The sequence below is a fragment of the Bacillus cereus group sp. BfR-BA-01330 genome (genome assembly GCF_022663885.1).
In the GTDB taxonomy this organism is placed as follows: Bacteria; Bacillota; Bacilli; order Bacillales; family Bacillaceae_G; genus Bacillus_A; species Bacillus_A cereus.
This window is the reverse complement of sequence record NZ_JAKUGK010000002.1, coordinates 172287-229589: the sequence shown is the minus strand read 5'-3', so window position 1 is coordinate 229589 and position 57303 is coordinate 172287. Positions and strand designations below refer to the sequence as shown.

Below are 57303 nucleotides of genomic sequence, written 5' to 3'. Positions count from 1 at the left end.
ATAATTGATTTACACGCTTTTTCTATTCCATTACTTCGCTACTTCTTCAATAATTGCAACAACTAATTCTGCTGTTTTTGCTAATTCTTCAACAGGAATCTTCTCGTTTGTTGTATGAATTTCTTCATAACCAACCGCTAAGTTAACTGTTGGGATACCATGTCCTGCAATTACGTTTGCATCACTTCCGCCACCACTTTGATGAAGAGAAGGTGTACGACCAATTTTTTCAGCTGCACGTTTTGCAACTTCTACAACGTGATCGCCATCAGCAAATTTAAATCCTGGGTACATAACGTTTACTTCAACGTCTGCATGACCGCCCATTTCTTTTGCAGTTGTTTCAAATGCTTCTTTCATTTTCGCAACTTGTGCTTCCATTTTCTCATTAATTAAAGAACGAGCTTCTGCAAAGATTTGTACATGATCGCAAACGATATTCGTTTGTGTACCACCTTCAAAACGTCCAATATTTGCAGTCGTTTCAGAGTCAATGCGACCAAGTGGCATCTTCGCAATTGCTTTCGCTGCGATAGTAATTGCAGATACACCTTTCTCCGGCGCTACACCAGCGTGAGCTGTTTTCCCGCGAATAATTGCGTTCACTTTCGCTTGTGTTGGAGCTGCAACAACGATTTCACCAACTTTTCCATCGCTATCTAATGCGTAGCCATATTTCGCTGTAATACGCTCACGGTCTAATGCTTTTGCACCAACAAGACCTGATTCTTCTCCGACTGTAATAATAAATTCTATTTTACCATGAGGGATATTTTTCTCTTTTAAAACACGGATTGCTTCGAACATTGATGCTAATCCAGCTTTATCATCCGCACCTAAAATTGTTGTACCATCTGATACGATATATCCATCTTTAATAGAAGGCTTAATTCCATTACCAGGAACTACTGTATCCATATGAGAAGTAAAGTAAATTGTATCAACACCATCTTTTGTTGCTGGTAAAGTACAAATTAAGTTACCTGCACCATGACCAGTTACAGCCATTGTGTCATCTTCAAATACTTCTACACCTAAATCTGTAAATTTCTTCGTTAATACTTTGCAGATTTCTGCTTCAAATTTCGTTTCAGAATCTACTTGTACTAATTCCATAAATTCATTTACTAAACGTTCTTGATTAATCATAAGACTGCGCCTCCTGCACTACCATTATGTATGTAACACTATTAATTATAACAGAATTTCGCAAAAGTTTCGAAATACAAGACAAAAAACAGATGGTTTACATGTCTAGATAACCATCTGCTTTCTATTACTCATTTAACAATACCCAGCGCATATGATCTTCCCACACGCCATTTACCATTAACATCTTCCTAGACACGCCTTCATATTGAAAACCTATCTTCGTTACTACTTGTATAGATGCTAAATTACGAGGCATAATCGGAGCTTCTATACGATGTAACTGAAATTCCCCAAAAGCAACTTGAATTGCTTTTCTAAGCGCTTCTGTCGTATACCCTTTGTTTAACTCTGCTTTATCTAATTTATAACTGAGTACACAAGATTGATAAATGCCACGAACGATTAAATTAAATGAAATACACCCAATTATTTTCGTATCATCACCCTTTTTAAAAATCCATAGTCTGATGATTTTCCCTTCTTCGAACTCTTTTCTATCCTTTTGCAACTTTTTCTTTTGATAATCTAGCGTAAAAAAATCATCCGGTCTATACTCTTCCCAAGCTTTTAAAAATTCACGATTTCTGTCGTAATATTGAAGAACTGTTTCAGCATACGACTCATCAATTTCCCTTAAGTATAAACGATCTGTTTCGTATATTTTCATCATCGTATCTCCATTCTTCAGCTTGCCCAACTAAAAATTAACAATATACCCTTTTACTATATTCTCTATACACACTCAAATTTCCTGTTATATTTTGCAATCCCCTCCCGAATTTTGTCCTCACTCTCCCCTTGTCCATAATTTCATTTCTCGTTACAATGAAATTGTACTGATTTGCAAGGAGGTATAACGATGCATAAAAAAGCTCAAAAAGTTATGGTTTATGTGATGCTGATTTCTATGCTTGTAACAACATTACTTGCTGGCGCGAGTATGTTTTGGTAAAAAGGGCGATGTGTTCGTCCTTTTTTTACTTTTTACACATGACAAAATAAACCATCTCGACATCGAGATGGTTTATTTTATATAAAACACAATCGCTACAATACTAAAGGAAAATGACATTACAAGTGCTATTACAAAACTTGTATATTGTTTCTGCTGAAATGCTCCAATAACAAAAGTTAGATTAAGTAATGCCATACATACAATCGCTACAAGATAAGAACATATATTAAAAGTTGCCAATATGAATGTAATAACAAATAGAAATCCCATAAAAAACTGCATATACGAAAGTTTTGGATTCAAGTACATATGAGCAACCCCTTTATCTAATTTTATCTTTCTATATTCTCATTAACGCACGGTTATGTACACATGTCAAGACAACTTATTATAATAGAAAAAGCCAACCTTTTCGTTGGCTTTTTCATATGCAACGGCTCCTTTTTCTTTTGCCAATTGCTGAAATGATTTTTTCGATTTCACAATCCATACTTTCGTTCCAATTGGAATGCGATCAAACAAATATTCCACATCGTTTTTCTTCATTCTTATACACCCTTGTGAAATATACTTTCCAATTGAACTCGGTTGGTTTGTTCCATGTATTCCATATTTACTTCCATCAGTTCCTCTTGCATTAAATCCAATCCACCTTGACCCAAGTGGATTTTTTGGCGACCCACCTGGAATATCCTTCGCAATATAATACGGATCCTTCGCTTTCATTACAACATCAAAAGTTCCTTCTGGAGTTAATTCATTCGTTTTCCCTGTCGCTACTGGAAAAACCTTTTGAATCTTCCCATCGTCAATGTAAGCTAATTTATTCGTTGCTTTATTTACAATAATAAAAGGATCTCCGGCACGTGGATTATCCCCAAGAGGCCAAATCGGCGATAAAGAAAGACATAATATGATAGAGAGAAGATACGGCATAGATAATTCCTACCTTCTATATAAGTTCTTTTATATTATCCTTTCCCTTAAAGCGACTTTTAATGAGTAAATATTGTTCCATTTCATACACAAGTTGAACAAGTTTCGCACGTATCTCAAATTCTTCGCGTGTAGCTGGTAATGGCATGTCTCTAAATAATTCCCTCATTTCTTGAAGCTGCCTTAAGGAAATAACGCCAGTACTCTCAGGGCTAATAGCATTACCAATGTTTTCAACAACATCTGCAATCATATCAGCTTGTTCATATGTCCATGATAAAGAAGCTGCTAGTGGTATCATTCGCTCTAAAATTTCGAATTGTTGCATACGCATATTAAAATAACGATAGTAATAATCATCTTCTCGCATAAATGCATTCTCAAGTTTTTTAAACGATAAATCTCTTGCTTCATTTAACATATTCTCGGTTTCAATGAGTTCTGCCCCACTCCAACTACTTTCTCGATTTCGTAAATACACAACCATTTCAAACAAAATCGTTTTAAAATTGCTCTCTATTTTATCCTGATACTCTTTTAGCTTATTTTCACTACTCGGCATATACATATTTACTAATAACGCCACGCTAATCCCTATCGTTAATATAGCAATTTCATTTCCAACTATAAGCCATGTAATTTGCTTCAATGAATATAGATGCATAACAATAACTGAACTCGTGACAATGCCTTCTTGAATTTTAAGCATTACTGCAGTCGGAATAAATGTAAGTAACAATATGCTAATTGCAAGTGGTGTATAGCCGATCGTTTCAAAAATACAAAACGCGAATACCATTGATAATACACAAGCTAGAAAACGATGTAACGACACTTGAAGCGATTTGCGCTTCGTATTTTGTACACATAAAATAACTAAAATACCTGCTGAACTATAAAATTCCAACCCTAATAACTGAGCAATAAAAACTGCCGCGCCTGTCCCTATTGCTGTTTTTACTGTACGGTATCCAATTTTAAACATATCATTACTCCTATATGTATAAACGTATTTACAGCTAGTATAAAAAAAGGATGACACAATGTCATCCTTTTCTACTTATTATTCACATAACCTTTTCATATTACAATATTTTTTGTAAAAATTGTTGCGCACGTTCACTTTTCGGCGCTGCAAAAAATTCTTCTGGCGCACTATCTTCTACAAGCTTTCCTCCGTCCAAGAAAAGAACACGATCTGCCACTTCTTTTGCAAAGCCCATTTCATGTGTAACGATAGCCATCGTCATTCCTGTCGTAACTAACGATTTCATAACTTCTAACACTTCTTTCACCATCTCTGGATCTAGCGCCGATGTCGGTTCATCAAATAACATAACTTCGGGTTCCATTGCTAACGCTCTTGCAATTGCTACACGTTGCTTTTGTCCTCCCGAAAGACGATTTGGATACGTATCTTTTTTATCTACTAGTCCAACCTTTTCTAAAAGTTTCTCAGCTTTCTTTTCAGCTTCTTGCTTCGTTACCCCTTTTACATTGGTAGGAGCATACGTAATATTTTCTAATACAGTCATATGAGGAAATAAGTGAAAATGTTGAAATACCATACCGACATTTTCACGAACATGCATAACATTCGTTTTCGGATTCGTTACTTCTTCCGTTCCAATCCAAATGTGACCATCCGTTGGTGCTTCTAACATATTCATACAACGTAAAAATGTTGATTTTCCTGATCCAGAAGGTCCTATAATTGCAACTACTTCCCCTTTTTCAATCGTTGTTGTAATTCCTTTTAATACTTCGTTTTTACCAAATGATTTATGAAGGTTTTCAATTTTAATCACTTTTCTTCATTCTCCCTTCAATTGCCTTCCCGACTAATGTAAGAATAATGACTAACATATAATAAATCAGTCCAACAAAAAGTAATGGTTCAAGATATTTAAATGTCTCACCGCCTACGATGTAAGCACGACGCATTAAATCAGTCGCGCCTATTACTGTTACTACAGCCGATTCTTTCGTAAGTGTCGCAAATTCGTTCACAAGCGCTGGTAATATATTTTTTAATGCTTGAGGGAAAATAATATTTCTCATCATTTTTCCGTATGGTACCCCTAAAGCCATTGCTGCTTCTGTTTGTCCTTTATCCACCGCTTGAATACCAGCACGAATTACTTCTGACATGTATGCACCTGAATTCAAGCTAAATGCAAGTACAGCAGCTAAGAATGCTGGTATTTCATAACCAATTATTTGCGGGACACCGAAATAAATAATCATTAATTGCAATACAAGGGGTGTACCACGAAAAATTGATGTATAAAAATCTGCTGCTATATTTAATGCTCGTATTCTAGCAATTTTACAAAGTGCTAATAGCGTTCCTAAAATAAATCCTGCTAAAGCTGATACTGCTACAATTTTCAAAGTAACTTCTAAACCTTTTAGTATATATGGTATCGAAGGCGTAATCGCCGAAAAATCTAAGTTCATTCTTTTCATTCCCCTCACAGAAAAGTGAAAGGCAGCTTATTTTCCGCTGCCAAACCATTTCTTCACTAATTTATCCATTTCTCCATTTTCTTGCATTTTTTTAATTACTTTATTAAATTCAGCTGTTTTATCACTGTTTTTCGGAAGGGCAATTGCTGCTCCAACTTCTTCTGGCGCTTCTTTAATTTCAACTCCTTGTAAATCTTTCATTTTCTCTAAATAATTTTTAGCAACTGTGTCTTCTATAATTGCAGCGTCAAAACGACCAGCTTTAATTTCTTGTACGATTTCTGGTATACGGTCACGTCCCTCAACCTGGAAATCTACTTGTTTTTTAAATTCTGCTGCTTTCTCTTCTTGAATAGACCCTGTTTGTACTCCTACTTTTTTCCCTTTTAAATCCTCTACAGATTTAATGTTAGAATCCTTTTTAGAAACGACCATATTTTTCGCAACAAAATAAATATCTGTAAAATCAACATTATTTTTACGCTCTGCAGTTGGCGTCATGCCTGCCATTACGAAATCAACTTTTCCTGAACTAAGAGATGCTAATAAACCACCAAAATCCATATCTTTCACTTTCACTTCATACCCAAGTTCTTTTCCGATATATTTAGCAACATCAACATCAAAGCCGATAATTTCATCGCTCTTTGACGCATCTACATATTCATAAGGTTTATAATCTGCTGAAGTTCCCATTACGAGTACTTTTTTATTTCCTTTTGTTTCTTTCGATTCCCCATTACTACAAGCGCTGAATATACTTACAATTAAAATAAGTGCAAACGATATTGATACTAACTTCTTCATCTTTCTTCCCCCTAATGATGTATATTTAAAAGTTTAATAGAATATTTATTCGATGTTTGTATTGTATCAGCACTTTTATTTTTATGCAATATATAAAATAAAAATAAATAAAAAAACAATATAAATGCTATTTTTTATGTATAAAATGATGCATAAAATAACACAACTATGCATATTCCATAAATTTTAATAATAAATAAAAAAGGCGGCACATCCACTTGATTGTGGACGTGCCGCCTTTTCTCTTATTTTTTATAGTTCTTCACAATTCTCTTCAAAATATGATTGTAGTTTCGCAATAACTTGCATCGGTTCATGACCTTCAATTTCATGACGCTCTACCATCGTTACAATTTTTCCATCTTTTAATAAAGCAAATGATGGAGAAGAAGGTGGGTACCCTTCGAAATATTCACGCGCTCTTGCTGTCGCTTCTTTATCTTGACCTGCAAACACCGTTACAAGGTGGTTAGGACGTTTATCATAATGTACGGAATGCGCAGCAGCAGGACGAGCAATACCACCTGCACAACCACATACAGAGTTTACCATTACAAGTGTTGTTCCATTTCTTTTAAACGCTTCTTCTACCGCTTCTGGCGTCGTCAATTCTGTATATCCAGCAGAGACAATCTCTTCACGCGCTTGGCGGACAACATCATTCATAAAAAAGTTAAAATTAATCACTCTTTTCCCTCCTCTAAAACTACCTATTTGTATCTTACCAGTTAATGTTTATGAAATACAAGTAAGTTTACTTGTATTTAAGTATAGAAAAGGTGTTAGAGCTCTTGCTCTAACACCTTTTCTTTAATGACCACGATGTTTTTGCTTTGCTTTTTGTACTTTCATTAAACGTCTTCTTTCTTTTTCAGCTTCTCGCTTCTCTTTAGACTGCACTTTCTTTTCTTGTTTATGCAATTCATAAGATAAACTAATCGCCTCTTGCGCCTTAGTAAAACGTTTAATATTTATTTCTTTTGCTGCTTGTCGTATGATACGCTTTATGTTTTTAGGACGCTGTTTTTCTTTAACTTCTACACCACATTTTGCAAAGTGCTGAAAATGCTCTAAAAGTGAACCATTCACAAACATAAGCACTTCTTCATCTGACGGTTCCGCCCCAAAAATATACCTCGCCCCATACAATTTCCCTTGTTCTTTACATGTAATGATTCCAACAAAAAATTGGCCATCGTGATATACTGTCAAATCCATTGACAGCCCCTCCTTTAAAAGATTAGAAATACAGGACATCCCGGAGGGGAAGGTTACTGACATGAAATCATGCGTCTGGACTACCAACCAGAACTGTGTTTTTGTATTTCTTTCACTATAATTATATCTTTTTTTCCATAATCTTCATATATTCAGCAATCATTTTTTTATGCGATCCTACAATATAGTCAGGTAGTTCTGTTACTGAAAAGAATTTAAGCTGAACTGCTTCTTCTTTATTCATAACAAAATCCCCTTCGTATTCATCTGTATAATAGGCGGTTGTTACAGATTGAAATTCATCACCGTTTGCTAATTTTGTAAAGTAGTTCGCTCCAGAAAATACATTGATTAGTCGCAAGTTCTTCACTTTTATTCCTGTCTCTTCATATACTTCACGATAAGCTGTTTCTTCTGGTGATTCACTAAGCTCCATTAGCCCGCCAGGTAGCCCCCATTTTCCGTACGGCTCTGTCCGCTGCTGCAATAAAACATATCCATTTTCATTTATAATGAGTACAACAGCACCAACTAAAATTAAAGGGCGATGACCAACTATTTTTCGTAATTCTTCTACATATCCCACCGTATCGCCTCCTTTTTCGTTGTCCACACTATTGTATCATATGTTCGAAACGACAAAATGCGTATATTTTTCATTTTTTTAACAAAATATTTATTTTATGTGATTCATCTACTGTAGCTAACATAATAGATTCCACTTCTGTACTCTCCTCTAGAAATTCTCTCGCCCAAGCTTCTGTTTTTCCTAATAATGCAAGAACATCTTTCTGTATCCTCCCATCCTTTACTAATACAAAAGAAACTGGAGATTTTTTTCCCGCCACTTTAAGATCAAGCCGCGAAACTGCTTCATATTCTGGATACCGAAATATAGAAACGACACCGTTTGCTTCCCATAATGCTAATTTAATCGTTTGAATATCGCTCACATTTCGCATACGAAGTTCCGAAAACAAATATTCCACGGTAATTCTCGCCTTTTTCAAATTGCTAAAATCAATGGAACCATTATGTATAAGAATGATAGGTGCTGGCTCTAAAAAACGTCTCCATCTATCCCATTTCAGCATTAAAACTGAGCTTATAATATGAAGTACAACGAGTATGAACGTTGTAATCATCGAGCCCAGTAACCCTACTTTTTCATCAGACAATGCGTTAGAAATATTCCCACCAAGCAATAACACTAATACAACATCTAAAAAACGAAGTTGTGCGATAGACCTTTGTCCCATCGCTTTCGCAACTAATATTAAAAATATGTATGCTATAATAGCCCGAATAACCCATTCACTACTAGAAAGATGCCGTGCTCCTTCAAAAATATGCATATGCATCACTTTGCACTCCTTACCCGTCTCAAACTGCTAACCTGTTTTAGTTTGCAACGTTTATGAGCATATATGTAAAAAAAGCTGGTTCGTTTAAAAACGAACCAGCTTTTTTTACTTAACTGAAAACATATATTTTTTATACGTTTTCCGTACCGATAGTATGAGCCCCATCATAATCATATTCGAGAATAAGGAACTTCCCCCATACGATAAGAAAGGTAATGCAATACCTTTTACAGGCATTAATCCAACGATCATACCGATGTTTTGGAATATTTGAACTGTTAATATACCGATCGATCCAGCGCATAATAATGTACCAAATAAATTATCAGCGGAATAACCAATAATAATTGTTCGATATAGTAGTAATAGGAACAAGAAGACAACTAAGGCTGCTACGATAAATCCACCTTCTTCGGCAATTGTAGCGAAAATAAAGTCAGTATGCTTCTCTGGGATATAGACGCTTCCTCCCCCAAACCCTTTACCTTCCATTCCTCCACTACCTACAGCTAAAATCGATTGTTGCGTTTGATAACCTTGATCTGCATTTTCAAATGGATTTAACCAACCTACAATACGCGACTGTTGGTGAGGTTTTAGTAAAGTAACTAAATTATTATAGAAAAAATCTTGATACTTAAAGAAAATAAATATTAAAGCAGATAATATGGTCAACGGAATAACTGTACATAATGCTATCAATTTCTTTTGAATACCTGACATAAATAGAATACATGCAATAGCAGCAGCATATAAGAACACCATACCTGTATCAGGTTGACTATATACAACCGCCATAGGTGGAAGTGACACTAGCATAATTTTACCTACTAGCTTTAAATCTGTTTGGAATGTCCTTGCCATATACTGTGCATTATGTTTTACTGCTATACTCGCTACTACAAGTAGCAATGCAATTTTGAAAAACTCAGACGGCTGAATTTGTCCAAATACTGGGAAAACAAACCATCTTTTTGCACCTAATTTTTCAGGTGTAAAACCTGATGGTGGTAATACTTTCAAAAGAATAAGTGAAGCAAACCCAGCAATATAAAGCGGCCAAGATAATTTTTGTAACTGATCTAAATCAATGCTTGCAACAAGAAGTAACAATACAACCCCAATTATGTAGTTAACACCTTGTTTCATAGCAAAGTTTGCAGCTCCATACTGTCCCGTTTGCTGACTGCTATATATAGCAGCTATACTCGTCACACATAGTGCACACAAAATTAAAATTAATTTTACATCTAAACTTTTTAGAAACTCGGTACTTCTTTTCATGACATCCTCCTGAAACATTGTTACGGCAAAAATAAAAAACCAGGAGTCAACATTCTTCATGTTTTGACGACTGATTACACATTATCTATAAAACACTTATATAGAATAACTCTCTTTTTCATACAATACAATATATTATACTACAGTTTCATCAGTAAGATTTGCCAAAAAAATTATTCTTTTCTTATTTTATATCCATATACCATATATCAGCAATGTATTTTCGTAAATTCCTAATACATAATCGTTTATTGTAAGATTACTGGGAAAGATATTTATACATATAGTAGGATGTAGATGAAGAAATAAGATAATAAAAAGCTCGCATAAGCGAGCTTTTTATTAATATACAGATGTATTATTTTCTGACATGTTTTCTAAAATTTCTTTAACACGCCCTAAGAACTTACCACAAATTAAACCATCAAGTACTCGGTGATCAAGTGATAAACATAAGTTAACCATGTCACGAGCACCGAACATACCATTATCCATAATTACTGGGCGCTTTACAATTGATTCAACTTGTAAAATAGCCGCTTGTGGGTAATTAATAATACCCATAGATTGAACAGAACCGAATGATCCTGTGTTATTAATTGTAAATGTTCCACCTTGCATTTCGTCTGCTTTTAACGATTTCGTACGTACTTTTCCTGCAAGTTCTGTAATTTCACGAGCGATACCTTTAATTGTTTTCTCGTCCGCTTGCTTAATTACTGGTACAAATAGTTCTTCCTCTGTTGCAACAGCGATAGAAAGGTTAATATCTTTCTTCTGAACAATTTTATCGCCAGCCCACATTGAATTAATTTGAGGATACTCTTTTAACGCTTGTGCTACTGCTTTTACGAAGAAAGCAAAGAACGTTAAGTTAAAGCCTTCACGCTTCTTAAAGTCACCTTTAATTGAGTTACGGTATGACACAAGGTTTGTCACATCTACTTCAATCATCATCCAAGCATGTGGTGCTTCATGTTTACTACGTAACATGTTTGCTGCGATCGCTTTACGCACACCTGTTACTGGAATTTCGATATCTCCAGGCATTGTAGGTACAGAAACTGGTTTCGCAGCTTCTACTTTTTGCGCTACTGGTGCTGCTTTTGGTGCTTCTGGGCGAGCTTCTACTACTGCCGCTACAGCTTCCTCTTTCTTCGCTGCACCTGCTTGCGGAATATTTCCAGATTCCACTAGCTTTAAAATATCTTTACGAGTGATACGGCCGTTTGCTCCCGTACCTTCTACTAGATCTAAATCAACGTTATGCTCACCCGCAAGTTTTAACACAGCTGGTGAAAAACGTGGTTTTCCATCAGTTGGTTGTTTTACTTTCGGTGCTTTTTCAGACGTAGCTACTTCTGCCTTTGGTTCTTCTTTCGTTTTTTCTTCAACAGCTGTTGCTGCTACTTCATCTGCGCCTTCTACTTGAATCACACAAACTACTTCACCTACAGCTAACGTATCACCTTCACCAGCGATTAACTCTTTTACAATCCCCGTGAAAGAAGATGGTACTTCAGCATTTACTTTATCAGTCATTACTTCTGCAAGCGGATCATACTTGTTTACGTGATCGCCAACATTAACGAGCCATTTACTAATTGTGCCCTCTGTAACGCTCTCCCCGAGCTGAGGCATTGTAATATTTTCTACAGCCATGTATAGTCCCCCCGATTAAAATTCCGCAAGTTCACGCATTGCTTTTTCAACTTTATCTGGATTTACCATAAAGAATTTTTCCATTGTTGGTGCATATGGCATTGCTGGAACGTCTGGACCTGCAAGACGTGCGATTGGCGCATCTAAATCAAATAGACAGTTTTCAGCAATAATTGCTGCCACTTCACTCATAATGCTTCCTTCTTTATTGTCTTCTGTTACAAGAAGAACTTTACCTGTTTTAGAAGCTGCTTCAATGATTGCTTCTTTATCTAATGGATATACAGTACGTAAATCAAGAATGTGTGCAGAGATGCCATCTTGTGCTAACTTTTCAGCCGCTTGAAGAGCAAAATGAACACATAATCCGTACGTGATAACTGTAATATCATCACCTTCACGTTTTACATCTGCTTTTCCGATTGGTAATACGTAGTCATCCTCCGGCACTTCACCTTTAATTAAACGATATGCACGTTTATGTTCGAAGAATAATACTGGATCTTCATCACGAATGGCTGCTTTTAATAAGCCTTTTGCATCATATGGTGTAGAAGGGATAACAATTTTTAAACCTGGTTGGTTTGCAAACATCGCTTCTACAGATTGTGAATGATACAATGCACCGTGAACACCCCCGCCAAATGGTGCACGAATTGTAACTGGACAAGTCCAATCATTATTAGAACGATAACGAATTTTTGCTGCCTCAGAAACAATTTGGTTTACTGCTGGCATGATGAAATCAGCAAACTGCATTTCAGCGATTGGACGCATACCATACATTGCCGCACCAATTGCTACCCCAGCAATTGCAGATTCTGCAAGCGGTGCATCAAGCGCACGATCTTCACCAAATTGATCATACAAACCGTGTGTCGCTTTAAACACGCCACCTTTTTTACCAACATCTTCTCCTAAAACGAATACTTTCTCATCGCGTTCCATTTCTTCGCGCATTGCTAATGTAATAGCATCAATATAAGACATTACAGCCATGAAACGTTCCCCCCTATTCTGCGTATACGTGCTTCAATGCATCTTCAGGTGCTGCATACGGAGCATTTTCTGCATATTCTGTTGCTTCATTTACGATATGCATAATTTCGTCTAACATTTGTTTTTCCGATTCCTCAGTTAATACACCAGCTTCTTTTAAATAAGCCGCGAATGTTATAATTGAATCTTTTTTCTTTGCTTCTTCTACTTCTTCTTTATCACGATAAACACGATCATCATCGTCACTAGAATGTGCTGTTAAACGATATGATACTGTTTCAATTAAAGTTGGGCCTTCACCACGGCGACCGCGATCTGCTGCTTCTTTTACAGCTTTATATACTGCAAGCGGATCGTTTCCGTCTATTGTATATCCAGGCATACCGTAACCAATCGCACGATCTGATACGTTTTTACATGCTAATTGTTTTTCAACTGGAATAGAGATTGCATATTTGTTATTTTCACACATAAAAATAACAGGTAGTTTGTGTACACCAGCAAAGTTTGCCCCTTCATGGAAGTCACCTTGGTTTGAAGAACCTTCTCCAAATGTAACGAACGTTACTAAATCTTTCTTCTCCATTTTTCCAGCTAATGCAATACCAACTGCATGTGGTACTTGCGTTGTTACTGGAGATGAACCTGTAACAATACGATTTTTCTTTTGACCGAAGTGACCAGGCATTTGACGACCACCAGAGTTTGGATCTCCAGCTTTCGCGAAAGCAGACAACATAAGCTCTTTAGCTGTCATACCAAATGCTAGTACAACACCCATATCACGGTAGTATGGTAATGCATAATCTTTCTCTCTATCAAGAGCGAACGCCGCTCCAACTTGTGCAGCCTCTTGTCCTTGACAAGAAATTACGAATGGAATTTTACCAGCACGGTTTAATAACCACATACGTTCGTCGATTTTACGTGCAAGTAACATCGTACGGAACATTTCTAATACTTGCTCATCACTTAAGCCAAGCTCTTCATGGCGCTTTTCTTTTACTTCTGCCATTTTTCATAACCTCCTAAATCCACATTTTTATGCGTGTAACGCTCTTCCATCTACAGCAAGTGCTGCTTCACCAATCGCCTCAGATAATGATGGATGCGGATGAATTGTATGTGCTACTTCCCAAGGTGTTGCATCAAGTACTCTTGCAAGACCCGCTTCAGAAATCATATCTGTTACATGCGGTCCAATCATATGAACACCAAGAATGTCATTTGTCTCTTCATCAACTACAAGTTTTACGAAACCATCTGATTCTCCGTATACAAGTGCTTTTCCGATTGCGCGGAATGAGAACTTACCTACTTTTAACTTATAGCCTTTTTCTTTCGCTTCTTGTTCTGTTAAACCGACAGAAGCAACTTCCGGACTGCTATATACGCATTTTGATACCATAGAGTAATCGATTGGTGTAACTTCTTTCCCTGCAATATGTTCTACTGCAGCAATTCCTTCGTGAGAAGCAACGTGAGCGAGTTGCAGGCCACCGATTACATCTCCAATTGCGTAAATATGCGATTCTTTCGTTTGATAAAACTCATTTGTTTGAATGTATCCTTTTTCCACAACGATATCTGTATTCTCTAAGCCAATATTTTGCGTATTCGCTTGTCTTCCTACAGATACAAGCATTTTTTCTGCTTTAAATTCTTTATTTTCACCGTTGTGTTCAGCTTGGATTGTTACTCCATTATCTTTTACCAATGTTTCTGGTAATACTTTTGCACCAGTTACCACTTTAATACCTTTTTTCTTGAATAGACGTTGCATTTCTTTTGAAACGTCTTGATCTTCTAGTGGTAATATCGTTTTCGCATACTCTAATACTGTAACTTCTACACCGAAGTCAGCAAGCATAGATGCCCACTCAATACCGATTACACCGCCACCAACGATAATAATCGAACTAGGAAGCGTTTCCATTTTTAGAGCATGATCTGAAGACATTACGTACTCTCCGTCTAATTCTAAACCTGGTAATGAATTTGGACGAGAACCTGTTGCAATAAGTACATTTTTTGGAATTAACATTTCATTCTCTTCTCCACTTGCAAGTTCAACTGAAATTGTCCCTGGCATCGGAGAGAAAATAGATGGGCCAAGAATACGGCCAATACCTTCAAACACATCAATTTTACCTTGTTTCATTAAATGTTGAACGCCTTTATGAAGCTGCGTTACTATCTTCTCTTTACGCTCTTGTACTTTCGCAAAGTTTAGTTCTACATTGCTTGCAATAACTCCGAACTCTTCGCTTTTTTTAGCAGTTGCATATACTTCCGCACTACGTAAAAGAGCTTTACTAGGAATACATCCTTTGTGTAAACAAGTACCACCAAGATTTTCTTTTTCGACTAGTGCAGTTTTTAACCCTAGTTGTGATGCACGAATTGCAGCAACATATCCACCAGTACCGCCGCCAACGATGACTAAATCATATTCTTTTGCCATTATCTCAACCCCTAGCTACCGTTTCTTTTTCACGTACAACGTATTCTTTTGGAGCTTCTTCTTCACGTAATACACGAAGTGCTCCTTCTGCTAACGCTTCTAACTCATCTTCGCCTGGATGTACGATAACATCTGCAATCCAGTCCACTCGCTCTTTTATTTCATCGACAAGAATTTTACTGTATGCCAGTCCACCAGTTAATACGATTGCATCGATTTTCCCGTGAAGTACAGCGCTAGCTCCGCCAATCTCTTTTGCAACTTGATATGCCATTGCTTTATAAATAAGAGTTGCTTCAGGATCACCTTTTTCAACCATTTGCTCTACTTTAATCGCATCATTTGTACCGATTAAACTTACAAGTCCACCTTGTCCGACAAGTTTTTTAATCATTTCATCACGGTAATACTCACCAGAGAAACACATTTCTACTAGTTGCCCTACTGGTACTGTACCAGCGCGCTCTGGACTAAATGGTCCTTCTCCGTTTAAACCGTTATTCACATCGATTACTCTTCCTTTTTTATGAGCACCAACTGTAATACCGCCACCCATATGTGTAACTAATAAATTTAAATCCTCGTATTTGTGATTTAACTGTTCAGCTACTTTACGAGCAACTGCTTTTTGATTTAATGCATGGAAGATACTTTTGCGTTCCATACCAGCAATGCCACTTATACGAGCAACCGGCTCCATCTCATCTACAACGACAGGATCTACAATGAATGCAGGAATGTTTAATCCAGAAGCAATTTCATATGCTAAAATGCCTCCAAGGTTTGAAGCGTGATGACCGCTAAAGCCATTTTTCAAATCTTCTAACATCGCATCGTTTACTGTATACGTACCGCCTTCGATTGGACGAAGTAATCCACCACGCCCACAAACAGCGTTTAATTTTGAAATGTTAATACCATGAGAATGTAGAACTTCTAAAATCGTTTCTTTTCGAAACTCATATTGGTCGATAATTCTCTTATATTTTCCAATCTGTTCTACGTCATGACGAATCGTTTCTTCTAGAACGGGTCTTTCATTATCAAAAACACCAATTTTTGTGGATGTACTACCTGGGTTAATAACAAGAATTCGATTTACAGACAATGTTGCTACCTCCACTAATAAATTCAAAAGGAAGTGGAAACCTCATAAGAGGTAACCACACCTTTTGTAAAAGTTATATATGAATGATTAGCGACGGCTAATAATATCGTGACCGTTGCGTAAGTAAGTGCTACGAGAATTCTTCAAGCTTGCAATGCGCTCTTCAGCTAGACGATCTGCCGCTACATAAGTTGCTATGCCATCGCGTTTTGAAATTTCGATTACTTTTGCAATCGTGTCATAAATAGACTCAACACGTTTTAGTGCACGTTCTCTATTGTATCCATATAATTCGTCTGCTACGTTAATTACGCCACCTGCATTAATTACATAATCTGGTGCGTATACAATACCCATTTCATGAATGATGTCACCATGACGATCTTCTTTTAATTGGTTATTTGCAGAACCTGCGATTACTTTTGCTTTAAGTTGTGGAATAGTTTCATCATTAACTGTTGCGCCTAGTGCACATGGTGCGTAAATATCGCATTCAACACCGTAAATTTCATTTGGTTCAACTGCTGATGCACCGAATTCTTCTACAGCACGTTGTACAGCTTCTTTATTAATATCTGTAACGATTAATTTTGCTCCTTCAGCGTGTAAATGTTTGCATAGGTGATATGCTACGTTACCAACGCCTTGAACAGCAATTACTTTTCCTTCTAAATTGTCAGTACCGAAAGCTTCTTTTGCAGCTGCTTTCATACCACGGTAAACACCGTATGCAGTTACCGGAGATGGGTTACCAGAAGAACCGAATGATGGTGAGATACCTGTTACAAAGTCAGTTTCTTCATGGATAATATCCATATCATCTACTGTTGTACCAACATCTTCAGCTGTAATGTAACGTCCGTTTAGTCCTTGGATATAACGTCCTAGTGCACGGAACATTGCTTCGCTCTTATCTTTACGAGGATCACCGATAATTACTGTTTTCGCACCACCTAAGTTTAAACCAGCTGCTGCGTTTTTGTATGTCATCCCTTTTGCAAGACGCAATGCATCTTCAATCGCCGCTTCTTCAGAATCATATGTCCACATTCTTGTTCCACCAAGAGCCGGTCCAAGTGTTGTATCATGAATTGCAATAATTGCTTTTAAACCAGATTCTTTATCTTGACAAAATACTACTTGCTCATAATCATATTTTTCTAAGTATTCGAAGATTTCTAATGTCATTGTCGTTTCCCCCTAATGTTTTACCCTTTTTGGTTTATTTTGAAGCAGTCGCAACTGCCAATGCTAATGAATATACTTTTGTTTCTGCTGAATCAGCACGAGATGTTAAAACGATCGGTGCTTTTGCGCCAGCAATCATTGCTCCTACTTTTGCATCCGCAAAGTATACGAGTGATTTATATAGCACATTTCCAGCTTCAATCGTTGGGACGAGTAAAATATCTGCCTTACCTGCTACATCACTTACTATGCCTTTATGCTCTGCTGCAATTTGTGATACTGCATTATCTAAAGCAAGTGGTCCATCAACGATACAATCTTTAATTTGTCCGCGGCGATTCATTTGTGTTAACATCGCTGCATCAATTGTCGCCTGCATCGCTGGATTCACAACTTCTACTGCTGCAATTGGTGCCACTTTTGGCAAGTCGATTCCTATTGCCCGGGCAACTTCTACAGTATTTTGTATAATAGCAGCTTTTTGTGTTACATCAGGTGCGATGTTCATCGCTGCATCTGTAACGAAAATAAGACGATCGTAATTTGGAACTTCAAATGCTGCTACATGTGAAAGTACGCTACCTTTACGTAGGCCCCACTCTTTGTTTAACACAGCCTTCAAAATATTCGCTGTTGGGATGTTCCCCTTCATAAGCACGTCTGCTTCACCATTTCTCACAGCTTTAACAGAAAGTTCTGCAGCCTCTGCACTAGACATTGCTGCAATCACTTGAACATGTTCTGAAGTTTGTAAACCATGTTCTTGTAGCATCCCCATTATTTTTTCTTGATTTCCATATAGACGAAATTGAGCTAACTGTAATTTAATTGCTTTCGCTACAGCTTCAATTACTTCATGATCTTCAGCTACTGCTACAGCTACAGTTTTTTTAGGCTGCCCTGCTGCTTGATCAATTAAGTATTCTAACTTCATATTTTGTAATCAACCCTTTCCGTCGTCCCTCGTCTATTTATAAAGCAAATACCGTGCCAACTTTTAAAAGTGGTCTTACCAATAATGAAAACGCATTCAAAATGCAGTAAAATCAATACTTTGGAAAATAACAAAAGATTCTGTCTTATTTTGTCGCTTTTTGTATACCATGCAATAAATTGCACGGTACGCAATTTATTGCATGCTATTTTTTGCATGGTCATACTTTTCTAGCTTGTAATATAAATTTCGAACGGAAATTCCTAACGCTTTTGCAGTTTGCGTTTTATTCCCATCAAATCTCTCCAAATATTCATGAATAATATTCCCTTCAAACTCTGTCACTAAATGTTCAAGTGGCTTTTCTTCTAATTCAGGTAATAAATGAGATTGCTTTGACTCCACCTGCTCTTCGTTATGTAATGGCGGTAAATGGTGTACATCAATATAGGTCTCGTTATAATTCATAAAGATAATAGCTCTTCCCAGAATATTTTCAAGTTCCCTCACATTCCCTGGCCATTCGTATGATTGTAAATATAAAATGGCTGAATCAGTGAGCCCTTCTACATTACGACCGTAATCTTGATTAATTTTTTGAATCAATCTGTCCGCAATTGTCGGTATATCTCCTTTACGTTGACGAAGAGATGGAATTTGAATTGGGATTTTATTTAATCGATAATATAAATCCTCCCTAAACTTCCCTTCTAGAATAGCCTTTTCTAAATTCACATGCGTCGCTGCAATTACTCGAACATTAATAGGTATCGCTTTCGTTCCACCAACTTTTACAATTTCTTTTTCCTGCAGTACACGAAGGAGTTTCGCTTGTGTATTTGCAGATAACTCCCCTATTTCATCTAAAAAAATACTACCGTTATTTGCTTCCTCAAAGAACCCACGTTTCCCGCCTCTTTTCGCTCCAGAAAACGCCCCTTCCTCATAACCAAATAATTCACTTTCTAACAACGTCTCCGAAATGGCCGCACAGTTTACACGGACGAACTTATTGTATTTTCGATTACTTCCATTATGGATTGCATGTGCAAACAATTCTTTACCAGTCCCAGATTCACCGCGTAACAGCACTGTTGCTGGTGTATTTGCTCCTAGCTTCGCCTGTTCGATAGCTGCCGTTGTTTCATCTGAATTCCCGACAATATCATCAAATGAATATTTCGCTTCTAATGTGCGAATAATTTGCCTTGCTCTATTCAATTCATTTGTTAACTTTTGAATTTCCGACACGTCACGGATAACGCCGACGCTTCCTTTCAATATTCCATCCACAATGACTGGTGCCACGTTTACAATTACATCGCGCTTTTTTTGCCCAATCTTCATATGTATTCCGCGCACCGCACGACGCGTTCGAAGTACTTTCATATGCATACTTTCGCCTTCTACAATATCAGTTGTAGCAGGCTTCCCAATAATATCTTCTTCTGTTAAACCCGTTAATTTCGTATATGCCGGGTTAATGACTAAACCTCTTCCTTTTTCATCCACAACCGAAATTGCTTCTTCAGATGAGTTAATAATTGCCTCTAATAGTGTTTGAATCTCCTTTAAATCTGTAACTTCTTCCGCTAAATCTACAACTTCTGTTATATCTTTAAAAATTGCAAATGCCCCTTGTACCTCTCCGCCCTCTTTTAATATCGGTATACGCGTTGTAATAATTTTCTTTCCATTCTCTAATGTTAGTTCATAATTTACTTCTATTTGTTTCGTACGTATAATGCGAAGTAATTTACTAGTTGGAATGACTTCTAAAATATATTTTCCTATCGCCTCTTCTTTTTTATATCCGATAATACGCTCTGCACTTTTATTAAAAAGACGAACTTGTCCCTCTCGATCAATTACGATCATGCCGTCATGTGTAGAATTTAAAATTAATTCTCCTTGTTGCGTTTGTTCCTCTAATCGCCCAATCAGCCCTTCCTTCTCATGCGCTAATCCTGTAACAATTTTTGCGATATCACCTGGTATAAGAAGAGTGTCTTTTTTCTTTTTTTCCAATAAAACCTTATGCACATCATCTTCACCTGTCATATCAAATATTACATCGATATGCATAGAAAGAAATGGAGTTACACTTTCTCCAATTGCAATCCCGTATTCCTTAGCAATTTGTAGTCCTTTTGCCAACGGATTTATATCAATAATCCCTATAATTTGAAATATATTCGAACTTTGTAACAGATTCAGCAGTGCGCTCCCGCCTTCACCTGCACCAACAATTAATACTTTTTGTTTCATATATCCCACTTCCTCTCGAAGTAACTCTGCAAATTTTTTCACACCTTTATCTTACTCGTTCAGCACCCTCTTGACAAACCCCCTTTTCTTATAACATCATTAAAATATACGAAATAATCTGAAAAGGAGCGTTATGTATGCAGCGTTACGTTGCTCTACTATTAGCACTCATCCCTATTTCATTAGCTGTGTTTGGTATAAAGTTAATGAGAGATACTGTATTCGGGATTCTATTTCCACCAATCTCTATACTGTGGTTACAATTTTTAATCGGCGCTCTCTGCTTCGGGCTCGGGTTTTATATCTTCGGTGGCTTCGTCTTGCACCGAGACCGTAAACGAAATAAAGTACAAGCTCGCTTTAGAAGATAGGAATGCCCCACTATTTATAAATAAAAAAATGAGACCGTTACACGCGGTCTCATTTTTTTATTGGCATTAACGTTCTGGCCGTTTCAGGGTAATCAGTAATAATCGCCGATATATTCATATCAAAATATTTACGCATAAGCGTTTCTTCATTAATTGTATAAGGGCGAACCTCTACACCACTTTCCATCGTTAGTTCGGCAATAGCATCTTGAAGGTAACGATAATTCGGATGTACTGCTGTAGCGCCCATTTTTTTCGCGTATGCCCACGGACTATGCAAACCTTCGCGATATAAAATTGCTGTTTGAATATCAGGAGCCATCATATGGCACCGTTTCATACTGTAGTGATTAAACGAAGAAAATATAACACGATCCTCTAGACTAAATTTCCGTACAAGCGTTATAACTTCTTCCTCTAAACCTCTGTATGGAATTTTATTATTTTTAAGTTCAATATTAAGTAGCAAACTCGTTTGTGCAAGCCATTCTAATACCTCTTCTAAAAGTGGTATTTTACAAAAACCTACTTTATCACCAAATTTATAACTTGCATCTAACTTGCATAAGTCCTCATATACATAATTCCGAACCGCACCTTTTCCATTTGTTGTCCGGTCCACCGTTTCATCATGAATGACGACAACTTTTCCGTCTTTCGTTAATTGAACATCAAGTTCAATTCCATCCGCTCTAAAAGACTCAGCCGCTTCAAATGAAATCATTGTATTTTCTGGGTACGTTCCAGCCGCACCACGATGTGCAAATATAAGAGTCATCCTCACTCCCCCAATCTTATGCTATACTATACGAAAAAGGAGGTACTTCTATGAGACCATTACAAATCTCTCCAGATACTGCAGTCCGCTTATCAAAAGCACTAGGTGTTCCACTTGAACAACTCATGCATATGCCGCAGCACATTTTAATTCAAAAGCTAGTTGAATTAGAAAAACAAAATAAAGACGAAGAATAATACAGTCCTGTTTTGCAGGACTTTTTATTATTTTCTATTATATCACGGATGCCTTTCCTACTAAAATCCTTTAACAGATGTACTACGATGTGATTTAGCCGTTCCTTCATCATTTAATAATGAATCACATCTTTTCTTTTTTTGTTACACGTCATAAAGAAAGCAGACCATTTATTTATAAGTCCCATTACGTCCTTAAAACACGATAATAAAAAAACTAGAGAAGTCCTTTATATTATTTTTTATTGAACGTGCGGAGCATCCCCTGATTCGTATAGTTCTTTCGCTTTTTCCTCCCCGAATGTAGTTAAAATATAATGTTGCTCTTCTAATGCATCCATTGCTCTAGTTACTTTACAAACGCTATCTTCTTGAGCATCCGAGAAATAATTGTGATCTTCTACAATTTTACTAAAATCTTTTTTTGCCCATCTATCAGCAATTGCTAAAAGTTCATTTTTCTTCGTAAAGCTACTCTTATTTATAATTTCTTTTAATTTTTTAGCATTACTTTGAATCATTGGGATAGAGCCCGATTTTCGTTCTGCCACCACTTTTTGATGAGTCATGCGATGCATCGCTGTAATGACTTCGCTTTCAGTAGAATTTTCAGTAACATACACATCAACAAAGACCCCATCCACCTCTCTACCTACTATTGTTTGGTCTTCTTTTTTATCTATTTGAGCGCTCACTTCTTTATCTACTGGATTATCTGCAAGTTCTAACATTCCAAATGTAACTGCAATAGCAAGAACTCCCATAGCTGCTACTATCCCTAGCCAAGTTGAAATTTTATTTTCCATTCCCCTTCTCCCTATCTATATCTATTTTATTGCCTTATAAAAAACTCACTTACATGTAATATTACTGAAAATAGGTTTTATTTTCCACACTATCAAATAATCTCTTTTTCTCAACAAAATAAAAAGACCAACGAATTATAACATTCATTGGTCTTTCATTAAAAAGTTTATTGGCTTTAAAATTAACATCGAGCATAGCGTTCCAGCATACATCGGTTTTACTAAAACGAAAACCCATTGCTACTTCTACTCTCAGCTAGCTTTATGTTCAAGTCTCAGCTTATCCGCAACCATTGCGATAAACTCAGAGTTCGTAGGTTTTGCTTTTGACATGGATACTGTATAACCGAATAAGGACGAAATAGAATCAATATTCCCACGGCTCCAAGCTACTTCAATCGCGTGACGAATTGCGCGCTCCACACGGCTTGCTGTTGTATTATATTTCTTTGCGATATCTGGATACAATACTTTCGTAATCGATCCTAATAATTCGATATCGTTGTATACCATGGAGATTGCTTCTCGTAAATACATATATCCTTTAATATGAGCGGGTACACCAATTTCATGAATGATACTCGTAATACTCGCATCTAAGTTTTTCGGTTTTCCATCTACTGTTGTTGCTGATCGGAATGATGGTAGTGGACGTTTAATCATAGCGTTTGCTTTACCACTCACTTGACGAATATGACTCGTTAAATTCTCCATATCAAATGGTTTTAATATGAAATATGAGGCACCTAAGTCAACTGCTTTTTTCGTCACATCTTCTTGGCCAAATGCTGTCAACATAATTACGCTAGGCTGTTTTAACCTTTCAATATGTCGCATTTTCTCCAATACAGCTAAACCATCTAAGTGTGGCATAATAATGTCTAAAACGAGTACATCAGGTTGCTTATCTGTTAATAAGTTTAAACACTCTTGACCATTATAAGCAGTACCGATTACTTCCATATCATCTTGAGCGGCTACATAGCTCTCTAACATTGATACTAGTTCTTTATTATCATCCACAAGACATACTTTAATTTTCTCCACAGCTTTTCCTCCCTTACCGAATCGATTCTCCGACATGTGTATCCTTCTAGGCTACATGAATTGTTCGACAATTGTGTGAAAATTCCCTTTTAAAGTTTCTTACTTTCCGATAAAATCACAAAAAAATATGTTTATCGTTCATTTATTCCCTTTCGCAACACATTCCATCATAGAAATACAACGAAACGTTCAACCCTTTCCTTTTATTTTACAACAAAAAACACCTCTTGCGGAGCTTTTACAAAATTTCAACGAATTTTTCAACAGAAAAAGCGAGCTAATAATATATATTAGCTCGCTTTTTTCTCTTGATCATAAATATTAATTCCAGCTTGATGTAACATCCATTCAATATGAACACCATATCCTGATGTTGGATCATTTACAAATACATGTGTAACAGCACCAATTACTTTTCCATTTTGTACAATTGGACTTCCGCTCATTCCTTGTACGATACCGCCCGTTTTCGCTAATAGACGTTTATCTGTTACTTTTATTACCATACCCTTTGTGGCTGGGAATTTTTGCTGCACTGTACTAACGACTTCAATATCAAACGCTTCTACTTTATCTTGATCAATAACTGTTAATATTTTTGCCGGTCCTTCTTTTACTTGATGAGATAATGCGATAGGCATTGCTTTATCCATTATCCCGTTTTTCATATTCGTATTTAATTTTCCAAAAATACCATATGGACTATTAATTGTAATATTGCCAATCACTTCACGGTCTGGTGAGAATCTTGCTAATTTCTCCCCTGGATTCCCATGACTACCTCTTTCAATTGATGTAACTGTCGAGCGCATAATTTGTCCATCTTCGACTTGAATCGGCTTTTTCGTATCATTATCAGAAATAACATGACCAAGTGCCCCATATTTCATAGAATCTGGATGAACAAATGTCATCGTTCCAATTCCAGCTGCCGAATCACGGATATACAAGCCAATTCGATAAGACGATTCACCGTTGTCTTTTTGTGGAGTTAGCTTCGTACGAATATATTTTCCATCTCTTAACAATACAAGATTAAGCGGTTCACCTGTTTCTCCACTATTATGAATAAACGGTGCTACATCACTCATTCTTTCAATTGTTTTACCATTAATTTCAGTAATCATATCTCCAATTTGTACACCTGCTGTTTCACCAGGAGATATTTTACCTTTTTCAGTTTGAATTAAATGATGGCCTACAACAAGTACACCTTTTGTATTTAATTTCACACCAATTGATTGTCCACCTGGAATCACTTTAAAATCTTTTAACACTTTCACATTTACTTTTTTTACTGGAAAACCAGCAAGCTGAAATACCATATCAGCTTCACCATTTTGATGAGAATTTACCATAAGTCCTTGTTTTTGTTCATTCGAACTCACTGTAAATACATGACGATTTGTGGATGAAGCTTTGAAAACTGGTAATGATGATATTTCTGATTGTTGTCCTTCAAAAACAACAAGTTGTTTCGGTGATGAAATAAACGTTCGAAGCGGTTTAAAACATCCAATAAAAACTAAAGAAACAAGGAGACAAAGACCTATTATTTTTCGAAATTTTTCTAATTTCAACTTGTTCACTCTCCTCGCTCCTACCCCACATTCAGCCTCTTGGCTTCACTTTTTAATCTCTCCTTGCAGTGCTTTATTTATAACCGGAAGAATTAAGAAATCGTCATTTGAGAAAAAAAGCTATCCATTACTGGATAGCCTCTGCTGTCTGTTTAAAATGATGCGCTTGCGTAAGTAATTCTTTCGCATGCTCTGTCGTTAAATCTGTGATTTCCACACCAGAAATCATTCGAGCTATTTCTGTTACTTTATCCTCCATAGTTAAAACAGTAACCGATGTAATTGTCCGATCATTCGCTACTTGTTTTCGAATAAATAAATGTGAATCTGCCATTGAAGCTACTTGAGGTAAGTGCGTAATACAAAGTACTTGCGAGTTTACTGATACTCGATAAATTTTTTCCGCAATAGCCTGTGCGACCCGGCCACTTACACCCGTATCCACTTCATCAAAAATAACAGATGCAACCCCTTGATGCTTAGAAAAAATGCTTTTTAAAGCTAAAATGATACGAGATAACTCTCCGCCAGATGCAACCTTTGAAAGTGGTTTTAGCGGCTCTCCTGGGTTCGTTGAAATATAAAATTCCACATGATCGTAACCATCCGCCGTAAGTCTTACCGGCGCACCTTCCACAAGGGGCTCTTCTACATTTCCTTCTCTCTTCATAATTCTCACTTCAAATTTCGTTTTTTCCATATATAATTCTTTTAATTCCTGATGAATTGCATTTGTAAGGTGTTCTGCAAGCTCATGACGCATATTACTTAACAACGTTGCTTCTTTCAGAATAACACTTTCTAATTCCTTCAACTGTTTCTTCGTCGTTTCAATATGAACGTCTTTATTTTCAATCGTAAAAATTTCCTGTTCAATTTTATCAGCATACGCTAAAATCTCTTCTACAGTATTTCCATATTTTCTCTTTAGCATACGAATTTCATTCAAACGTGTTTCGATTTCATCTAAACGATTTGGATCATATTCCATCATATCGAGCTTTTCTCTCAGTTGATAGGCAACCTCTTCTAATAAGTAATAGCTATTTGCAATTGAATCATGATTCTCCTGATACACTTCATCTAAATGTGTAATACTTTCCATTTGCCCCATTGCACTTCTTACATTATCTAACCCTTGTCCGTCGGCACTTAACGAACGATATGCATCACCTAACGCTTTATAAATCTTTTCAAAATTAGAAATTTGCAATCGTTCCTCAGTTAATTCATTTTCTTCATCCATCTTTAAATCCGCCTTGCGAATTTCTTCATGCTGAAATTGAATTAAATCTAAGCGATGTGCCATTTGTTGCTCATTTTCACTTAACGATTTCAATTGTTTTTTTAATTTTTCATAGTCAGCGTATACGTTTTGATATATGTCTAATTGTTTAACGATTCGATCCCCATCAAAGTGATCAAGCATAAACAGATGTCGTTCTTCATTCATTAAATCTTGCGTTTCGTGCTGTCCATGAATATCAACAAGTGTTTTCCCAATTTCTTTTAATATGCTAAGTGTAACAAGCTTCCCATTTACACGACATACACTCTTCCCGTTCGCAGCAATATCACGCTTTAAAATAATCATGCCATCTTCTATTTCTATATCTAACTCTTCTGCCTTTTCAATACATGGATGCTTCTCATCTTCAACATAAAATAGCCCTTCAATCTCAGCCTTCTCTGTTCCATATCGAACAAATTCTGCTGACCCACGGCCACCTACAAGTAAACTAATTGCATCAATAATAATCGATTTTCCGGCCCCTGTTTCACCGCTTAAAACCGTTAAACCTTTTTGAAAAGAAATATTTAATGCTTCAATAATAGCAAAGTTTCTAATCGATAATTCCGATAACAATGCCCCATTCACCTCGTTATAAAATAATCCCTTACTAAAGGATTTTCTCAGTTCTTCATTCAAATAATCATGCTATATATTTGTATGTATATACTCTTCTAACCCGCTTCATTGTACCAAACATTTGTTTTACGGGTCAATCCATCTATTTTCTAACTTTATGCAAACAAAATATTATATTACAATTGAAAATTCATATTTTTAACCAATAAAAATATCTTGTTCACTTTCCACTTTACGATGGAAAGCAAACAAGATTTTTTGTTACAACATATTTAAGAAACGATCAGAGACAACACCTGTATCGTCAGGTGTACGGCAAATAATTAAGCAAGTATCATCACCACAGATGGTTCCGATGATCTCATCCCACTCTAAATGATCAATAAGTGCTCCAAGTGAATGAGCGTTACCAGGCAATGTTTTTAGCACAAGCATATGTCCTGCCGTGTCTAATTTTACAAATGAATCCACTAGATTTCGTTTTAATTTTTGTAACGGGTTAAATCGTTGATCTGCTGGCAAGCTATATTTATAGCGCCCATCATGTAATGGCACCTTCACTAAGTGCAGTTCTTTAATATCGCGCGATACTGTTGCTTGCGTTACATTAAATCCCTCATTACGTAAAATATCAACTAATTCATCTTGTGTTTCAATTTCTTTGTTTGCAATAATTTCCCTGATTTTAATATGGCGCTGACCTTTATTCATACATTTGCACCTCACACTATCTCTTACCATAGTTTAAACATTGGTATACTTCACTTATTTATGTTAACTTATAATTCGTTTCTTGTACACAATTGTTTTTACAATCATTATACAATTACAGCAAAAAGAGGAACAACATATGTTATTCCCCTTTCCCTTTTTGTTTTAGAACTTCATGCGCTTCTGTAACAACTTGCTCTATAGAAATCGGAGAATGATTTTCGCCATTCTCACGTTCACCATGCCATTTCAGATGAATTAAAAATTCAATATTACCATCCCCACCCGTAATTGGTGAGAATGTTAAACCTTCCACATCATAGCCTTCTTTTAAAGCAAACTCGACAATCATTTCTACAACAGCTTCATGTACTTTTCTATCACGAACGATACCTTTTTTCCCAACTTGCTCTCTTCCAGCTTCAAACTGCGGTTTAATTAACGCTGCTACATCTCCGTTAGGCATAAGCATTGTTTTTAAAACTGGCAGTATAAGCTTCAATGATATAAATGAAACATCAATACTTGCAAATTGAGGTAAACCACGTTCTAAGTCTGCTGGTGTCACGTAACGGAAGTTTGTTCGTTCCATTACAACAACACGCTCATCTTGACGTAATTTCCACGCTAGTTGATTGTATCCTACATCTAATGCATAAGATAATTTCGCTCCATTTTGAAGCGCGCAATCTGTAAAGCCACCAGTTGATGAACCAATATCTATCATAACTTTATCTTGTAAATCAAGATGAAATGTCTCTAATGCCTTTTCAAGTTTATAACCACCACGACTTACATACGGCATAACTTGTCCCTTCACCGTAATCTCAGTATCTTGCGAGATTTTCTCTCCTGGCTTATCAAGTCTCATCTCATTTGCATATACGAGTCCGGCCATAATGGCGCGCTTTGCTTTCTCACGCGTTTCTATAAGTCCTCGCTCTACTAATAGTACATCTACTCTTTCTTTTTTTACGCTCATTTGTTACGCCCTTTTTTGTTTTGATGGAATCATTGTATGAATACGGTCTACAACAGCATCTGTCGTTAAACCAATTTCTTCTAATAATTTTGTTACACTTCCGTGCTCTATGAAGCGATCTGGAATACCCATTCGTTCAACTAATGCACTATGGTAACCATTTTCAGATGCAAATTCAACTACTCCTGTTCCAAAACCACCGATTAAACAAGCTTCTTCAATCGTTAAAATCGGTATATTCTTTCCTAGAAGATCATGTAAATATGCTTCATCCATTGGTTTAATAAAGCGAGCATTCACTACTTTCACTGAAACCCCAGCTTTTTCAAGACGCTCAGCTGCTTCCATTGCCATTGGTATTGTCGTACCAAACGTTAAAATAGCTGCTTGTGTACCCTCTTTTAACGTCTCCCACGTACCGATTGGAATCGCCTTTAATTCTTCATCCATATGAACGCCAAGTCCATTACCGCGCGCATAACGCAATGCGATTGGTCCATCTTCATATTGCATCGCCGTATAAACTAAATGTTGCCCTTCATTTTCATCTTTCGGCATCATAAGCACCATATTCGGCAAGTGACGTAAGAATGAGATATCAAATACGCCTTGATGCGTTTCACCATCTGCTCCTACTAATCCCGAACGATCTATTCCGATGAAAACATTTAAATTTTGGCGGCATATATCATGAACAACTTGGTCATATGCTCTTTGTAAAAATGTTGAATAAATCGCTAAGAATGGCTTCATTCCTTGCGTTGCCATACCTGCTGCCATTGTTGTAGCATGCTGTTCTGCAATACCTACATCAATCATACGATCTGGGAATTCTTTTTGGAATTTCTCAAGTTTTGATCCAACAGGCATTGCAGGTGTAATTGCTACGATACGCTCATCTGCTCTCGCTAGCTTAAGTACTGTTTCACTAACGACAGCACTCCATGCTGGTGCAACTTCTTTCGGCTTAACGAAGTCACCTGATTCAATTTTATAAGGTCCTGTTCCATGCCAAGTTCCAATAACGTCACTCTCAGCCGGTTTATAACCTTTTCCTTTTTTCGTAATAACATGAACGAGTACTGGGCCTTTTGTTTTCTTTGCATATTGCAACGTTTCGAATAACTTTTCATAATCATGCCCATCGACTGGACCTAAATATGTAAAGCCTAACTCTTCGAAAAAGACACCAGATACTAGTAAATATTTAAGACTATCTTTTATTTTCTCTGCTGTCGCAGCCACTTTCCCGCCAACTGCTGGGATTTTCTTTAATATATACTCTAATTCATCTTTTACCCAGTGATATTTTCCTGCGGTACGTAAACGACCGAGCACATTATGAAGCGCACCAACGTTTGGTGCAATTGACATTTCATTATCATTCAAAATAACAATCATGTCTGTTTTTTCATGTCCAATATGGTTCAATGCCTCTAAAGCCATTCCGCCTGTTAAAGCACCATCTCCAATAATTGGTATAACATATTCTTTCGTTTTCTTTAAATCACGTGCCAGAGCCATTCCCATTGCAGCCGATAACGAAGTCGAACTATGACCAGTTTCCCATACATCGTGCTCACTCTCACAACGTTTCGGGAAACCACATAGACCTTGATATTGCCTTAATGTACCAAACTCTTTCGCGCGTCCAGTTAAAATTTTATGTACATAGGATTGATGTCCTACATCCCATAAAAATTTATCTTGCGGGCTATCAAATAATTTATGCAGAGCAATTGTGAGTTCTACTACACCTAAATTAGGTGCAATATGTCCACCTGTTTGAGAGAGCTCTTCAATTAAAAACTTACGAATATCCTCACTCAATCCCTCTAGTTCACTGATAGACATATCTTTCAAAAAACTAGGGTTTTGAATTTGCGTTAGATCCACACGGATCACTCACTTTCATTTCATAATCTGTCAACATGTCAAATATTATAAAAAACATTTACACAAAACAAGAAATTCTCTTTTCTATTTTTCGTCTTGTCCCGCTATTAACCAGTCTATTGCGCCTTAATCCTATTATAAACCATATTTCTTTAGGCGATGAAAAAAATAGCCGCTAACACGAAGTGATAACGGCAATGTAATCTACATATATTTTTGCCAATAACAAGAAAAGAAAAACCTTTTCCTACATTTATATCATAAAATGATGAATGACTCAACAAATGAAAACGCTGTTATATTAGTTATTACGTTTTGCAATCAAATCGCAAATAGATAGTAAATATTCATCTTGTAATTGCAAGGAGCTAATCGCACCTTTTGCTTCTGCAATTGTTTCTTCTAAAATCTCCTTTGCTCTATCTACAGTAAACAACGTCGTATATGTGCTCTTTTCATTAGAAAGATCGCTACCAATCGGTTTTCCAATCTCTTCTTCAGTTCCTTCCACATCTAAAATATCATCTCGAATTTGGAAAGCTAGACCGATATATTTGGCAAACGTAAGCAACTTTTCTTCTTGCTCTTCTGTCGCATCAGAAAGTATCGCACCCGCAAGTACAGCAAATTCAAGTAGTTTTCCGGTCTTATGTTTATGGATGTACTCCAATTCATCAATCGTAAGGCGTTTCCCTTCCGCTTCCATATCTGCCACTTGTCCGCCAACCATTCCTTCTGGTCCTGCTGCTTTTGCGAGTTCAAGTACAAGTCTTACTTTTTTTTCAGCAGAAATTTCTTTTTGCTCATATGCCATAATAACTTGAAAAGCATATGTCAATAAGCCATCTCCTGCTAAAACTGCCATCGCTTCACCAAATACTTTGTGATTTGTGGGCTTTCCTCTTCTTAAATCATCATCATCCATACAAGGTAAATCATCATGAACTAACGAATATGTATGAATCATTTCAAGAGCACAAGCTGCACCTACTCCAAGATTTCTTTCTTTCCCAAACGCTTGTAATGTTGCAAACAAAAGTAACGGGCGGAGACGTTTTCCACCCGCTTCCAAAGAATATGCCATCGCTTCACGAAGTACATTTGGACATTGTAATCCATTTGCATAGCTTACAAGTTTTTCTTCTACGAAAGTTTTACTTTCTTTCAAAAAAGTATCAAAAGCAATCGTCACTATGCTTCATCTCCTAAAGCAGTAAACGGTTCAAGCTCTCCATCTTCCCCAAGAATAACTGCCATTTGTTCTTGTACATTCTTCAGCTTCTCATCACAAAGCTTAGATAATTCCATACCTTCTTTAAAATAAGAAATCGCTTCTTCTAAAGGTACGTCACCTTGTTCTAGCTTAGAAACAAGATGCTCAAGTTGCGAAATTGCCTCTTCAAAGCTTAATTTATTTTCCATTATTCAATTCACGCTCCTCTATGCCTGATACGCTACAATCTAGTATTCCATCTTGTAATTGAACTGAAACAGCATCTCCAAGGCTTACATCTTTCACACTTTTTAACACTTGCTTCTCTTCATCATATACAAGCCCGTACCCTCTCATCATTACTTTAAGCGGACTTAATGCTTCAAGTTTTTGAGCAGCTCTTACAAAGGCAAATTCTTTCGTTTGAAGTAACGTTTGCATTTCACGTTGTAATTGCTTTTGCAACGTTTCCACAGCTACCTTCGTTTGCATAATTTTTTGAGATGGGTGGTGCTTCTCTAAATAAAATGAAAGTTGCTTTAACTGATTCACCTTTTTATCAATATAGCGCTCTTTCGCTAAAACAAGCTGTTCTAGCGCTCTATCTAATTGCTCTTCCTTTTGCTCATATACTTGTCTTGGATAACGGAACGCATACGATTTTTGCAACACTTGTAGTTTTTCTTCTTTTTTATGTACTAACTCTCTCATCGCTCTTTGCAATCTCAGAGTTCTTTGTAATACCTTTTCTTGTAACTCTATAATATTAGGTGCTGCCAGCTCAGCTGCTGCGGTCGGTGTTGGCGCGCGTAAATCTGCAACAAAATCTGCAATTGTAAAATCTGTTTCATGGCCTACTGCCGAAATAATAGGAATTTCACTCTTAAAGATTGCTCTTGCAACCATTTCCTCATTGAAAGCCCATAATTCCTCAATAGAACCTCCACCACGACCAACGATTAGTACATCTATCTCTCCCATTTCATTCGCTGTACGAATCGCTTGTACAATCGAGGGAGCCGCTGACTCCCCTTGTACAAGTACCGGAAATACAATAACATTCCCAATTGGATAACGACGTTTAATCGTTGTTATAATATCACGAATCGCTGCTCCTGTTGGCGACGTAATCACACCTATTGTTTTAGCGTAAGGAGGAATCGCTTTTTTATAAACTTGAGAAAAAAGTCCTTCCTCTTCTAAACGAACTTTTAACTGTTCGTACGCTAAATGTAAATTTCCGACTCCGTCAGGCTGCATGTCTTGAATATAAATTTGATAAGAACCACTCGCCTCGTAAACAGAGATTTTTCCTTTCACGAGTACCTTCATCCCATTTTCAGGTTTGAATTTAATATTACGATTATGGCCCGCAAACATAACCGCTGCGATTCTTGCATTTTCATCTTTCAATGTAAAATACATGTGGCCACGGCTATGATTTTTAAAGTTGGAAATTTCACCTTTTAACCAAACAGACTGCAAATGCGGATCATATTCTATTTTTGTTTTTATATAGCGTGTTAACGCTGTAACGGTTAAATATTGCTTCTCCATTTCTCTCTCCTCATAGCCGACTCAAATTATTTACAAACGACACCTGCACGTTTGGCAGATTCAACAGTATTATGAAGAAGCATTGTGATTGTCATTGGACCAACACCCTTTGGCACAGGTGTAATGTAACCCGCAACATCTAACACGTTGTCAAAGTCAACATCACCACAAAGTTTTCCTGTTTCTAAACGGTTAACACCAACGTCAATTACAACCGCCCCTTCTTTAATATAATCCGCTGTTATCATTTTAGGTCGTCCAACAGCTACGATTAAAATATCAGCTAACTTCGATAACTCTTTCATATTTTGCGTCTTAGAATGACAATATGTGACAGTAGCATTTTCATTTAAAAACAATTGCCCCACTGGTTTACCGACAATATTACTTCTTCCAATTACTACTACATGTTTTCCAGAAATATCAAGATTTGTTTCTTTTACTAATTCTACAATACCATGCGGTGTACATGGAAGGAATGTATCTTGTCCCGTCATCATACGTCCCACGCTGATTGGGTGAAATCCGTCTACATCCTTTTCTGGTGAAATTCTTTCAATGATAGCTTTTTCTTCAATATGTTTTGGTAAAGGTAATTGCACTAATATGCCATTAATACGGTCATCGCCATTTAAGCGATCGATTTCAGCAAGCAAACGTTCCTCAGTAATTGTTTCAGGAAGTTCAATTAGCTCTGAGTAAATCCCTACTTGTTCACAGCCTTTTTCTTTTCCTTTCACATAAGAACGAGATGCTGGATCTTCTCCAACTAAAATAACTGCTAATCCTGGTACAATACCTTGCTCTTTCAACTTCACAACTTCTTCTGTTAATTGTGCTCGTTTTTTCTCCGCAACTTCATTTCCTTTGATGATTACTGCTACCATTTTAAGATTCCCCCTTAAAGAATTTACAGTGTATCTTTTATATTAGATAAAACGCCGTTAATAAAACGACGAGATTCCTCATCCCCAAATGTTTTAGCAATTTCAATTGCTTCGTTAATTGTTACGTTGTGTGGAATTTCTTCCATGTATTTCATTTCATACACAGCTACACGTAAAATACTGCGATCAACAATACTAATACGCTCAAGCTTCCACTTTTTTAAATTTTGACGAATCGCTTCATCGATTGCTTCTTTATTTTCTACAAAACCTACTACAAGTGACTCTAGAAACTCATTTGTTTCTTCGCCTTCATCTAGCGTGTTTTCCACTGCTACTTTCGGTTCTAATTCACCTGTAATATCCATTTGGTATAATGCTTGCATTGCTCTTTCTCTAGCCGTCCTACGTTTCATTGTAACTCTCCTTTATGCTTCAAGTCTTTCCTTATACTTTGTTATATTATTATAATTTATAAGCCGTCAATTCACTTACTCTTACAGTTTTCATTGATTTTCCAACCTTATAATACAATGATAATAACACAATTTATCGTTTCACACACGGGTTACAAGGCTGAAAAATAATAAAAAGATTAACTTCAAGTTCCATATCTTATCACAATGTACGTTTTTTGGAAAAACGACACATTTTCTTGTTTATTTCTTATTTTTTGAAATAGTATAATAATTAGAGGGTTGTAATTTGTGAAGAAATGAAACGATAAAAAAGATGCCTATGTTACTAGGCACCTTTTCATTCTTACACTGGTTCGATTTCTGTTTTTTGTGTTTCGAATGTTACGCCAACGATGTGAACATTCACTTCTTTTGGCTCAAGTCCTGTCATTGTAAAGAGTGCTTGGCGAATATTGTCTTGAATCTTTTGTGCAACAACTGGAATTGCTACACCAAAATACATTACAACATAAAGGTCAACGATAATATCTTCGTTTGCTAATTCAACCTTTACACCTTTACCATGATTTTTCTTACCTAACTTCTCAACAACATCTGTAGCAAAATTACCGCGCATTGCCGCTACACCTTCTACTTCAGCAGCTGCAATACCTGCAATTACTTCAATTACTTCTGGTGCAATTTCTACTTTACCAAGAGTTGTATCTTGACCCATATCTAACATATGTTCAGCCATGAAAAAAACCTCCTTTAATGTATCACTGCGTCACAAGTTCATGCTCTTCCAAAAATTTCGTATTAAACTCACCTTTTACAAAATCAGGATGATCTAGCAATTGCAAATGGAACGGGATTGTTGTATGTACGCCTTCAATGACAAATTCACTAAGTGCGCGCTTCATTTTTGCAATTGCCTCTTCACGTGTTTTTCCGTGAACAATTAATTTAGCAACCATCGAATCATAGAAAGGTGGGATTGAATATCCCGGATATACAGCTGAATCGACGCGAATACCAAATCCTCCTGGTGGTAAGTACATTTCTACTTTACCTGGAGATGGCATAAATTTTTTGGCAGGGTTTTCCGCATTAATTCGACATTCAATTGCCCAACCATTAAATTGTACTTCTTCTTGCTGTAACGATAACTTTTCTCCTGAAGCAACAAGAATTTGTTCTTTAATTAAGTCCATTCCTGTTACCATTTCAGTAACCGGATGCTCAACCTGAATTCTCGTATTCATCTCCATGAAGTAAAAGGTTTTCGTTTTATATTCATAAATAAACTCAACCGTACCAGCACCTGTATAATCAACCGCTACCGCCGCTTTAACTGCCGCTTCACCCATCTGCTTGCGAATCTCTTCATCAAGTGCAGGTGATGGACTTTCTTCTAATAGTTTTTGCAAACGGCGCTGAATTGTACAATCACGCTCTCCTAAATGAATGGCATTTCCGTGTGTATCTGCCATTATTTGAATCTCAACATGGCGGAAATCTTCAACGTACTTTTCTAAGTATACACCAGGGTTCCCAAAAGCGGTACTAGCTTCTTGCTGTGTAATTTGAATTCCTTTTATAAGCTCTTCTTCATGGCGTGCAACACGAATACCTTTTCCACCGCCACCTGCAGTCGCTTTAATAATAACTGGATATCCAATTTGATTAGCAAGCTCAATCGCTTCTTCGGTATTTTTAATAATCCCTTGTGAACCTGGTACAATCGGAACCCCTGCTTCTTTCATTGTATCACGAGCAACGTCTTTTGTGCCCATCTTTGAAATAGCTTCTGGACTTGGACCGATAAAAATCAAGTTACATTCACGGCATAACTCTGCGAAATCTGCATTCTCTGCTAAAAATCCGTATCCCGGATGAATAGCATCGCAGCCTGTTAACTTCGCAACGCTAATAATGTTTGTCAAATTTAAATAGCTTTCTTTCGAAATCGTTGGTCCTACACAATACGCCTCGTCTGCAATCTGTACGTGAAGTGACTCTTTATCTGCTTCTGAATAAATTGCAACTGTTTCAATATCCATTTCTTTACAAGCACGAATAATTCGTACAGCAATTTCCCCACGATTGGCTATTAATACTTTTTTTATCATCACAAAGACTCCCTTATTACGCTTTTACAAGAAATAGCGGTTGTCCATATTCAACAAGCTGTCCGTTATTAACAAGAATTTCAACAATTTCGCCCTCTACATCAGCATCAATTTCGTTAAATAACTTCATAGCCTCGACAATACATACGATAGAATCTTTCGATACTCTATCCCCAACACTTACATATGGAGGTGTATCAGGCGAAGAAGAAGAATAGAATGTACCTACCATCGGTGATGTGATTTTATGTAGGTTTTCATTTTGAACAACCTTCTTCTCTTCTTGTTTTGGCACTTCTGCTTGCGCTGCTGCTACTGTCGTTTCAACTTCAACAGGCGCTACTGGTTGCATAGCTTGTTTTGCTGCAGGTGCTTGCACAGCAACAACTTCATTACCACGCTTTTTCATTTTGATTGTTGTACCGTCTTTTTTGTATTCAAATTCATCAATATTAGAGCTATCAATTAATTTAATTAATTCACGAACTTCTTGAATTTTAAACATGTAAAATCCACTCCCATATTCTTGTTTGTCCCGTTTTTACAGATTCTCGTCACGAAAACTAGATTGACTGTAAAAATACGATGTACTCTATTAGAAAATATATTTCATTAACTAATAGAAATATTTACTATTTCCATCTTACGATAAATTTTTTAAACATTCCAATTTATATTTCTTTATAATAAATCGAAATTCCTGTAAAAATATTATTCCAATAAAAATTTAATACCTAGTAATAATACCAAGTTTCACATGAAATTGGCAAGACCACTTCTTAAAAAACATTCACTACTTTTGCAAAACGTTACAAAGCAAACATGCCATTCCCTCCTCACTCTTCACCACACCTATAGTCAATAACATATTTTTACCAAATATTATTTTTTTGTTTACACGCCGTTCATCATTCCTTCATATAAGAATAGTATGTTCAAAGTGTAGAAAATATATTGTGTTGAGGTGTGGAAATATGATATGGCTCATTCTCTTTTTACCTGCCGTAATCGTTTGGGCATGCGTTCTTTTCATCCACGTCAAATCCGGAAAAAGTAATCATCAGTACCATGAACCATTAATCTTTTACTCACAACGTGTTTCTCCATTCCGAGTTGAACATAGTAAAAATAATTACAAAGACGACATAGAAAAAAGCTATCGAAAATGATAGCTTTTTTCTATTCACACATTTACTTACATACTCTATTTTACTATTTGCATACCCTTTGCTTAGTAAAAGATAATAATCCGCAGGGAAATCCCTACGGATTAAAGTTTCACTTATTTCGCTGGTGGATCAAATTTCACACCTACATCTTTTGATCCGCCTTCACTTCTTACAAGTTGAATAATTTTATTTGCTTCTTTCTGTGAATGTTTTGCCGCTTTAACCGTTACTCTAATATCAGTGCCATCAGCTCTTACAAGAGCATCTGGATATCCTCCTTGAGATTTAATTACTGTCTCAAGTAATTCTTGCTTCGTTTCCATTGTCGTAATGGCATCAAAATTTTCTTTCGCTTTATTCTTTTCTGTTGCTGAAGCTTTTGTTGAACTCATCACTTCTTGTAATTTTGCTTTTTGTTCACTACGCTGATCTTCCATTTGCATACGTAAAGCTGTGAAATTCTCATCACTTGATTGAACTGATACATTGCCCTCTTTTTTACTTGTTTCTTTTTTTGCATTTTCTTTTTTGTCTGTTTCTTTATTTGTTGTTTCCTTGCTTGTATTTTCTTTTTTCGGAGTTTCTTTAGGCGCTTCGTTTGTTACTGCTTTATCAGTACCTTGTTTTTCTTGTCCAATCTTTTCACCTGTTGCCGGCGATGCTGTATTCATTTTGTCAGGAGTTGTCACGTAATACACAGATAGTACAACAACTAAACTTAACATCGTTAATAACCAAACTGTTTGTTTTTTTAACACTTTATTTCCTCCCTATCAATTTTTCGGTGAAACTGAAACGCGATGGGCCGGTACATCTAGCAGCCTTATCACAGCTTCTTTTACCATTGCTTTAACTTGTATATTATCCACTCCCTTTGCTACGACAAGAACACCACGTACTTTCGGCTTCTCTGTTCGTAAAACAACAGGAGTTTCTTTATCCCCTTCACGTATAATGACAGTCTTTTCATCAAGAGACTCGTCCTCTACTTCTCTCTTACCGCCTGTTTTATCTGTTTCACCTGTTGTTTGTGAGCGTTTCACTGTATTTTTTTCTAAAATTTTTTCTTCAGATGAATCTAAATTCACTTTAATCGTTACGTCTTTTACTCCTGCTATTTCTTCTAAAGCAGTTTTTAATTCTTGTTCATACGCTTTTTCATATTTTTCTACATTTGACATATTATCATTATTTTTTTGTCCAAAAGTTGGTACATCTTTTTCCTGGTTTTGAGTTTTTTGTTCTTTAAATACAGGTACTTCTTCTTTTTTACTTGAAAAAAAACTACTAGAAAACATAAGCAAAATTCCAAGTATGAGTAGGACAAGTAAGAACTTAGGTGTTACCTTTCTTCCCTTCTCATTACTTTCTTTTTCATCTCCATTCAATAAGTTTCGAAAAAATGAGAACTTCGAATTTTTATCTTTATTGTCCATTTACTCTACCTGTCCTCCCTTCCATTTGAACTTGGATTTGTTTATTCTCTAGTTGCCACCTGCTTGAAAAGAAGTCTTTCATTTCTACATTCGTTTCCTCTACTTTTTCCGGTGGTTCTTTCGTGTTAATTTCAACTGGTTTTACTGTTTCGATTGCATCATTTTTACTACGTTCTTTTTCTTTTAACGTCACAACAACAGATTGAATATCTTTCGCTGACTTTACTTCCGCTGTGCTTTCCGCTGCGACTATTTGTATTTCAGAGACTGACATACCATACTGTTTCTCAAACTCTTTTCCTACTTCTTTTTTCATTTTGGTAGCCATCTCTTCTAAACTATATGCACGTGTTAGAGCTTGTATTTCTTTTTTCTTCGAATCTATTGAATTTTTTACAGATCCTTCTGCTACGTACTTTTCTTCATTAAAATTTGCAATTACTTCATTTACATCTGTCTGCAATAGTTTAAAAAGGGGTGTTAAAATTAATACGACTAACAAAAGACTTACAACGAATTTAACGTATTTTTGCAAATTCGAATTTGGAAGAATAAGATGAAGCATTGTCGCTAAGAGCAAAAAAACGATAATATTTCTGATCCACTCTGTAACAAATTGCATACTCTTCACCTCCTACCGCATCATAAGTGTAATATTCCCCGCAGCAATAATAATTGTAATACTTAAAAAGAACATAAATGATACGATAGCTAAGCAAGCAAATACGTAAATGATGCTTCGTCCAATAATGTCTAAGCATTGAATAATTGCTCCGCCGCCAACCGGTTGCAATACTGCTGCTGCGAATTTATAAATAAATGCGATACAGAAAATTTGAATCGCTGGAAAAGCAACAATTAAACATAAAATGACGAGCCCAATAATTCCGACTGTGTTTTTCAATAACCCTGATGCGCTAATAACAGTATCTGCCGCTTCTGTAAACATCCTTCCGACTACTGGAATGAAGTTCCCTGTTACAAATTTAGCAGTTTTCACAGCTATTCCATCAGCAACGGCTGTTGCTGTTCCTTGTACAGATAATACTCCTAAAAAAATCGTTAAGAAAATACCGATAATCCCAACGCTAACGTTTTGCAGAAGCTTGGACAATTTCGTCACTTTATATTGATCACTCATTGTACTTACAATACTTAATATCGTTGCCAGTAATAAAAGCGGTAGAACGATATAATTCATAAGAAGCCCGCTTGTATTCATTAAGAAAATGATAATCGGATGAAAGAAAGATACAGATACAACCCCGCCACCAGTCGCTATAAGCGCCAATAAAATTGGCAATAGCGCTAATATGAAATCTACCATTGTTTGTATCGTTTCTCTTGCATATGTCATAACGACATAAAAACTATTTAAAGCAAAAATAATAAGTACCATATATACAACAGCATCAGCAATTTTACTTACACTACTTTTTGAAAAAGCGGATTGCAGTGATTGCAACAATGCACTAAAGATTGTGAGCATAATGAGTGTGCCAAGCAGTTTTCCATTAGCTGCAAGCTCATGAAATAAATATTTTAATAACCCTATCATCCACTCTTTTAGAGAGAATTCTTTTTCTCCCTTTACAAACTCCATAAAACTCCCTTTTTGACTCTCTGGCAAATAGCCTCCATATTTTGTAACAAGCCCGTCCCAAAATTGCTTCACATCTTCAATTCCGAGCTTATCCAATTGTTGATCAACGACGTTTGTTTCTACAGGAGAAGCTTGTACAACAACCGGTAAAGAAAAGAAAAGGAAGCAAGCAAATAGCAGCTTAGCTCCAAACCTCCTCAACATTCACTCCCCCTTATCCCGTCGGTAAAAATCCGAGAATAGTTTCAATTACAACCGTCAAAATAGGAATTGCCATAACGAGAATTAAGATTTTCCCAGCAAGTTCAATTTTCGAAGCGATGGCACCTTGACCAGCATCTTTTGTAATTTGAGCTCCAAACTCGGCAATATAAGCAATTCCAATAATCTTTAGTAACGTTTCCACGTAGACGTTACTAACTTTCGCTTCACTCGCTACTCTCTCAATCATTTGTAAAATAGAATGAATTTGATCGATTAAAATAAGAAACATCACGCTACCTACGAACACAATAAATAAAGATGTAATACTAGATTTATGCTGGTTCAAAACAGCAGCTAAAAACGTAGCAACGAGGCCTAATCCGACAATTTGTATAATTTCGATTCGAACCGCCTCCTTTACTGGAAGAGAAAGACACTTTTAATCTTGTCGAATAGCGTATTAATTAAAAATGCAACATGAAATAAAATGACGACAAAACCGACAAGGATAACCCAATTTGCAATATCCTCACGCTTCAATTCTTTTAGTACAGTATGAATGAAAGCTAAAACAATGCCGATTCCGGCGATTTGAAATATTAATCCAACATCAATGGACATCGCCTTTCTCCCCCCTATAGCAGTAAAATTACAATTAGTAGCCCTGCTAGTACCCCTAAGCTCTTAATCATTTTTTCGTATTGCAGTTGTAAAGCTTTCGCTTCCTCTTCTTCTCTCTCCAAATGTGTAATACATAAGCGAATATGTTTTTGTTGTGATTCACGATCATGTTGCCCGAGCGTTTCACCAAATTGCTGCAGTATTTCATACTCGGTTTGTTGAAAAGCCGTCAACTTCCAATTCTCTTTCAAACTATCTATCCAAGCTTCCCTTACCGTTTGTTCTCCACTTTCTAGTTTTTTAGCGAAACTTTGAAATATCCAATTTAATGGCTTTGGCATTTGTTTAACTAATCGCTCGGCAGCCTCAGATAAAGGTGTGTGTCCATACATAATTTCTGCCTCTAATGATTGAAGTGCTGATTTTAATAACCTAAGTTGCCTCGGCCTCTCACTGTATCTTTTAGCGTACGAAAACCCGAAAAAGGTGCTGACCGCAACGATTAACACTGCACCAAATATTTTCACCATACGCCCTCAGCCTTTCTATTTGATAACACTGGTTTTCCATATTTATCTTTCACCTGCATAACCGTTCCTGGACCCCTCGCTTTTGACAACTCCACAAACCTATCAAATATACCAAGCTCTAGCACTGCCTTGAGCGATGGACGTCTCACAACATCCTCATAGGAAAATCCGTGTGCGCTTATAAAAAGCTGAACACCTGCATGCACTGCCTCCATAATTGCTTCACTATCTTCTTTACGGCCAATTTCATCTACGATCAAAATATCAGGACTCATAGAACGAATCATCATCATCATTCCTTCTGCCTTTGGACATGCGTCTAACACATCGACTCGGGTACCAAAATCATATTGCGGGATTCCTTTCACACAGCCAGCAATTTCTGAACGTTCATCAACGATCCCCACTTTACAGGAAGGAATTTCCGAAGCACTTACCCCTTGACTCATGCAACGTGCTACATCTCTTAAAAGTGTCGTTTTTCCCGTTTGGGGAGGGCCAATTACCATCGTGTTTAACCACCTTTTTTCATACAAATATGGCAAAAGCGGTTCAGCAATCCCTATTTTTTGACGAGCAATACGAATATTAAAGGAAGAGACATCACGAATCATTTTCACTGCGCTTTTTTCTGTAATGACTTTTCCTGCTAACCCGATTCTATGCCCCCCGCGAAGCGTCACATACCCACGTTTTAATTCCTCTTCCATCGTATAAATTGAGAATTGACTTAATTTATTCAATAAGTAAATAGCATCCTCTGCAGTAGTGATATAGTCATAAAAAAACACCTTTCCGTGTGCAATACACTCTAGCGGCCTTCCAATTCGAACACGAATTTCCTCTAAAGCATCGTATTGCTTACATTCTTCAATTAAGTACTTCATCGTTTTTGGTAAAACTTCTAATACCTCTTTCATCGGCTTCTCCCCACTATACTCGACTTACTATTTCAGTAATGCGATAAAAATACAGCAAATTCCAAGCGCTAGAAAAAAGAGCTTCAAGAAAGAAATTTCACTTGCTACACTCGCTATCCCAATTGTCATTGTTAAAATTAATACGGTAGGTCCAACAAACGCCAACATACCATTTATAAACAACGCTTTCTTCGCATCATTCACATAAAGCATAAGCAAAGCAGCAAATATCTCCGCACTACCTGAAAATAATCGAAGTGCCCCCATAACAAGCACGGATGTTTCCATTGCCGCTAGCCACTGTTTCATTCTTCCACCTTCTCCCGTAACAGTTACTAACTTCGTATTCTAAAAAAGAATATATTTGTACAACCATATGCAGAGGTTGTCTATTTCAGAAGTAAAAACATAATTTTTCTCTAAAGTCCGAATTAGAATCTGAATATTCATATTATTTTATGGTATATTATGGTATATTTAATTTGAAAGGGGTTTAAACCATGCAGCACGTCACTTTATTACCACTAGATTTATGCTATACAAATGTGATTTTCGAGCTATCAAGTGATCCACATATAAAAAATGCATTGGGGATAACGGTAGAAAACATCGAAGACATGAAAACATTTCTTCTTTTCGCAATAGAAGAAGAGCGTCAAAAGAAATCCTTATCGAGAATGATTGTGAATGAAGAAAATGAAATAATTGGCCTCACCACACTTAAACATATTAATAATGAAAAAAAGCAATCTCACATTGGTAGTTGGATTGGCTATCCATACTGGGGAAAAGGCTATAACGAGGCTGCTAAAAAAGAAATCTTTAAAATCGCCTTTTTAGACTTACAACTTTCCTACGTATTTGCTGGTGCTAAAACGAATAATATCCGCTCACTAAAAGCACAAGAAAAACTACCCTATATTTCATTGCATGTGGAAAACAAGTTTCCAGACGAACACGCTGCACTAGAGAAAGAAGTAAGGTCACCTTGCTCTCTGCATGTCGTGTCACGTGAAAATTTTTTAAACTGGTTGAAATTACAGAATGAGGAGGAAAAATATGAAGGCATTGAAAATTAGTTTAACCGTTGTAGTAGAATTAGCTCTTATTTATCTTTTTTCATTATTAGTCGGTTGGTCATTTATAGAGACCTTTTTCCTTGGTAGTTTAGCAATATTTGCAATTATGTGGTTAATTATTATGAGTAACCATAGAAATAACATTACAGATCACGCAATAAGCAAAACATTAACTGGCGTTGAGACTGGCGAAATAAAACCATTTCAAATTGTTTTGACTCCATCTATTATGGGTACTCTTTCACTTGTTTTAGTCAGTTTTATAGTAACAGCTATTTACTATCTACCCTATTTCCTATAAAAAAAACACTCGTGAATTATCACGAGTGTTTTTTTACTATGCACGAGAAACGTATTTACCTTCACCAGTGTTGATGATAAGCATTTCGCCTTCGTTAATGAAGATTGGTACTTGTACAACAAGACCAGTTTCTAATGTAGCTGGTTTTGTTACGTTAGAAGCAGTATCACCTTTAATACCAGGCTCTGTTTCTGTAACTTGTAATTCAACTGTGTTTGGAAGTTCAACACCAAGTACTTCGCCTTGGTAAGTCATAATTGCTACTTCCATGTTTTCTTTTAGGAATTTAAGCTCGCGCTCGATTTGTTTTTCACCAAGTTCGATTTGCTCATAAGTTCCGTTATCCATAAATACGTGAGCCTCACCGCTTGCGTATAAGTATTGCATACGACGGTTTTCGATGTGTGCTTTTTCTACTTTCTCACCTGCACGGAATGTTTTCTCTTGAACAGAACCTGTGCGAAGATTACGTAGTTTAGAACGAACGAATGCAGCACCTTTACCTGGCTTTACGTGTTGGAAATCAAGTACTTGCCAAAGGGCATTGTCCACTGAAATTGTTAAACCTGTACGAAAATCGTTTACTGAAATCATGTAAAAAAATCCTCCTGTGTATTACAAAATAATAAGTTCTTTTGGTGATTTCGTAATTACTTCATTACCTTCACTTGTCACAATGATATCATCTTCAATACGTACGCCGCCAATACCTGGAATATAAATACCTGGCTCTACTGTTACAGCCATACCTGGTTCAAGTACTGTATCAGAACGGAACGCTAAACCTGGTGCTTCATGGATTTCAAGACCTATTCCATGACCAGTAGAGTGTCCAAAGTATTCACCATATCCTTTTTCCGTTATGTAGTCACGCGTTAGCGCATCAGCCTCGCGACCTGTTAAACCAGCTTTAATACCGTTCACACCACGTAGTTGTGCTTCTAAAACGATATTATAAATTTCTTTTAATTTATCAGATGGTTCACCGACTGCAATCGTACGAGTAATATCAGAACAATATCCTTTGTAATAAGCGCCGAAGTCTAATGTAACGAAATCTCCTGTTTCTATCACTTTTTCAGATGCCACGCCGTGCGGTAATGCCGAACGAAGACCTGAAGCAACGATAATATCAAACGAAGAAGATGTTGCTCCTTGTTTTCTCATGAAAAATTCAAGTTCATTTGACACTTCAATTTCAGATACTCCCGGGCGAATGAATGATAGAATATGCTCAAAGGCAGCATCTGCAATCTGTGCAGCTTCCTTTAATATCTTAATCTCTGAATCAGTCTTTATCAAGCGTAACTTTTCTACAAGTCCAGAAGTCGGGATAAATTCAGCATCAATCGCTTCCTTATGCACTGAATAAGAACTATATGTAAGAGTATCTTGCTCAAAACCAAGTTTTTGAATTCCAAGCTCTTTCACTTGCTTTGCCACTTCATCAATGATCAATCCTGCGTGCTGTACAACCTCATATCCAACCGCTTGTTTACTTGCCTGCTCGACGTAACGGAAATCTGTAATAAATTGAGCACGATCTTTTGAAATAAGAACAACGCCTGCTGTTCCTGTGAAGTTAGCCATATATCTACGACTATGTTCATTTGTTAACAAAATACCGTCAATGCCAGCCTCATCAAATGCACTTCGTAATCTTTCAATTTTCTCCATTACTTTATGCCTCCCTCAATTTCTCCATTAATGCAAATAATGCTAACTTATAGCCATAAAAACCAAATCCTACAATTTGACCTGCACAAACAGCTGCCGTCACAGATTCATGACGGAACGATTCACGCTGATGAATGTTAGAAATATGTACTTCAATAACAGGAATCGAAATGCTCGCAATGGCATCACGAATCGCATAGCTATAATGCGTAAATGCTCCCGGATTTAAAATGATCCCTTCATATATATCTTCCGCTTCATGAATAATGTCGATAATGGCACCTTCATGATTCGATTGGAAACATTCTAACTCCACTCCCATTGTTTCTGCTTCTTGCTTCATATCTGCTTCAAGTGTCGCTAGCGTGCCCTTTCCATATACATTTACCTCACGAACACCGAGGCGATTTAGGTTAGGACCGTTTACGAGGAGTAACTTTTTCATATTCTTAAAACTCCTTAATATTAAATATCTATACAATATTTTAACATAGGAGTTACTTATTTGAATAGTTCGTCTTCTCTTGCCCTTCTTGTTCTGCTTTATTGCTATTTACTGCGTAAGAAACAGAATATGCTATAAACACACCATACAATATAAAAATACATATTGTCGTCACAATTGTCTCTTTTGGTAAATGGAGCGCACTTTTAATAACAGGAGCCACTAAACCCATCCCCAAAAACAGTAGTGCCCACCAAAATAGCCCATAAATAATTCCCGCTATAATCCCTTCAAACTTCGCAAAAAATGCTTTATACAAAAAGGCGATCAAAATTGAAAGAAGTCCCATACACACTATTCCGAACACATTGCCCCATACCCCCTCTTTCCAACTTCCAAACGCAAATGGTAAAAGGAAATAATTCGGTCCCGCCTCCGTGAATGAAAATATATGAAGGAAATACCAGATCCCGCCCCAAAAGATTCCACCAAACAAACCAATCTGCACAAAATTCCTTGTTCCTAATTGTTCTTGACTCACATCGACACCTCCGCTCAATAGTATGCCCGAAACTATTTTGAAGCATGTTTAAATCCTGCGAAATTTGTCTATAAAAAGAATAAGAAATGTCCGACTCTCATAACATTTTCCCTTGTCATCTACTTGTATTTGCCGATAAAATAAAGGAAACTCGGTGATTGTCTTATTTCAAAACGACAGAACCCAGTATGACAATTGCCTCTTTTTCTACATAAGAGAGAAACAAATACAGGTTGGTGTTAACATGGCAGAAGAGTCAAAACAAATATATGGCGGGCAAGCGGTCATAGAAGGAGTTATGTTTGGCGGTAGAGAATATACTGTTACAGCGGTTCGTCGTAAAGATAAATCGATTGAATTTTATCGATTACCACGCGTTCGTAATAAAGTACTATCTACCCTAAAAAAAATTCCATTTTTACGAGGGATTGCCGCTATTGTGGATGCAAGTGCGAATGGAGCAAAGCATTTAAACTTCGCTTCAGAACGATTTGACGTCCACCCAGAAGATGATGAACAAATTGCAAATAAAAAAGAAGAACAATCAAAATTAACGATGGTATTAGGAGTTGCAGCTGTTGGCGTTTTATCTTTTATATTCGGTAAAGTCATTTTCACAGCAGTTCCTGCACTATTAGCTGAATTAACGAGACCGATTTTCCCATCTCATACTGGGCAAATCATTGTCGAAAGTGTCATTAAGCTCATGCTATTATTGAGCTATATATACTTTATTTCTTTAACCCCACTTATTAAGCGGGTATTTCAGTATCACGGTGCAGAGCATAAGGTAATCAATGCTTACGAGAATAACCTTCCTCTGACTGTAGAAAACGTTCAAAAGCAAACTCGTCTCCATTATAGATGCGGCAGTAGCTTTATTATATTTACAGTCATTATTGGAATGTTCGTTTATTTCCTAGTCCCTACAGATCCTCTTTGGGCACGAGTTATAAACAGAATTTTATTAATTCCAGTTGTACTTGGTATTTCTTTTGAAGTATTGCAATTTACAAATCGATTACGAGATATTCCCGTATTACGCGTACTTGGATATCCTGGATTATGGCTACAACTATTAACAACGAAAGAACCAACAGATGATCAAGTGGAAGTAGCAATTGCATCGTTTGAAGAATTATTACGTTTAGAGAACAAACAATAATTATTTAAAAATGGTGTTCAACTCCTTTCCTCATCGTTAATATACTAATTTCAATATATGTTTTTAGGAGGTGTCCCTTATGAACGGTCGTTCGTTTACTTTCGCTATATTTGTGCTTATTATCGGATTGGCAATATTCGGCCTTGTTTCATCTGTTATTACAAATCCCATGGGTGTATTAAGAAATATCGGGTACATGTTACTTGTTGTGGGTATCTTTTACTTGCTATACAAGATGTTTACAAATTCCAGTGGTTCCGCAAATTCGCAAAGCTCATATAAGCGTGCGGCAAAACAATCGAACCGCAAACATGGGAAACAAAATGTAGCACCCCTAGGCAATTCTTTCTTTAAGTCAAATACTTCTAATGACAAAAGTAAAAAAGGGAATTCTTCCACTTTGAAACGAAAAAGAAAACAGTCTCATTTAACTGTCATTGAAGGCAAAAAAAGCAAAAAGAAAGACCGTGCTTCCTTTTAGGAAATACGGTCTTTTTTTATACTTTGAAGCACTTCTTTTAAACTTTTCTCTCTCATACTTTCAATTCGAAGATGATGATTTTCAAACGGTAAATTCCGTGTCACATCATTAGGTACCACAACGCACGTTAATCCCGCTGCAACTGCTGCTCTCAATCCATTTAATGAGTCTTCAAATACAACAGCTTCAGATGGCTTAATTCCTAATTCTTCTATTGCAACTCGATAAAGAGCTGGATCTGGTTTTACCTTCTCAACATCTTCTCTCGTTTTAATTACTTCAAAATATTCTCGAATTTGTAGCTCTTCTAAAAAATGAATAACCCATTCTCTAGAAGAACTAGAAGCTAGTGCAATTTTTAATCCCATTCCTTTCGCTTCTTCTAAATATTCTTTTACCCCGTCACGAGCTTCTGGTATTCTCATTTTCTCTTTATGTAAAGTTGCCACTTTTTCTTTTAATACACTTTTGTTAAACTTCTCTTTTAATTGATCATTTAAATATGTATAAAGTACCTCATCTGTTGTTCCAATGCATTTCGCAAATTCCTCTAAAGGTAGTTCCCCGCCGTATTCACGAACAGCATCTCTGAAAGAGTGAAACCATATCGTTTCTGTGTCCACAATTAATCCATCAAAATCAAAAATAATTGCTTTCATAATTCTCCCATCCTTTTCGAATTGAAATAAAAAAGGAAACGCCATACGTTCCCCTTAATTACTTTTCTCTTCATTTGCTCTTTGAACACCGCGAAGTGTTTCCACTCGGACTGCATCTTGTTCAAAGTATTGCACTAAATCACCAATGCGATCAATCGCTTCCCAACTTAAATGATGTTCAATTCCTTCTACATCATTGTAAATTTTACTTTCATCCACACCGATAATACGCATAAATTGCTCTAGCAAGTCATGACGATATACGAGACGTTCTCCGATTTTTTTACCTTTTGTTGTTAATACAAGCCCTCTATATTTTTCATAAATTAGATATTCATCTTTGTCTAATTTTTGCACCATTTTTGTTACAGAGGATGGATGTACACTAAGCGCTTCAGCAATATCAGATACGCGGGCGTAACCCTTTTCATCAATCAACAAATAAATTTGTTCAATATAATCTTCCATACTAGGGGTAGGCATCGGTTTCCTCCATCCAAGTTCATTTTGCTTATTCCGTACGAAGCAATCAATAAAATGATACACCAGAAAGAATAACGTGACAAGTTGAAAACGAGCCTAAATATATAAAACAAAAAAGAATCTGTATTTGCATACAGACCCCCCTTAAGTAAAATATTGTATTTCTGCATTAGGAAAAAATTCATTTATATAACCTCTTATCGTTTCTTCCAATACTGCTGCATCATCCTTTTTATATACATATTTTCCGATGCCATATCGTCCCCATTTATACTTCCGCTTCTCTTCATCCATTTCAAGCTTCGTATTTGGATAACGCTCTTGAATAACCTTTTTCGCTGGTTTCGTAAAACGATGCTGAATTAATTCAAACGTTAAATTTGGTATCGTCATATCTTTCAGCGCATTGTACAGTCGCTCAAATAGTTCACGATATCCTTCTTCCCATCCTTCATGCATATAAAGTGGCGCGACTATAAAACCAAGTGGATAACCTGCACCTGCTACTTTACGTGCCGCCTCAATTCGCTCCTCAAATGGCGATGTCCCTGGTTCAAAATTTTTAATTACATATCGTGAATTTATACTAAACCTGAAACGAGTTTTCCCATTATGCTTTGCATCTAATAAATGATCAACGTGCGAATATTTCGTGACGAAACGTAAGCGCCCATATTCACTTTCTCCAATGAATTCAATCGCCCGCTTTAATGCATGTGTTAAATGATCAATCCCAACAATGTCTGATGTACACGCTGCTTCAAATCTTGTTATTTCAGGTGCCCTTTCATCCATATATTGCTTTGCCTTCTCAAATATTTCATCAAGATTGACATACACACGAACGTAAGGCTTACTCCCAAGTGTTGTTTGCAAATAGCAATAATGACAATGTCCCATACACCCTGTTGCGAGCGGAATTGCATATTCAGCTGACGGTTTTGACGTATCAAACTTTAGCGTCTTCCTTACTCCAACGACAAGTGTAGCCTTTGCATTACGATACTTTTGCAAATCATTTTCTCCTGGCAAATTTCTAATTTGATTATGTGATGTCGTTTCACGAATTTCTAATCCCATCTTCGTAAACTTCTCATAAAGCTCTTTTCCAAGCGGATATTCAAGTGCCTTTGGTTCAAAGTAAACGAGTTTTGGCATAAATGGTTTCATGTGCTTCCCTCCCTCTCGTTAGTATGGGAAACGTTGAAAAATTAACACGCATTAAAGTTTTCCACTTCAGTAACTTGCGTTGCAAGTTACTGAATGTTATAATTTGGATAACAGCTACCTTGCAACGCAAGTTACCTGAGTAAAAGGTGGTGAAATCATGCACAGCCAAATGTTAAAAGGTGTACTAGAAGGTTGCATCCTATACATCATTTCACAAGAAGAAGTGTACGGATATGAACTGAGCACAAAATTAAATAAACACGGATTTACATTCGTAAGCGAAGGAAGCATATATCCGTTATTGTTACGTATGCAAAAAGAAAAATTGATTGAAGGAACATTAAAAGCCTCCTCACTCGGTCCAAAACGAAAATATTATCACGTAACCAATAAAGGATTAGAGCAGCTTGAAGAATTTAAACAAAACTGGGGAATGGTTTCAACTACGGTAAATAACTTATTACAGGGGGAGTGATAGGGATGAATGCACAAGACATGATTGAATTGAATAATAAAAAACGTGAGCTTCTAACACCTGAAAATGAAGTTGCTTATAGCGATATGTTAGTTTATCTTCGTTTATCTAACGTGCCAGAGCAACAAATGGAAGAACTGTTACTAGAAATATTAGATCACCTCATCGAAGCACAAGCAGAAAATAAAAACGCTTATGGCATCTTTGGAGATAATTTACAATCTTATTGCGATGAACTTATATCAGCTTTACCAACTCAAACAAAGTTAGAAAAAGCCTCTTTAATTGGATTTTCTATTAGCTTACTTCTTGCTATACAGTTTGGCATAAATGCAATTATTTCATTTTTTATGTTTTTCTTTGAAAAAAACAATACATTATCAAGTCCGCCTTTTAGCATCCTTGGAACTACTTTGTCTGTTTCAATAATTATACTAGGTATACTATTTATTTTATATTTATTAAAGCGTTACTCCTTTAATCAGAAAATGAATTGGAAAAGAAGAATTCTATTTGGATTCGCATTTGCTACTCCATTTTGTTCCGCTGTATTCTTAAATATTTATTTCCAAAAGCAACCTTATCTCATTTATCATCTAAACTTTTGGCAAAATGCTTTAATTGCTATCTTATTTTTTATTTTATATAAATTACTATATAAAAAATCAAATTTTTAACAGCCCTTCAAAAGGCTGTTTTTTCTTCTGTCTAATTTTACAAATTGAAAAATTTCATAAAGAAAATAAGAAAAATGCAAAATAATTAAAGTTAATTGTTGACGTGATGCTTTTATTATCGGTATCATAAATCTTCGTGAGCAATTATTTTTCGTTATACGATTTTTTTATTATTACTGAATTTTTGAGAGGAGAAATTAGATGTCAGTTAAGAAGAAAACGCAAGTACGCACCGGCAAAATGGTACGTGAACTAATGTTAGCAGACGAAGATGTAAATGCTTCGCTAATTATGGTATATAGTGAAAACGGTGTAAACGCAGAAATTAAAATCGAGGGCTTAACGCCGAAATGTAACGAAGAATTATTTTTGAGCGGAAACGTGGATTGGAACAAGAGTGTTATTTATAAAATTGTTGATTTCACTGGAAACGCTGAAGTTGGTAAAGTTACATTAACAGCGATGAACAAAAACAATGTTTCTCTAGAAATTGAACGCGTTATGTGGAGTAAAGAAAATAAAGAAGCTGCCGAGCAAGAAGAAACACAGGTAGAAGCAGCACCGAAAAAGGAAGTAGTTGTAGAAGCTCCAAAAGCAATTACGCCTGCTCCTAAGCCTGTTACGCGTGTGGAAACACCTGCTATGGCACCTAAGCCTACTCCGGTACCGACACCGAAGCCAGTAAGCGTAGAAGCAGCTGTAGAACTAGTTACTCCAGCGCCTGTGAAAAAAGCGGTCCCTACTCCAGTTACAAAGCAAGAGACAGCACCGGTTGCTCCTGCAAAACCGAAGCAGCCTGCTTTGACTGAAACAAATTCAAAACTACAAGAAAATTATGTTAAACTCGTGAAAAAGACAATTGAAGTTTGTCAAGATTACGAGCTTGGCATCGACATAGATGATTCTATTGAAAGCTTAAAAGAAGAACTACAAAGCCAAGGTATTAGCGTTACATTTGACAAAGAAATTATGGACGTTGTAAGTCGCCTTCGTTCTTTACAAGATAAAGGAATCAAAGTAGAAAAAGTACTTAATTTACTATAAAAAAATAAGAGATGGCAATTGCCATCTCTTATTTTTTATAATTCCACTCATTACTTTCATACTTTTCTTTCGCTAACGTTTGAACTTCATGTAACTGTTCTTCTGTTAATTCATATGGAACAAGTTCTACATCCAATCCTTTTTCAAAGCCAACTTCAAACGCTTTAATTAACTGTTCTATCGTAAATGTACGGTCTGTTAATTCATTAATTGCTACTGCTTTAGAAGAGAACATACTCTTCATGCGTTCCTTCACACGTTCATTTGGGAATAAAAATAGATCATATAGTTCATCTAAATCAATTTCTAATGGAATCGATCCATGCTGTAGAATAACACCTTTTTGACGCGTTTGAGCACTACCAGCAATTTTTCGTCCTTCCACTACAATTTCATACCAAGATGGTGCATCAAAACATACGCCGGAACGTGGATTTTTTAAATTTTCACGATCTGCTTCTGTTTTTGGAACTGCATAATATGCTTCTAGCCCTAATGCCTTAAAACCATCTAATAAACCTTGCGAAATAACACGATACGCTTCTGTAACTGTTTTCGGCATATTCGGATGATCTTCAGACACAATAACACTATACGTTAACTCTTTGTCATGTAGTACACCCCTGCCGCCTGTTTGACGACGAACGAATCCATATTTCTTTTCGTTAACTACATCCATATTAATATCTTTTTCAACACGTTGAAAATACCCAACTGTTAATGTTGGTACTTCCCATTCATAAAAACGAATTGTTGGTGGCATTTTCTTTTCACTTTGCCAATTTAATAAACATTCATCTAACGCCATATTAAATGCCGGTGAACATTGACCAGAGTTAATATAACACCATTTTTCTTTTCCCATCCTGCACCTCATATAACCAATTATTTTTCACATTCTCTAGTCTACCAAATTCGACAAAATTTGTGAAAGAATACGAAATTTCTTCTTATATGCAAATGAATCTGTTGCATAAATACATAAGGGCATTATAATATTGAAAGTAGGATAAGAAAAAAGGGAGCGATAGAATCGTGTCAACAACTTGGATTATTTTATTAGCCGTAATCGTAGCATTTATCGGCTACACTGTATGGATGTACTTCTATCAGAAAAAATTAATTAAAACTCTTACAGAAGAAGAATTTCGCGCTGGCTACCGTAAAGCACAGCTTATCGATATTCGTGAAGCAGACGAATATAACGCAGGGCATATTTTAGGTGCACGTAACATTCCGTTATCACAAATTCGCCTTCGCCATAAAGAACTTCGTCAAGATCAACCTGTTTACTTATATTGCCAAAGCGGATTCCGTACAGGTCGTGCAGCGCAATACTTAAAAAAACAAGGCTACAAAGATTTCTACCAATTACAAGGTGGATTTAAATCTTGGACAGGCAAAATTAAAAAGAAATAATAACATACAAAAAACTAGCTGAATAAATCAGCTAGTTTTTTCATTTCATCTTATTCGCAATGTATAATAAATTCTGCTTGATTACCTTTTCATCGTTCTCTTCTACATTCCGATACAGCAGTTGATATTCAATTCCTTTCTCTTTCCATATAAGCGTAGCAAATTCGTCACCACGTTCATAATCATCTTTATTTTTAAAATAAGCAGACGTTCCATTATTCAGTTTCATTTGTTCTTGAAATCGCTTCTCTTCCACAAGATCCGGAAAACTATAAGGAAAGTTCGCGACATTTAACTCAATATACTCATTTCTACCTGGCTCTTTCTGTTTATATTTAATCGTTAAGACAGTGCTCTTTTTCCCAAGCGTTCTTACTTCCCCCTTCACATCACTTGTAATGTCGTACGGTAAAAACGTTGGAACTTTAAACTTCACCGGAAAATATTTTGGAAGTTCCTTTAGCGGAATAGGATCTGTAACACGATCCATAGCTCCTCCCGTTGTTCCCACAAAGTGTTTTTCTTCTTGCATCGTTTGCTGAAACGAACACGAACTAAGCACGAAACTAGAAAACACGAAACAAATGATTCTTTTTTTCAATTTGTTTCCGCCCTTTCATATCGCTCTCTTAACGAACGAAGCGTTGATATTCTCTTCATATTCGCTTTGTCACCAAACTCCACCTTTGAAAACTTTCCACGTTATTCTCACACATTTTGACAACACTTTTTGCAAACAAAAAAGACCCCTATCATTCTTACGCCCAAGTGAAAAGGTTACGCGAATAAAAAGAAGTCTTATTAATACCATAGTTTGTGAAAAGCTTTTCAGGTCAAGATTTTTTCTTTCTTATTATTTTCCCTTTATAATAAGGGAAAGAGGTGATACATATGGCCAATATAAAACAAATTGCTAAAACTGCTGGTGTATCGATATCAACTGTTTCTCGTGTCCTGAATAATCACCCTTACGTAAAAGAAGAAAAGCGTAAGCGTGTTCTAGATGCTGTTGAAGAATTAAACTACGCAAAAAATATAAATGCTGTCCATTTAATAAGAGGGAAAACATATACAATTGGCGTTATGCTTCCTTTCATTAACCTCCCCTACTTCAGTACGATTATTGAAGGAATCGGAAACGAAGCGTTATTAGCTGGGTATCATATTAATTTATGTCAAACGAATTACGATAGCATTGAAGAAATTCGTGTTCTTGAAATGATGAAAATGAAACAATTTGATGGGATGATTATTTGCTCCCGAACGAGCTCTTGGGAACAAATCGAACCTTTTGCAAAATTTGCCCCTATTATTTCATGTGAAAAAATGAAGCATCCCCTCATTTCATCCATCTACGTAGATCATTATGAAGGTTTCCGTCTTGGTACTGCCTATTTACTAAGTAGAGGCCATGAAAAAATCGGAATTTGTTTAGCAAGAAAAACAAGTGTAAATTCCATGGAGCGCGAAAAAGCGTTCGCCGATACACTTCGTAACGAAGGGAAAACGTTGCATCCTGAATGGATTTTCCACCAATGCTATACAATGCAGGACGGAGCACAAATACTCCATCGTATTTTAAATATGAAAAATCGTCCAACTGCTATTTTCACAGCGAACGATCAAGTTGCAGCTGGTTTATTAACAGAGGCTCGAAAACATGGTATTCGAGTACCTGAAGACCTTGCTATCCTTGGATTTGATAATCATGAAATTTCAAAGGCATTAGAAATTTCCACAATTGAACATCCCGGTCTCGCAATGGGCTCACATGCTTTTTCTTTATTCCATAAGCAGATCCAAAGCGAGCAAATTGTCGGCAGTGCAAAAGAACTTTCATTCCATTTAATTGAGCGAGAGACTGTCTAAAAAGAGCGTTACTTATAACGCTCTTTCTCAGCTCTTCACCTATTGACTTTATATTTCCCATCTCATATAATGAACCTAACGAACGGTAGGTAGGGGATGAAA

At 36.5% G+C, this 57303-nt stretch carries 69 protein-coding genes (1 of these 69 cut by a window edge); 14 read left to right on the top strand and 55 right to left on the bottom strand.

Going from position 1 to position 57303, the window contains the following annotated elements:
- Nucleotides 1-30: 30 nt before the first annotated feature.
- Complete coding sequence (locus tag MR112_RS07005; protein WP_000609803.1) at nucleotides 31-1149, bottom strand: tripeptidase T; 1119 nt, start codon at nucleotides 1147-1149, stop codon at nucleotides 31-33.
- 127 nt (nucleotides 1150-1276) lie between these two features.
- On the bottom strand, nucleotides 1277-1822 hold the full coding sequence (locus MR112_RS07000; protein ID WP_001987197.1) for a GNAT family N-acetyltransferase: 546 nt from the start codon (nucleotides 1820-1822) through the stop codon (nucleotides 1277-1279).
- A 189-nt stretch (nucleotides 1823-2011) separates the two neighbouring features.
- Here MR112_RS07000 and prli42 point away from each other — a divergent pair, with 189 nt between their 5' ends.
- Nucleotides 2012-2104: a stressosome-associated protein Prli42 gene (gene prli42, locus MR112_RS06995; RefSeq protein ID WP_000549040.1), complete on the top strand. Its 93-nt coding sequence runs from the start codon at nucleotides 2012-2014 to the stop codon at nucleotides 2102-2104.
- 72 nt (nucleotides 2105-2176) lie between these two features.
- Here the strand turns inward: prli42 and MR112_RS06990 are convergent, their stop codons facing one another.
- From MR112_RS06990 to MR112_RS06900, 19 genes are all read right to left on the bottom strand, one after another.
- Entirely contained in the window at nucleotides 2177-2416 is a 240-nt protein-coding gene (locus MR112_RS06990) for a DUF3894 domain-containing protein (protein WP_000281167.1), read from the bottom strand.
- A 66-nt stretch (nucleotides 2417-2482) separates the two neighbouring features.
- Nucleotides 2483-3043 (bottom strand): L,D-transpeptidase, encoded by a 561-nt coding sequence (locus MR112_RS06985; protein WP_001146566.1) that lies wholly within the window; start codon nucleotides 3041-3043, stop codon nucleotides 2483-2485.
- Nucleotides 3044-3059: 16 nt separating this feature from the next.
- Nucleotides 3060-4028 carry an aromatic acid exporter family protein gene (locus tag MR112_RS06980; protein ID WP_000472671.1) on the bottom strand — a complete coding sequence of 323 codons (969 nt, stop codon included), beginning with the start codon at nucleotides 4026-4028 and terminating at the stop codon, nucleotides 3060-3062.
- Between the two features lie 100 nt (nucleotides 4029-4128).
- A complete protein-coding gene (locus MR112_RS06975) occupies nucleotides 4129-4851 on the bottom strand; it encodes an amino acid ABC transporter ATP-binding protein (RefSeq protein WP_000590206.1) in 723 nt (240 codons plus the stop codon).
- Nucleotides 4844-5503 carry an amino acid ABC transporter permease gene (locus MR112_RS06970; protein WP_001046916.1) on the bottom strand — a complete coding sequence of 220 codons (660 nt, stop codon included), beginning with the start codon at nucleotides 5501-5503 and terminating at the stop codon, nucleotides 4844-4846. The genes MR112_RS06975 and MR112_RS06970 overlap by 8 nt, the downstream gene beginning before the upstream one ends.
- Before the next feature lie 36 nt (nucleotides 5504-5539).
- Complete coding sequence (locus MR112_RS06965) at nucleotides 5540-6319, bottom strand: transporter substrate-binding domain-containing protein (RefSeq protein WP_000737675.1); 780 nt, start codon at nucleotides 6317-6319, stop codon at nucleotides 5540-5542.
- 252 nt (nucleotides 6320-6571) lie between these two features.
- On the bottom strand, nucleotides 6572-6985 hold the full coding sequence (locus tag MR112_RS06960) for a BrxA/BrxB family bacilliredoxin (RefSeq protein WP_001979317.1): 414 nt from the start codon (nucleotides 6983-6985) through the stop codon (nucleotides 6572-6574).
- Between the two features lie 144 nt (nucleotides 6986-7129).
- Entirely contained in the window at nucleotides 7130-7537 is a 408-nt protein-coding gene (locus tag MR112_RS06955; protein ID WP_000366599.1) for a YjdF family protein, read from the bottom strand.
- A gap of 121 nt (nucleotides 7538-7658) precedes the next feature.
- A complete protein-coding gene (locus MR112_RS06950; RefSeq protein ID WP_000542536.1) occupies nucleotides 7659-8123 on the bottom strand; it encodes an NUDIX hydrolase in 465 nt (154 codons plus the stop codon).
- Between the two features lie 70 nt (nucleotides 8124-8193).
- Nucleotides 8194-8898 carry a DUF421 domain-containing protein gene (locus tag MR112_RS06945; protein WP_000550974.1) on the bottom strand — a complete coding sequence of 235 codons (705 nt, stop codon included), beginning with the start codon at nucleotides 8896-8898 and terminating at the stop codon, nucleotides 8194-8196.
- Between the two features lie 108 nt (nucleotides 8899-9006).
- Nucleotides 9007-10185 (bottom strand): FtsW/RodA/SpoVE family cell cycle protein, encoded by a 1179-nt coding sequence (locus tag MR112_RS06940; RefSeq protein WP_000831181.1) that lies wholly within the window; start codon nucleotides 10183-10185, stop codon nucleotides 9007-9009.
- A gap of 342 nt (nucleotides 10186-10527) precedes the next feature.
- On the bottom strand, nucleotides 10528-11847 hold the full coding sequence (locus tag MR112_RS06935; RefSeq protein ID WP_000257660.1) for a dihydrolipoamide acetyltransferase family protein: 1320 nt from the start codon (nucleotides 11845-11847) through the stop codon (nucleotides 10528-10530).
- Nucleotides 11848-11862: 15 nt separating this feature from the next.
- Nucleotides 11863-12846 (bottom strand): 3-methyl-2-oxobutanoate dehydrogenase subunit beta, encoded by a 984-nt coding sequence (gene bfmBAB / locus MR112_RS06930; protein ID WP_000290071.1) that lies wholly within the window; start codon nucleotides 12844-12846, stop codon nucleotides 11863-11865.
- A 13-nt stretch (nucleotides 12847-12859) separates the two neighbouring features.
- Complete coding sequence (gene bfmBAA / locus MR112_RS06925) at nucleotides 12860-13861, bottom strand: 3-methyl-2-oxobutanoate dehydrogenase subunit alpha (protein ID WP_000852551.1); 1002 nt, start codon at nucleotides 13859-13861, stop codon at nucleotides 12860-12862.
- 27 nt (nucleotides 13862-13888) lie between these two features.
- The gene (gene lpdA, locus MR112_RS06920; RefSeq protein ID WP_001051289.1) at nucleotides 13889-15310 is read right to left on the bottom strand and encodes a dihydrolipoyl dehydrogenase; all 1422 of its coding nucleotides are present in this window, start codon (nucleotides 15308-15310) and stop codon (nucleotides 13889-13891) included.
- A 4-nt stretch (nucleotides 15311-15314) separates the two neighbouring features.
- Complete coding sequence (gene buk, locus MR112_RS06915; protein WP_000115781.1) at nucleotides 15315-16418, bottom strand: butyrate kinase; 1104 nt, start codon at nucleotides 16416-16418, stop codon at nucleotides 15315-15317.
- A gap of 87 nt (nucleotides 16419-16505) precedes the next feature.
- On the bottom strand, nucleotides 16506-17606 hold the full coding sequence (locus MR112_RS06910; RefSeq protein ID WP_000171355.1) for a leucine dehydrogenase: 1101 nt from the start codon (nucleotides 17604-17606) through the stop codon (nucleotides 16506-16508).
- A 34-nt stretch (nucleotides 17607-17640) separates the two neighbouring features.
- Nucleotides 17641-18540, bottom strand: a complete 900-nt coding sequence (gene yqiS / locus MR112_RS06905) for a phosphate butyryltransferase (RefSeq protein WP_000764678.1) — start codon at nucleotides 18538-18540, stop codon at nucleotides 17641-17643.
- 195 nt (nucleotides 18541-18735) lie between these two features.
- Complete coding sequence (locus tag MR112_RS06900; RefSeq protein WP_033666632.1) at nucleotides 18736-20808, bottom strand: sigma-54 interaction domain-containing protein; 2073 nt, start codon at nucleotides 20806-20808, stop codon at nucleotides 18736-18738.
- Nucleotides 20809-20945: 137 nt separating this feature from the next.
- On the opposite strand from MR112_RS06900, the gene MR112_RS06895 reads away from it, so the two are divergent.
- Nucleotides 20946-21179, top strand: coding sequence for a DUF2627 domain-containing protein (locus MR112_RS06895; protein WP_001190211.1), 234 nt, complete (start codon nucleotides 20946-20948; stop codon nucleotides 21177-21179).
- A 49-nt stretch (nucleotides 21180-21228) separates the two neighbouring features.
- On the opposite strand, the gene MR112_RS06890 is transcribed toward MR112_RS06895, so the two are convergent.
- Nucleotides 21229-21957 (bottom strand): glycerophosphodiester phosphodiesterase, encoded by a 729-nt coding sequence (locus tag MR112_RS06890; protein WP_000172575.1) that lies wholly within the window; start codon nucleotides 21955-21957, stop codon nucleotides 21229-21231.
- Between the two features lie 50 nt (nucleotides 21958-22007).
- Between MR112_RS06890 and MR112_RS06885 the strand changes: the two genes are divergently transcribed.
- Nucleotides 22008-22154 carry a YycC family protein gene (locus MR112_RS06885; RefSeq protein WP_001247671.1) on the top strand — a complete coding sequence of 49 codons (147 nt, stop codon included), beginning with the start codon at nucleotides 22008-22010 and terminating at the stop codon, nucleotides 22152-22154.
- Nucleotides 22155-22396: 242 nt separating this feature from the next.
- Here MR112_RS06885 and MR112_RS06880 read toward each other — a convergent pair whose 3' ends face one another.
- From MR112_RS06880 to accB, 15 genes are all read right to left on the bottom strand, one after another.
- On the bottom strand, nucleotides 22397-22960 hold the full coding sequence (locus MR112_RS06880; RefSeq protein WP_000428229.1) for a PRK06770 family protein: 564 nt from the start codon (nucleotides 22958-22960) through the stop codon (nucleotides 22397-22399).
- Between the two features lie 252 nt (nucleotides 22961-23212).
- Nucleotides 23213-24007, bottom strand: coding sequence for a sporulation transcription factor Spo0A (spo0A, locus tag MR112_RS06875; RefSeq protein ID WP_011110369.1), 795 nt, complete (start codon nucleotides 24005-24007; stop codon nucleotides 23213-23215).
- A gap of 290 nt (nucleotides 24008-24297) precedes the next feature.
- Nucleotides 24298-25596, bottom strand: a complete 1299-nt coding sequence (gene spoIVB / locus MR112_RS06870) for a SpoIVB peptidase (protein ID WP_002000940.1) — start codon at nucleotides 25594-25596, stop codon at nucleotides 24298-24300.
- Nucleotides 25597-25714: 118 nt separating this feature from the next.
- Nucleotides 25715-27454 (bottom strand): DNA repair protein RecN, encoded by a 1740-nt coding sequence (gene recN / locus MR112_RS06865; RefSeq protein ID WP_000947768.1) that lies wholly within the window; start codon nucleotides 27452-27454, stop codon nucleotides 25715-25717.
- Nucleotides 27455-27718: 264 nt separating this feature from the next.
- On the bottom strand, nucleotides 27719-28168 hold the full coding sequence (gene argR, locus MR112_RS06860; protein ID WP_001032580.1) for an arginine repressor ArgR: 450 nt from the start codon (nucleotides 28166-28168) through the stop codon (nucleotides 27719-27721).
- A 142-nt stretch (nucleotides 28169-28310) separates the two neighbouring features.
- The gene (locus tag MR112_RS06855; RefSeq protein ID WP_000111875.1) at nucleotides 28311-29150 is read right to left on the bottom strand and encodes a TlyA family rRNA (cytidine-2'-O)-methyltransferase; all 840 of its coding nucleotides are present in this window, start codon (nucleotides 29148-29150) and stop codon (nucleotides 28311-28313) included.
- Between the two features lie 3 nt (nucleotides 29151-29153).
- A complete protein-coding gene (gene dxs, locus MR112_RS06850) occupies nucleotides 29154-31046 on the bottom strand; it encodes a 1-deoxy-D-xylulose-5-phosphate synthase (protein ID WP_000366452.1) in 1893 nt (630 codons plus the stop codon).
- Nucleotides 31047-31347: 301 nt separating this feature from the next.
- Nucleotides 31348-32238 carry a (2E,6E)-farnesyl diphosphate synthase gene (ispA, locus tag MR112_RS06845; protein WP_000150381.1) on the bottom strand — a complete coding sequence of 297 codons (891 nt, stop codon included), beginning with the start codon at nucleotides 32236-32238 and terminating at the stop codon, nucleotides 31348-31350.
- On the bottom strand, nucleotides 32238-32468 hold the full coding sequence (gene xseB, locus MR112_RS06840) for an exodeoxyribonuclease VII small subunit (protein ID WP_000428423.1): 231 nt from the start codon (nucleotides 32466-32468) through the stop codon (nucleotides 32238-32240). The genes ispA and xseB overlap by 1 nt, the downstream gene beginning before the upstream one ends.
- Entirely contained in the window at nucleotides 32458-33816 is a 1359-nt protein-coding gene (gene xseA / locus MR112_RS06835) for an exodeoxyribonuclease VII large subunit (RefSeq protein ID WP_000415249.1), read from the bottom strand. The genes xseB and xseA overlap by 11 nt, the downstream gene beginning before the upstream one ends.
- 26 nt (nucleotides 33817-33842) lie before the next feature.
- Entirely contained in the window at nucleotides 33843-34703 is an 861-nt protein-coding gene (gene folD / locus MR112_RS06830; RefSeq protein ID WP_000226732.1) for a bifunctional methylenetetrahydrofolate dehydrogenase/methenyltetrahydrofolate cyclohydrolase FolD, read from the bottom strand.
- A gap of 23 nt (nucleotides 34704-34726) precedes the next feature.
- Nucleotides 34727-35119: a N utilization substance protein NusB gene (gene nusB, locus MR112_RS06825; RefSeq protein WP_000830247.1), complete on the bottom strand. Its 393-nt coding sequence runs from the start codon at nucleotides 35117-35119 to the stop codon at nucleotides 34727-34729.
- A gap of 346 nt (nucleotides 35120-35465) precedes the next feature.
- Nucleotides 35466-35858 carry an Asp23/Gls24 family envelope stress response protein gene (locus tag MR112_RS06820; RefSeq protein WP_000807630.1) on the bottom strand — a complete coding sequence of 131 codons (393 nt, stop codon included), beginning with the start codon at nucleotides 35856-35858 and terminating at the stop codon, nucleotides 35466-35468.
- A gap of 22 nt (nucleotides 35859-35880) precedes the next feature.
- Nucleotides 35881-37233, bottom strand: a complete 1353-nt coding sequence (gene accC / locus MR112_RS06815; protein WP_000592871.1) for an acetyl-CoA carboxylase biotin carboxylase subunit — start codon at nucleotides 37231-37233, stop codon at nucleotides 35881-35883.
- Between the two features lie 16 nt (nucleotides 37234-37249).
- Complete coding sequence (gene accB, locus MR112_RS06810; protein ID WP_000472866.1) at nucleotides 37250-37738, bottom strand: acetyl-CoA carboxylase biotin carboxyl carrier protein; 489 nt, start codon at nucleotides 37736-37738, stop codon at nucleotides 37250-37252.
- Between the two features lie 469 nt (nucleotides 37739-38207).
- Between accB and MR112_RS06805 the strand changes: the two genes are divergently transcribed.
- Nucleotides 38208-38402: a hypothetical protein gene (locus MR112_RS06805; RefSeq protein WP_002179810.1), complete on the top strand. Its 195-nt coding sequence runs from the start codon at nucleotides 38208-38210 to the stop codon at nucleotides 38400-38402.
- A gap of 113 nt (nucleotides 38403-38515) precedes the next feature.
- On the opposite strand, the gene MR112_RS06800 is transcribed toward MR112_RS06805, so the two are convergent.
- From MR112_RS06800 to MR112_RS06760, 9 genes are read right to left on the bottom strand one after another with little or no spacing between them, the layout of a single operon-like run.
- Complete coding sequence (locus MR112_RS06800) at nucleotides 38516-39160, bottom strand: SpoIIIAH-like family protein (RefSeq protein ID WP_000914710.1); 645 nt, start codon at nucleotides 39158-39160, stop codon at nucleotides 38516-38518.
- 15 nt (nucleotides 39161-39175) lie between these two features.
- A complete protein-coding gene (gene spoIIIAG / locus MR112_RS06795; RefSeq protein WP_000368880.1) occupies nucleotides 39176-39838 on the bottom strand; it encodes a stage III sporulation protein AG in 663 nt (220 codons plus the stop codon).
- Complete coding sequence (spoIIIAF, locus tag MR112_RS06790; RefSeq protein ID WP_061687156.1) at nucleotides 39828-40460, bottom strand: stage III sporulation protein AF; 633 nt, start codon at nucleotides 40458-40460, stop codon at nucleotides 39828-39830. Before spoIIIAF ends, spoIIIAG begins: the two co-directional genes overlap by 11 nt.
- 12 nt (nucleotides 40461-40472) lie before the next feature.
- Nucleotides 40473-41645, bottom strand: a complete 1173-nt coding sequence (gene spoIIIAE, locus MR112_RS06785) for a stage III sporulation protein AE (RefSeq protein WP_000946110.1) — start codon at nucleotides 41643-41645, stop codon at nucleotides 40473-40475.
- A 10-nt stretch (nucleotides 41646-41655) separates the two neighbouring features.
- On the bottom strand, nucleotides 41656-42039 hold the full coding sequence (spoIIIAD, locus tag MR112_RS06780) for a stage III sporulation protein AD (RefSeq protein WP_077393170.1): 384 nt from the start codon (nucleotides 42037-42039) through the stop codon (nucleotides 41656-41658).
- 23 nt (nucleotides 42040-42062) lie between these two features.
- On the bottom strand, nucleotides 42063-42266 hold the full coding sequence (gene spoIIIAC / locus MR112_RS06775) for a stage III sporulation protein AC (RefSeq protein WP_000020914.1): 204 nt from the start codon (nucleotides 42264-42266) through the stop codon (nucleotides 42063-42065).
- Nucleotides 42267-42280: 14 nt separating this feature from the next.
- The gene (gene spoIIIAB, locus MR112_RS06770; RefSeq protein WP_000238702.1) at nucleotides 42281-42796 is read right to left on the bottom strand and encodes a stage III sporulation protein SpoIIIAB; all 516 of its coding nucleotides are present in this window, start codon (nucleotides 42794-42796) and stop codon (nucleotides 42281-42283) included.
- Entirely contained in the window at nucleotides 42790-43716 is a 927-nt protein-coding gene (gene spoIIIAA / locus MR112_RS06765; protein ID WP_000665905.1) for a stage III sporulation protein AA, read from the bottom strand. Before spoIIIAA ends, spoIIIAB begins: the two co-directional genes overlap by 7 nt.
- A 27-nt stretch (nucleotides 43717-43743) precedes the next feature.
- A complete protein-coding gene (locus MR112_RS06760; protein WP_000816050.1) occupies nucleotides 43744-44025 on the bottom strand; it encodes a YqhV family protein in 282 nt (93 codons plus the stop codon).
- Between the two features lie 191 nt (nucleotides 44026-44216).
- On the opposite strand from MR112_RS06760, the gene MR112_RS06755 reads away from it, so the two are divergent.
- Both MR112_RS06755 and MR112_RS06750 read left to right on the top strand, forming a co-directional pair.
- The gene (locus tag MR112_RS06755) at nucleotides 44217-44795 is read left to right on the top strand and encodes a GNAT family N-acetyltransferase (RefSeq protein ID WP_242244871.1); all 579 of its coding nucleotides are present in this window, start codon (nucleotides 44217-44219) and stop codon (nucleotides 44793-44795) included.
- Complete coding sequence (locus MR112_RS06750; protein ID WP_000645572.1) at nucleotides 44776-45096, top strand: hypothetical protein; 321 nt, start codon at nucleotides 44776-44778, stop codon at nucleotides 45094-45096. The genes MR112_RS06755 and MR112_RS06750 overlap by 20 nt, the downstream gene beginning before the upstream one ends.
- 36 nt (nucleotides 45097-45132) lie before the next feature.
- On the opposite strand, the gene efp is transcribed toward MR112_RS06750, so the two are convergent.
- The 4 genes from efp to MR112_RS06730 are packed head-to-tail and all read right to left on the bottom strand — an operon-like array spanning nucleotide 45133 to nucleotide 47759.
- Complete coding sequence (gene efp, locus MR112_RS06745; protein ID WP_000626516.1) at nucleotides 45133-45690, bottom strand: elongation factor P; 558 nt, start codon at nucleotides 45688-45690, stop codon at nucleotides 45133-45135.
- Between the two features lie 21 nt (nucleotides 45691-45711).
- Nucleotides 45712-46773 (bottom strand): Xaa-Pro dipeptidase, encoded by a 1062-nt coding sequence (gene pepQ, locus MR112_RS06740; RefSeq protein ID WP_000411040.1) that lies wholly within the window; start codon nucleotides 46771-46773, stop codon nucleotides 45712-45714.
- A 4-nt stretch (nucleotides 46774-46777) separates the two neighbouring features.
- The gene (gene aroQ / locus MR112_RS06735) at nucleotides 46778-47218 is read right to left on the bottom strand and encodes a type II 3-dehydroquinate dehydratase (RefSeq protein ID WP_000735140.1); all 441 of its coding nucleotides are present in this window, start codon (nucleotides 47216-47218) and stop codon (nucleotides 46778-46780) included.
- A 52-nt stretch (nucleotides 47219-47270) separates the two neighbouring features.
- Nucleotides 47271-47759 carry a YqhR family membrane protein gene (locus MR112_RS06730; protein WP_134207623.1) on the bottom strand — a complete coding sequence of 163 codons (489 nt, stop codon included), beginning with the start codon at nucleotides 47757-47759 and terminating at the stop codon, nucleotides 47271-47273.
- 244 nt (nucleotides 47760-48003) lie between these two features.
- Between MR112_RS06730 and MR112_RS06725 the strand changes: the two genes are divergently transcribed.
- The gene (locus MR112_RS06725; protein ID WP_000807121.1) at nucleotides 48004-48924 is read left to right on the top strand and encodes a DUF1385 domain-containing protein; all 921 of its coding nucleotides are present in this window, start codon (nucleotides 48004-48006) and stop codon (nucleotides 48922-48924) included.
- 79 nt (nucleotides 48925-49003) lie between these two features.
- The gene (locus MR112_RS06720; protein WP_001014463.1) at nucleotides 49004-49405 is read left to right on the top strand and encodes an SA1362 family protein; all 402 of its coding nucleotides are present in this window, start codon (nucleotides 49004-49006) and stop codon (nucleotides 49403-49405) included.
- Here MR112_RS06720 and MR112_RS06715 read toward each other — a convergent pair.
- The 3 genes from MR112_RS06715 to splB form a co-directional block, all read right to left on the bottom strand.
- Complete coding sequence (locus MR112_RS06715; RefSeq protein ID WP_048538414.1) at nucleotides 49402-50064, bottom strand: HAD family hydrolase; 663 nt, start codon at nucleotides 50062-50064, stop codon at nucleotides 49402-49404. The genes MR112_RS06720 and MR112_RS06715 overlap by 4 nt on opposite strands.
- Nucleotides 50065-50118: 54 nt before the next feature.
- Nucleotides 50119-50547: a transcriptional regulator MntR gene (gene mntR / locus MR112_RS06710; protein WP_001143084.1), complete on the bottom strand. Its 429-nt coding sequence runs from the start codon at nucleotides 50545-50547 to the stop codon at nucleotides 50119-50121.
- 144 nt (nucleotides 50548-50691) lie between these two features.
- A complete protein-coding gene (splB, locus tag MR112_RS06705) occupies nucleotides 50692-51717 on the bottom strand; it encodes a spore photoproduct lyase (protein ID WP_000802107.1) in 1026 nt (341 codons plus the stop codon).
- Between the two features lie 157 nt (nucleotides 51718-51874).
- On the opposite strand from splB, the gene MR112_RS06700 reads away from it, so the two are divergent.
- The 3 genes from MR112_RS06700 to MR112_RS06690 all read left to right on the top strand — a co-directional run bounded on the left by MR112_RS06700 (nucleotide 51875) and on the right by MR112_RS06690 (nucleotide 53913).
- A complete protein-coding gene (locus MR112_RS06700; RefSeq protein ID WP_242244870.1) occupies nucleotides 51875-52192 on the top strand; it encodes a PadR family transcriptional regulator in 318 nt (105 codons plus the stop codon).
- Between the two features lie 5 nt (nucleotides 52193-52197).
- Nucleotides 52198-52869 (top strand): DUF1129 family protein, encoded by a 672-nt coding sequence (locus tag MR112_RS06695; RefSeq protein WP_048538413.1) that lies wholly within the window; start codon nucleotides 52198-52200, stop codon nucleotides 52867-52869.
- A 201-nt stretch (nucleotides 52870-53070) separates the two neighbouring features.
- Nucleotides 53071-53913 (top strand): hypothetical protein, encoded by an 843-nt coding sequence (locus MR112_RS06690; protein ID WP_000111900.1) that lies wholly within the window; start codon nucleotides 53071-53073, stop codon nucleotides 53911-53913.
- 28 nt (nucleotides 53914-53941) lie between these two features.
- Here MR112_RS06690 and MR112_RS06685 read toward each other — a convergent pair whose 3' ends face one another.
- A complete protein-coding gene (locus MR112_RS06685; protein WP_000514081.1) occupies nucleotides 53942-54778 on the bottom strand; it encodes a lipoate--protein ligase family protein in 837 nt (278 codons plus the stop codon).
- Between the two features lie 170 nt (nucleotides 54779-54948).
- On the opposite strand from MR112_RS06685, the gene MR112_RS06680 reads away from it, so the two are divergent.
- A complete protein-coding gene (locus MR112_RS06680; RefSeq protein WP_000108653.1) occupies nucleotides 54949-55332 on the top strand; it encodes a rhodanese-like domain-containing protein in 384 nt (127 codons plus the stop codon).
- Nucleotides 55333-55372: 40 nt separating this feature from the next.
- Here the strand turns inward: MR112_RS06680 and MR112_RS06675 are convergent, their stop codons facing one another.
- Nucleotides 55373-55909, bottom strand: coding sequence for a hypothetical protein (locus MR112_RS06675; protein WP_033691120.1), 537 nt, complete (start codon nucleotides 55907-55909; stop codon nucleotides 55373-55375).
- 314 nt (nucleotides 55910-56223) lie between these two features.
- Here MR112_RS06675 and MR112_RS06670 point away from each other — a divergent pair, with 314 nt between their 5' ends.
- Nucleotides 56224-57201 (top strand): LacI family DNA-binding transcriptional regulator, encoded by a 978-nt coding sequence (locus MR112_RS06670; protein ID WP_001273985.1) that lies wholly within the window; start codon nucleotides 56224-56226, stop codon nucleotides 57199-57201.
- A gap of 96 nt (nucleotides 57202-57297) precedes the next feature.
- Nucleotides 57298-57303, top strand: the start of a protein-coding gene (locus MR112_RS06665; RefSeq protein ID WP_002005730.1) for a TetR/AcrR family transcriptional regulator. The gene runs 576 nt beyond the window's last position; only the first 6 of its 582 coding nucleotides appear in the window; it begins with the start codon at nucleotides 57298-57300; the stop codon falls past the right edge of the window.

Bases quoted from the DNA above. Each gene is read 5' to 3' on its own strand.
- yqiS (WP_000764678.1), bottom strand. From the start codon at position 18,540: ATGAAGTTAGAATACTTAATTGATCAAGCAGCAGGGCAGCCTAAAAAA.
- MR112_RS07005 (WP_000609803.1), bottom strand. From the start codon at position 1,149: ATGATTAATCAAGAACGTTTAGTAAATGAATTTATGGAATTAGTACAA.
- xseB (WP_000428423.1), bottom strand. From the start codon at position 32,468: ATGGAAAATAAATTAAGCTTTGAAGAGGCAATTTCGCAACTTGAGCAT.
- mntR (WP_001143084.1), bottom strand. From the start codon at position 50,547: ATGCCTACCCCTAGTATGGAAGATTATATTGAACAAATTTATTTGTTG.
- MR112_RS06820 (WP_000807630.1), bottom strand. From the start codon at position 35,858: ATGGCTGAACATATGTTAGATATGGGTCAAGATACAACTCTTGGTAAA.
- MR112_RS06890 (WP_000172575.1), bottom strand. From the start codon at position 21,957: ATGACTCTTATATTTGCACATCGTGGTGCGGCTGGAACGTACCCAGAA.
- MR112_RS06935 (WP_000257660.1), bottom strand. From the start codon at position 11,847: ATGGCTGTAGAAAATATTACAATGCCTCAGCTCGGGGAGAGCGTTACA.
- MR112_RS06700 (WP_242244870.1), top strand. From the start codon at position 51,875: ATGCACAGCCAAATGTTAAAAGGTGTACTAGAAGGTTGCATCCTATAC.
- MR112_RS06940 (WP_000831181.1), bottom strand. From the start codon at position 10,185: ATGAAAAGAAGTACCGAGTTTCTAAAAAGTTTAGATGTAAAATTAATT.
- MR112_RS06895 (WP_001190211.1), top strand. From the start codon at position 20,946: ATGCAGCGTTACGTTGCTCTACTATTAGCACTCATCCCTATTTCATTA.
- MR112_RS06855 (WP_000111875.1), bottom strand. From the start codon at position 29,150: ATGAGCGTAAAAAAAGAAAGAGTAGATGTACTATTAGTAGAGCGAGGA.
- spoIIIAF (WP_061687156.1), bottom strand. From the start codon at position 40,460: ATGCAATTTGTTACAGAGTGGATCAGAAATATTATCGTTTTTTTGCTC.
- spoIIIAC (WP_000020914.1), bottom strand. From the start codon at position 42,266: ATGTCCATTGATGTTGGATTAATATTTCAAATCGCCGGAATCGGCATT.
- pepQ (WP_000411040.1), bottom strand. From the start codon at position 46,773: ATGGAGAAAATTGAAAGATTACGAAGTGCATTTGATGAGGCTGGCATT.
- nusB (WP_000830247.1), bottom strand. From the start codon at position 35,119: ATGAAACGTAGGACGGCTAGAGAAAGAGCAATGCAAGCATTATACCAA.
- MR112_RS06965 (WP_000737675.1), bottom strand. From the start codon at position 6,319: ATGAAGAAGTTAGTATCAATATCGTTTGCACTTATTTTAATTGTAAGT.
- MR112_RS06720 (WP_001014463.1), top strand. From the start codon at position 49,004: ATGAACGGTCGTTCGTTTACTTTCGCTATATTTGTGCTTATTATCGGA.
- spoIIIAB (WP_000238702.1), bottom strand. From the start codon at position 42,796: ATGGTGAAAATATTTGGTGCAGTGTTAATCGTTGCGGTCAGCACCTTT.
- MR112_RS06805 (WP_002179810.1), top strand. From the start codon at position 38,208: ATGATATGGCTCATTCTCTTTTTACCTGCCGTAATCGTTTGGGCATGC.
- lpdA (WP_001051289.1), bottom strand. From the start codon at position 15,310: ATGGCAAAAGAATATGATTTAGTCATCGTTGGCGGCGGTACTGGTGGA.
- efp (WP_000626516.1), bottom strand. From the start codon at position 45,690: ATGATTTCAGTAAACGATTTTCGTACAGGTTTAACAATTTCAGTGGAC.
- MR112_RS06900 (WP_033666632.1), bottom strand. From the start codon at position 20,808: ATGAAACAAAAAGTATTAATTGTTGGTGCAGGTGAAGGCGGGAGCGCA.
- MR112_RS06880 (WP_000428229.1), bottom strand. From the start codon at position 22,960: ATGGAAAATAAAATTTCAACTTGGCTAGGGATAGTAGCAGCTATGGGA.
- folD (WP_000226732.1), bottom strand. From the start codon at position 34,703: ATGGTAGCAGTAATCATCAAAGGAAATGAAGTTGCGGAGAAAAAACGA.
- bfmBAB (WP_000290071.1), bottom strand. From the start codon at position 12,846: ATGGCTGTAATGTCTTATATTGATGCTATTACATTAGCAATGCGCGAA.
- splB (WP_000802107.1), bottom strand. From the start codon at position 51,717: ATGAAACCATTTATGCCAAAACTCGTTTACTTTGAACCAAAGGCACTT.
- MR112_RS06955 (WP_000366599.1), bottom strand. From the start codon at position 7,537: ATGGATTTGACAGTATATCACGATGGCCAATTTTTTGTTGGAATCATT.
- spoIIIAA (WP_000665905.1), bottom strand. From the start codon at position 43,716: ATGAAAGAGGTATTAGAAGTTTTACCAAAAACGATGAAGTACTTAATT.
- accB (WP_000472866.1), bottom strand. From the start codon at position 37,738: ATGTTTAAAATTCAAGAAGTTCGTGAATTAATTAAATTAATTGATAGC.
- accC (WP_000592871.1), bottom strand. From the start codon at position 37,233: ATGATAAAAAAAGTATTAATAGCCAATCGTGGGGAAATTGCTGTACGA.
- xseA (WP_000415249.1), bottom strand. From the start codon at position 33,816: ATGGAGAAGCAATATTTAACCGTTACAGCGTTAACACGCTATATAAAA.
- MR112_RS06670 (WP_001273985.1), top strand. From the start codon at position 56,224: ATGGCCAATATAAAACAAATTGCTAAAACTGCTGGTGTATCGATATCA.
- MR112_RS06755 (WP_242244871.1), top strand. From the start codon at position 44,217: ATGCAGCACGTCACTTTATTACCACTAGATTTATGCTATACAAATGTG.
- MR112_RS06945 (WP_000550974.1), bottom strand. From the start codon at position 8,898: ATGCATATGCATATTTTTGAAGGAGCACGGCATCTTTCTAGTAGTGAA.
- MR112_RS07000 (WP_001987197.1), bottom strand. From the start codon at position 1,822: ATGATGAAAATATACGAAACAGATCGTTTATACTTAAGGGAAATTGAT.
- MR112_RS06750 (WP_000645572.1), top strand. From the start codon at position 44,776: ATGAAGGCATTGAAAATTAGTTTAACCGTTGTAGTAGAATTAGCTCTT.
- MR112_RS06725 (WP_000807121.1), top strand. From the start codon at position 48,004: ATGGCAGAAGAGTCAAAACAAATATATGGCGGGCAAGCGGTCATAGAA.
- spoIIIAE (WP_000946110.1), bottom strand. From the start codon at position 41,645: ATGTTGAGGAGGTTTGGAGCTAAGCTGCTATTTGCTTGCTTCCTTTTC.
- MR112_RS06715 (WP_048538414.1), bottom strand. From the start codon at position 50,064: ATGAAAGCAATTATTTTTGATTTTGATGGATTAATTGTGGACACAGAA.
- spoIIIAG (WP_000368880.1), bottom strand. From the start codon at position 39,838: ATGGACAATAAAGATAAAAATTCGAAGTTCTCATTTTTTCGAAACTTA.
- MR112_RS06760 (WP_000816050.1), bottom strand. From the start codon at position 44,025: ATGAAACAGTGGCTAGCGGCAATGGAAACATCCGTGCTTGTTATGGGG.
- MR112_RS06980 (WP_000472671.1), bottom strand. From the start codon at position 4,028: ATGTTTAAAATTGGATACCGTACAGTAAAAACAGCAATAGGGACAGGC.
- bfmBAA (WP_000852551.1), bottom strand. From the start codon at position 13,861: ATGGCAGAAGTAAAAGAAAAGCGCCATGAAGAGCTTGGCTTAAGTGAT.
- prli42 (WP_000549040.1), top strand. From the start codon at position 2,012: ATGCATAAAAAAGCTCAAAAAGTTATGGTTTATGTGATGCTGATTTCT.
- MR112_RS06885 (WP_001247671.1), top strand. From the start codon at position 22,008: ATGAGACCATTACAAATCTCTCCAGATACTGCAGTCCGCTTATCAAAA.
- MR112_RS06960 (WP_001979317.1), bottom strand. From the start codon at position 6,985: ATGAATGATGTTGTCCGCCAAGCGCGTGAAGAGATTGTCTCTGCTGGA.
- MR112_RS06690 (WP_000111900.1), top strand. From the start codon at position 53,071: ATGTCAGTTAAGAAGAAAACGCAAGTACGCACCGGCAAAATGGTACGT.
- MR112_RS06685 (WP_000514081.1), bottom strand. From the start codon at position 54,778: ATGGGAAAAGAAAAATGGTGTTATATTAACTCTGGTCAATGTTCACCG.
- MR112_RS06695 (WP_048538413.1), top strand. From the start codon at position 52,198: ATGAATGCACAAGACATGATTGAATTGAATAATAAAAAACGTGAGCTT.
- MR112_RS06970 (WP_001046916.1), bottom strand. From the start codon at position 5,503: ATGAACTTAGATTTTTCGGCGATTACGCCTTCGATACCATATATACTA.
- MR112_RS06985 (WP_001146566.1), bottom strand. From the start codon at position 3,043: ATGCCGTATCTTCTCTCTATCATATTATGTCTTTCTTTATCGCCGATT.
- aroQ (WP_000735140.1), bottom strand. From the start codon at position 47,218: ATGAAAAAGTTACTCCTCGTAAACGGTCCTAACCTAAATCGCCTCGGT.
- argR (WP_001032580.1), bottom strand. From the start codon at position 28,168: ATGAATAAAGGTCAGCGCCATATTAAAATCAGGGAAATTATTGCAAAC.
- MR112_RS06990 (WP_000281167.1), bottom strand. From the start codon at position 2,416: ATGTACTTGAATCCAAAACTTTCGTATATGCAGTTTTTTATGGGATTT.
- MR112_RS06910 (WP_000171355.1), bottom strand. From the start codon at position 17,606: ATGACATTAGAAATCTTCGAATACTTAGAAAAATATGATTATGAGCAA.